This window comes from Pseudomonas sp. C32 (assembly GCF_030417915.1).
Lineage (GTDB): Bacteria > Pseudomonadota > Gammaproteobacteria > Pseudomonadales > Pseudomonadaceae > Aquipseudomonas.
On record NZ_JAUHUK010000004.1, the window covers coordinates 113,071 to 170,741 of the forward strand.

The 57,671-nt window shown below is 62.0% G+C and carries 50 protein-coding genes (2 of these 50 only partly in view); 30 read left to right on the plus strand and 20 right to left on the minus strand.

The window, feature by feature from the left end:
• The 3 genes in view from QYH43_RS06045 to QYH43_RS06055 are tightly spaced (at most 17 nt apart) and all read right to left on the minus strand, a layout consistent with a single transcriptional unit that may run on beyond the window.
• Window positions 1–587, minus strand: partial view of a TetR/AcrR family transcriptional regulator gene (locus QYH43_RS06045; RefSeq protein WP_095059646.1) — the 5' portion only. The gene continues 25 nt to the left of window position 1, outside the view; 587 of the gene's 612 nt are visible here — the first part of the coding sequence; it begins with the start codon at window positions 585–587; its stop codon lies beyond the left edge, outside the window.
• 3 nt (window positions 588–590) lie between these two features.
• Window positions 591–1,898, minus strand: a complete 1,308-nt coding sequence (locus tag QYH43_RS06050; RefSeq protein ID WP_301156711.1) for an MFS transporter — start codon at window positions 1,896–1,898, stop codon at window positions 591–593.
• 17 nt (window positions 1,899–1,915) lie between these two features.
• Window positions 1,916–2,899 (minus strand): flavin reductase family protein, encoded by a 984-nt coding sequence (locus QYH43_RS06055; protein WP_095059645.1) that lies wholly within the window; start codon window positions 2,897–2,899, stop codon window positions 1,916–1,918.
• Window positions 2,900–3,068: 169 nt separating this feature from the next.
• Between QYH43_RS06055 and QYH43_RS06060 the strand changes: the two genes are divergently transcribed.
• The 5 genes from QYH43_RS06060 (at window position 3,069) to QYH43_RS06080 (ending at window position 10,842) form a co-directional block, all read left to right on the plus strand.
• A complete protein-coding gene (locus QYH43_RS06060; RefSeq protein ID WP_301156712.1) occupies window positions 3,069–4,532 on the plus strand; it encodes a coniferyl aldehyde dehydrogenase in 1,464 nt (487 codons plus the stop codon).
• Between the two features lie 245 nt (window positions 4,533–4,777).
• Window positions 4,778–6,346, plus strand: a complete 1,569-nt coding sequence (locus QYH43_RS06065; protein WP_301156641.1) for an amidase — start codon at window positions 4,778–4,780, stop codon at window positions 6,344–6,346.
• A 298-nt stretch (window positions 6,347–6,644) separates the two neighbouring features.
• Entirely contained in the window at window positions 6,645–8,354 is a 1,710-nt protein-coding gene (locus QYH43_RS06070; protein ID WP_301156642.1) for an FAD-dependent oxidoreductase, read from the plus strand.
• A gap of 8 nt (window positions 8,355–8,362) precedes the next feature.
• Complete coding sequence (locus QYH43_RS06075) at window positions 8,363–10,066, plus strand: FAD-binding protein (protein WP_301156643.1); 1,704 nt, start codon at window positions 8,363–8,365, stop codon at window positions 10,064–10,066.
• Window positions 10,063–10,842 (plus strand): SDR family oxidoreductase, encoded by a 780-nt coding sequence (locus QYH43_RS06080; protein ID WP_301156644.1) that lies wholly within the window; start codon window positions 10,063–10,065, stop codon window positions 10,840–10,842. Before QYH43_RS06075 ends, QYH43_RS06080 begins: the two co-directional genes overlap by 4 nt.
• A gap of 253 nt (window positions 10,843–11,095) precedes the next feature.
• Here QYH43_RS06080 and QYH43_RS06085 read toward each other — a convergent pair whose 3' ends face one another.
• Window positions 11,096–11,881, minus strand: a complete 786-nt coding sequence (locus QYH43_RS06085; RefSeq protein WP_301156645.1) for an enoyl-CoA hydratase — start codon at window positions 11,879–11,881, stop codon at window positions 11,096–11,098.
• A gap of 142 nt (window positions 11,882–12,023) precedes the next feature.
• Between QYH43_RS06085 and QYH43_RS06090 the strand changes: the two genes are divergently transcribed.
• The 10 genes from QYH43_RS06090 to QYH43_RS06135 all read left to right on the plus strand — a co-directional run bounded on the left by QYH43_RS06090 (window position 12,024) and on the right by QYH43_RS06135 (window position 23,502).
• Window positions 12,024–12,809 (plus strand): SDR family oxidoreductase, encoded by a 786-nt coding sequence (locus QYH43_RS06090; RefSeq protein ID WP_095059638.1) that lies wholly within the window; start codon window positions 12,024–12,026, stop codon window positions 12,807–12,809.
• Window positions 12,810–12,865: 56 nt separating this feature from the next.
• Entirely contained in the window at window positions 12,866–13,834 is a 969-nt protein-coding gene (locus tag QYH43_RS06095) for a bifunctional MaoC family dehydratase N-terminal/OB-fold nucleic acid binding domain-containing protein (protein ID WP_301156646.1), read from the plus strand.
• A gap of 8 nt (window positions 13,835–13,842) precedes the next feature.
• Entirely contained in the window at window positions 13,843–14,976 is a 1,134-nt protein-coding gene (locus QYH43_RS06100; RefSeq protein ID WP_301156647.1) for an acyl-CoA dehydrogenase family protein, read from the plus strand.
• Complete coding sequence (locus tag QYH43_RS06105) at window positions 14,948–15,367, plus strand: MaoC family dehydratase (RefSeq protein WP_301156648.1); 420 nt, start codon at window positions 14,948–14,950, stop codon at window positions 15,365–15,367. The genes QYH43_RS06100 and QYH43_RS06105 overlap by 29 nt, the downstream gene beginning before the upstream one ends.
• A 17-nt stretch (window positions 15,368–15,384) precedes the next feature.
• Window positions 15,385–16,563 (plus strand): lipid-transfer protein, encoded by a 1,179-nt coding sequence (locus QYH43_RS06110; protein WP_095059634.1) that lies wholly within the window; start codon window positions 15,385–15,387, stop codon window positions 16,561–16,563.
• 10 nt (window positions 16,564–16,573) lie between these two features.
• The gene (locus QYH43_RS06115) at window positions 16,574–17,743 is read left to right on the plus strand and encodes an acyl-CoA dehydrogenase family protein (RefSeq protein ID WP_095059633.1); all 1,170 of its coding nucleotides are present in this window, start codon (window positions 16,574–16,576) and stop codon (window positions 17,741–17,743) included.
• 65 nt (window positions 17,744–17,808) lie between these two features.
• Window positions 17,809–19,014, plus strand: coding sequence for an acyl-CoA dehydrogenase family protein (locus tag QYH43_RS06120; protein WP_095059632.1), 1,206 nt, complete (start codon window positions 17,809–17,811; stop codon window positions 19,012–19,014).
• Entirely contained in the window at window positions 19,011–20,153 is a 1,143-nt protein-coding gene (locus QYH43_RS06125; RefSeq protein WP_095059631.1) for an acyl-CoA dehydrogenase family protein, read from the plus strand. Before QYH43_RS06120 ends, QYH43_RS06125 begins: the two co-directional genes overlap by 4 nt.
• 192 nt (window positions 20,154–20,345) lie before the next feature.
• Entirely contained in the window at window positions 20,346–22,028 is a 1,683-nt protein-coding gene (locus tag QYH43_RS06130; protein ID WP_095059630.1) for a class I adenylate-forming enzyme family protein, read from the plus strand.
• Window positions 22,029–22,119: 91 nt separating this feature from the next.
• Entirely contained in the window at window positions 22,120–23,502 is a 1,383-nt protein-coding gene (locus tag QYH43_RS06135) for a DUF1329 domain-containing protein (RefSeq protein WP_301156649.1), read from the plus strand.
• A gap of 293 nt (window positions 23,503–23,795) precedes the next feature.
• On the opposite strand, the gene QYH43_RS06140 is transcribed toward QYH43_RS06135, so the two are convergent.
• From QYH43_RS06140 to cysD, 9 genes are all read right to left on the minus strand, one after another.
• Window positions 23,796–24,251 carry a nuclear transport factor 2 family protein gene (locus QYH43_RS06140; RefSeq protein ID WP_095059628.1) on the minus strand — a complete coding sequence of 152 codons (456 nt, stop codon included), beginning with the start codon at window positions 24,249–24,251 and terminating at the stop codon, window positions 23,796–23,798.
• A gap of 87 nt (window positions 24,252–24,338) precedes the next feature.
• Entirely contained in the window at window positions 24,339–25,130 is a 792-nt protein-coding gene (locus QYH43_RS06145) for an SDR family oxidoreductase (protein ID WP_301156650.1), read from the minus strand.
• A 40-nt stretch (window positions 25,131–25,170) separates the two neighbouring features.
• Window positions 25,171–25,638 carry an SRPBCC domain-containing protein gene (locus QYH43_RS06150; protein WP_095059626.1) on the minus strand — a complete coding sequence of 156 codons (468 nt, stop codon included), beginning with the start codon at window positions 25,636–25,638 and terminating at the stop codon, window positions 25,171–25,173.
• 20 nt (window positions 25,639–25,658) lie between these two features.
• A complete protein-coding gene (locus QYH43_RS06155; RefSeq protein ID WP_095059625.1) occupies window positions 25,659–26,114 on the minus strand; it encodes a nuclear transport factor 2 family protein in 456 nt (151 codons plus the stop codon).
• A gap of 21 nt (window positions 26,115–26,135) precedes the next feature.
• Window positions 26,136–26,852, minus strand: a complete 717-nt coding sequence (locus tag QYH43_RS06160; protein ID WP_095059624.1) for an EthD domain-containing protein — start codon at window positions 26,850–26,852, stop codon at window positions 26,136–26,138.
• Between the two features lie 18 nt (window positions 26,853–26,870).
• Window positions 26,871–28,058 (minus strand): sulfotransferase, encoded by a 1,188-nt coding sequence (locus QYH43_RS06165; protein WP_095059623.1) that lies wholly within the window; start codon window positions 28,056–28,058, stop codon window positions 26,871–26,873.
• On the minus strand, window positions 28,055–29,167 hold the full coding sequence (locus tag QYH43_RS06170) for a DUF1214 domain-containing protein (RefSeq protein WP_301156651.1): 1,113 nt from the start codon (window positions 29,165–29,167) through the stop codon (window positions 28,055–28,057). Before QYH43_RS06170 ends, QYH43_RS06165 begins: the two co-directional genes overlap by 4 nt.
• A 108-nt stretch (window positions 29,168–29,275) precedes the next feature.
• Entirely contained in the window at window positions 29,276–31,189 is a 1,914-nt protein-coding gene (gene cysN, locus QYH43_RS06175) for a sulfate adenylyltransferase subunit CysN (protein WP_095059621.1), read from the minus strand.
• Window positions 31,189–32,793, minus strand: a complete 1,605-nt coding sequence (gene cysD / locus QYH43_RS26895) for a sulfate adenylyltransferase subunit CysD (RefSeq protein WP_367316879.1) — start codon at window positions 32,791–32,793, stop codon at window positions 31,189–31,191. Before cysD ends, cysN begins: the two co-directional genes overlap by 1 nt.
• Before the next feature lie 437 nt (window positions 32,794–33,230).
• Here cysD and cysQ point away from each other — a divergent pair, with 437 nt between their 5' ends.
• Window positions 33,231–33,995 carry a 3'(2'),5'-bisphosphate nucleotidase CysQ gene (gene cysQ / locus QYH43_RS06185; RefSeq protein WP_177408839.1) on the plus strand — a complete coding sequence of 255 codons (765 nt, stop codon included), beginning with the start codon at window positions 33,231–33,233 and terminating at the stop codon, window positions 33,993–33,995.
• Between the two features lie 420 nt (window positions 33,996–34,415).
• On the opposite strand, the gene QYH43_RS06190 is transcribed toward cysQ, so the two are convergent.
• The 3 genes from QYH43_RS06190 to QYH43_RS06200 form a co-directional block, all read right to left on the minus strand.
• Window positions 34,416–34,871 (minus strand): nuclear transport factor 2 family protein, encoded by a 456-nt coding sequence (locus QYH43_RS06190; protein ID WP_301156652.1) that lies wholly within the window; start codon window positions 34,869–34,871, stop codon window positions 34,416–34,418.
• 89 nt (window positions 34,872–34,960) lie between these two features.
• Window positions 34,961–35,389, minus strand: a complete 429-nt coding sequence (locus QYH43_RS06195; protein WP_256580362.1) for a nuclear transport factor 2 family protein — start codon at window positions 35,387–35,389, stop codon at window positions 34,961–34,963.
• Window positions 35,390–35,459: 70 nt separating this feature from the next.
• The gene (locus QYH43_RS06200) at window positions 35,460–36,788 is read right to left on the minus strand and encodes an MFS transporter (RefSeq protein ID WP_095059617.1); all 1,329 of its coding nucleotides are present in this window, start codon (window positions 36,786–36,788) and stop codon (window positions 35,460–35,462) included.
• A gap of 255 nt (window positions 36,789–37,043) precedes the next feature.
• On the opposite strand from QYH43_RS06200, the gene QYH43_RS06205 reads away from it, so the two are divergent.
• The 11 genes from QYH43_RS06205 (at window position 37,044) to QYH43_RS06255 (ending at window position 51,963) form a co-directional block, all read left to right on the plus strand.
• Window positions 37,044–38,129, plus strand: a complete 1,086-nt coding sequence (locus QYH43_RS06205; protein ID WP_095059616.1) for an alkene reductase — start codon at window positions 37,044–37,046, stop codon at window positions 38,127–38,129.
• Entirely contained in the window at window positions 38,126–39,979 is a 1,854-nt protein-coding gene (locus tag QYH43_RS06210) for a long-chain-acyl-CoA synthetase (RefSeq protein ID WP_095059615.1), read from the plus strand. The genes QYH43_RS06205 and QYH43_RS06210 overlap by 4 nt, the downstream gene beginning before the upstream one ends.
• Window positions 39,972–41,057: an MBL fold metallo-hydrolase gene (locus QYH43_RS06215; protein ID WP_095059614.1), complete on the plus strand. Its 1,086-nt coding sequence runs from the start codon at window positions 39,972–39,974 to the stop codon at window positions 41,055–41,057. Before QYH43_RS06210 ends, QYH43_RS06215 begins: the two co-directional genes overlap by 8 nt.
• 67 nt (window positions 41,058–41,124) lie before the next feature.
• The gene (locus QYH43_RS06220; protein ID WP_095059613.1) at window positions 41,125–42,792 is read left to right on the plus strand and encodes a DUF1302 family protein; all 1,668 of its coding nucleotides are present in this window, start codon (window positions 41,125–41,127) and stop codon (window positions 42,790–42,792) included.
• A gap of 94 nt (window positions 42,793–42,886) precedes the next feature.
• Entirely contained in the window at window positions 42,887–44,098 is a 1,212-nt protein-coding gene (locus tag QYH43_RS06225) for a thiolase family protein (protein WP_095059612.1), read from the plus strand.
• Between the two features lie 4 nt (window positions 44,099–44,102).
• The gene (locus QYH43_RS06230; protein WP_301156653.1) at window positions 44,103–45,053 is read left to right on the plus strand and encodes an OB-fold domain-containing protein; all 951 of its coding nucleotides are present in this window, start codon (window positions 44,103–44,105) and stop codon (window positions 45,051–45,053) included.
• A gap of 345 nt (window positions 45,054–45,398) precedes the next feature.
• On the plus strand, window positions 45,399–46,385 hold the full coding sequence (locus tag QYH43_RS06235; protein WP_095152455.1) for a YCF48-related protein: 987 nt from the start codon (window positions 45,399–45,401) through the stop codon (window positions 46,383–46,385).
• Between the two features lie 14 nt (window positions 46,386–46,399).
• Window positions 46,400–48,832, plus strand: coding sequence for an MMPL family transporter (locus QYH43_RS06240; RefSeq protein ID WP_301156654.1), 2,433 nt, complete (start codon window positions 46,400–46,402; stop codon window positions 48,830–48,832).
• A 148-nt stretch (window positions 48,833–48,980) separates the two neighbouring features.
• The gene (locus QYH43_RS06245) at window positions 48,981–50,216 is read left to right on the plus strand and encodes a helix-turn-helix transcriptional regulator (RefSeq protein ID WP_095059608.1); all 1,236 of its coding nucleotides are present in this window, start codon (window positions 48,981–48,983) and stop codon (window positions 50,214–50,216) included.
• A 134-nt stretch (window positions 50,217–50,350) separates the two neighbouring features.
• On the plus strand, window positions 50,351–51,118 hold the full coding sequence (locus QYH43_RS06250; RefSeq protein WP_301156655.1) for an SDR family oxidoreductase: 768 nt from the start codon (window positions 50,351–50,353) through the stop codon (window positions 51,116–51,118).
• A gap of 11 nt (window positions 51,119–51,129) precedes the next feature.
• Window positions 51,130–51,963, plus strand: coding sequence for an SDR family NAD(P)-dependent oxidoreductase (locus QYH43_RS06255; RefSeq protein WP_301156656.1), 834 nt, complete (start codon window positions 51,130–51,132; stop codon window positions 51,961–51,963).
• A 124-nt stretch (window positions 51,964–52,087) separates the two neighbouring features.
• Here QYH43_RS06255 and dmpG read toward each other — a convergent pair whose 3' ends face one another.
• From dmpG to QYH43_RS06275, 4 genes are all read right to left on the minus strand, one after another.
• The gene (dmpG, locus tag QYH43_RS06260) at window positions 52,088–53,116 is read right to left on the minus strand and encodes a 4-hydroxy-2-oxovalerate aldolase (protein ID WP_095059605.1); all 1,029 of its coding nucleotides are present in this window, start codon (window positions 53,114–53,116) and stop codon (window positions 52,088–52,090) included.
• A 10-nt stretch (window positions 53,117–53,126) separates the two neighbouring features.
• Window positions 53,127–54,053 (minus strand): acetaldehyde dehydrogenase (acetylating), encoded by a 927-nt coding sequence (locus tag QYH43_RS06265; RefSeq protein ID WP_053159794.1) that lies wholly within the window; start codon window positions 54,051–54,053, stop codon window positions 53,127–53,129.
• Between the two features lie 31 nt (window positions 54,054–54,084).
• Window positions 54,085–54,876, minus strand: a complete 792-nt coding sequence (locus QYH43_RS06270; RefSeq protein ID WP_301156657.1) for a fumarylacetoacetate hydrolase family protein — start codon at window positions 54,874–54,876, stop codon at window positions 54,085–54,087.
• Window positions 54,877–54,948: 72 nt separating this feature from the next.
• Window positions 54,949–55,722 (minus strand): glucose 1-dehydrogenase, encoded by a 774-nt coding sequence (locus QYH43_RS06275; RefSeq protein WP_095059603.1) that lies wholly within the window; start codon window positions 55,720–55,722, stop codon window positions 54,949–54,951.
• A 73-nt stretch (window positions 55,723–55,795) separates the two neighbouring features.
• Here QYH43_RS06275 and QYH43_RS06280 point away from each other — a divergent pair, with 73 nt between their 5' ends.
• The 3 genes from QYH43_RS06280 to QYH43_RS06290 all read left to right on the plus strand — a co-directional run.
• A complete protein-coding gene (locus tag QYH43_RS06280) occupies window positions 55,796–56,302 on the plus strand; it encodes a hypothetical protein (RefSeq protein ID WP_301156658.1) in 507 nt (168 codons plus the stop codon).
• A gap of 88 nt (window positions 56,303–56,390) precedes the next feature.
• A complete protein-coding gene (locus QYH43_RS06285) occupies window positions 56,391–57,578 on the plus strand; it encodes an acyl-CoA dehydrogenase family protein (protein WP_301156659.1) in 1,188 nt (395 codons plus the stop codon).
• Window positions 57,579–57,657: 79 nt separating this feature from the next.
• On the plus strand, window positions 57,658–57,671 hold the 5' end (the start) of the coding sequence (locus QYH43_RS06290) for a ferredoxin--NADP reductase (RefSeq protein WP_095059600.1). It continues 1,009 nt past the right edge of the window; 14 of the gene's 1,023 nt are visible here — the first part of the coding sequence; its start codon is at window positions 57,658–57,660; the stop codon falls past the right edge of the window.

The window sequence follows — 57,671 nt, forward strand, 5'->3', positions numbered from 1 at the left end:
TGCGTTTTCTTGCTACTGGCAATGATGCAAGTAGCAAGATTTGTGAGCGTTTCTGTCAATTGCACTTCGGTTGTTTGAGTGCCATACCACTGTGACTGTCCAAACAGAATGACAATGACCGCGCTGGTGGTCGGGCAGGTACCTGCCGAAGGTTTGTTTTTCTCGCCGAGTGGGTCAGTGATGATGGCGCTTAGAACGGACGAATATCTGTCTTTCAGCTGGAGGATATGCTGCTGTTGTTCGTCATTGAGGTTGGAAAACTCGCGGGTCATCAGGGTCAGTCTGTGTCTTTCGTTAAAGCTGAAAGAAACGAAGGCCTGGATGAAGCGCAACAGGCGCTTTTCAGGGCTGCGTGCACCTTTCATTCGGCGCGTGGTGTCCAGTAACAAGTCCGATAAGGCTGACTCGATCAGTTCGAACAACAAAGCCTGTTTGTTTTCGATGTGATGGTAGAGCGATCCTGCTTGCAGACCCACGTAGCTCGCCAGATCGCGCAAGCCAATAGACTGAAAACCATGTGTGGCGAAGAGTTCAGTTGCCGCATCAAGTACTCGGTCGCGGGCGCTGTGTCTTGAAGTGATTGGCATGAGTTATTCCGCGTGGCGATAGTCTGTTTTTGAAGCATGGTGAGCGGTGCGGATAAGCAGCAAAACCGCGCAAATTACCGGCAAGTTCACCAACAGCAACGCATAGCGCAGTGATTCGTGGCCAAACGCCGGTAGCAGCATGTCGCTGAACAAGCCGGTTATCAGTGGCCCGACACCGACGCCGAGCAGCGTGCTTACAATCGTTTGCAGTGCCATGGCGGTCCCGCGTCGGCCCGCGGGGACCAATTGGGTGACGAGGTTGTAGGACGGGGCAACCCACCACACGGCAAAGAACGAATAAAGCGCGCACCAGAGCATGGCGCCAGGAATCGGCACATCACCCAGACGCACCAGCAGGGAGTCGGACCAAAGCAAGTAGGGAACCAACGCGCAGATGGCCGCCAGGTGGCCCACCACGGGTATCGAAATTTGCCAGTGTGGATGGCGGCGGCAGAGACGGTCGCTCAACCACCCACTGAACAAGCCACCGATCCCGGCCGAGGTTCCGCAGATCACACCCGCGAGTAACCCTGCGTGTTGCAGTGACAAACCGTGGGAGCGCACCAGGAAGCTGGTGTTCCACATGCCAATGGCATAGGAGCTGAGCGTGGTCAGGCCGCCCGCGAGGATAAGACAGCGAAAGGCTGGCAATGCCCAGAGTTTGCGTGCTTCGGCACGCATGCCCAGCAGTGCAGGTTGCGCATGGGAGTGTGGCGTGAGGTCCCAGCGGCCACGTTGCGGGTCGCGCACGGCGAACGCCAGGATGGCGCTGAACAAAAGCGCCGGCACGCCAAGGGCAACGAACGCACTGCGCCAGCCATAGTGCTCCACCACCCAGGCGCCAATACTTAAACCGATGATCGAAGAAAAGGTCGGTGCGGCGGTAAAACAACTGATCGCGAATGAGCGTCGTTGTGGTGGATACAGGTCAGCGATCAAGGACAGCGAGGCCGACGTCGTCGGCGACTCGCTGACGGCAACCAGCATCCGTGCAAAGGCCAGCGCCAGAAAGCTGCCGGCCAACCCGCAAGCCATGGTCGCCACAGACCACAACAGGCAAGACATAGCCAGCAGGCGGATACGTGGCATGCGATCCACCAACCGCCCCGCTGGCAAGCCCATCAGCGCATAGACTGCGGCGAAGGCGAGGCCCGAGATCAGGCCGATGGCGGTGTCGCCGACTGCGAATTCCGCTTTGATCGGTTCGACCATGACCGCGAGTATTTGTCGTCCGACGAAGTTGTCGGCAAATACCATGGCCAGCAGCAATAGCAAGCCATGGCTGCCCCAGCCAACACTGACCGGTGACAACAATCCTGCGCGGGCTGTCACCGCGGTGCCCACAGATCAGGCAAGCCCGGGTCACTGACGACGATCAGGCGCTTGAGCAAGACCTTCAAGGCTTGGGCGTCAGCGGGACCGAGTTTGACCGAGAGGTCCTCTTCAACGGCCTTGGCCAATGCCAGTTGATGCAGTGAAACCTCACGACCTTGGGCCGTGAGAACAAACCGGATGGAATCGGCCGAACCCTCGAACGCGACCAGACGCTGACGCTCGAGAAAACGCATGCTCGCCAGTGTCACTTCGCGACCGGTGTAGTTAACGAATGTGTTGATCTCCTCAAGGGTCAGGTTGTCGCGGATACACAAGATCGACAGGACAAAAAACGTCTGTTCGTCCAGTTGCTGACTGTTCAGCAATTGGCGCAAGGCGTTGAGTGCCTGGTAATGCGCGCGCCCCAGCAGATAGCCAAGCAAGTCCTCGGTGTAGCTGCACTCCGGAGGTGGCGGCGTGGTTGCCAAGCGCAATTCGCTGCGTGGCTTGCGCGTGGCCAAGGCATATTGGCCACTTTGGAACGCCAGCGGCGCGCGGTCGCTGTGATCGAAGGCGAGCACTTCGCCGACAAAGATCACGTGGTCGCCACCCTCGTATTGAAACGCCGTGCGGCACTGGAAGCGAGCCGTGCAATCCTGCAGCAGGGGGGCCTCGCTGACGCCATGATCGAGTTCGATCTCGGCGAACTTGTCCTCGCCCTGGGTCGCGAAACGTCCCGACAGCGTCTCCTGCTCCGTGGACAGCACATGCACATTCCAATGCTTGCCGTTGCTGAACACCGGAAGGCTGCGCGCTTGCTTGGACAAACTCCAGAGTACCAGCGGCGGGTTGAGTGACACCGAGTTGAAGCTGTTGGCGGTGATACCCACGGGCGAGCCGTCTTCGTTCTGGGTGGTGATGATCGTGACCCCGGTGGTGAACGTGCCGAGCGCGGCACGAAATGCCTGGGGATCGAAGCTGATATTTTGCATTGCCATGACTGGCCTCATGGAGTGGAGTTTTCGTATGGCCAGTATTGGGGGTTTGCAGGCGCAGAACATCGTCTCAACGGACTAACGCTAATGTACGGCCTCGTCCGATTGGACGAGGCGGCGCAGGTGGCGGCGAGGCTAGGGTGGCGCCAGGCGCATCGGGCGCTCAACGGCCATCGAGCCAACCTGCAAGGGGATAACAATGAGTACAGCCGCATCTTGTGTCCAAGACCTTTCCAGCCTGCTGGCGCAACAGAAAAGCGCCTTTGACAGCGCTGGCAGTGTCAGCGCCGACACCCGCCGCCAGCGGCTGCAGCAAGTGATCGACCTGCTGGTCCAAAACCACGAAGCATTGACCACGGCGATCGACCTGGATTTTGGCGGGCGGCCCGCCGGATTTTCGTTGATGAATGACGTGCTGGGTGCACTGGCCTCGCTCAAATATGCCCGTGACCATTTGCAGGAATGGATGCAGGACGAACCGCGCGAGATGTTTTCCCCCTATGACCAGCTCGGCGCCCGGGCCTGGGTCATGCACCAGCCGAAAGGTACGGTGGGCATCCTCGGGACCTGGAACGCGCCTTTGTACACCTTGTTCAGCCCATTGGCTTCGGCCTTCGCGGCCGGCAACCGGGCCATCCTCAAGCCTTCCGAAGTCGTGCCTCGCACCGCCGAACTGGTGGCACGCCTGTGCGCCGAATACCTTGATCCGCTGGTGGTGGCGGTGGTTAACGGTGGGCCGGAACTGGGCGAAGCATTCAGCAGCCAACCCTTCGATCACCTGGTGTTCACCGGCAGTACAGCGGTTGGCCGGCTAGTGATGGGCAATGCCGCAAAAAACCTGGTGCCGGTGACCCTGGAACTCGGCGGCAAGTCGCCGGTGATCGTTTCGCGCACGGCTGACTTGAGCAAAACGGCCTTCAGCATCGCGGCGGGCAAGATTTGCAATGGTGGGCAGGTTTGCATCAACCCGGATCTGGTCTACGTGCCCAAGGCTCAACTTGAATCGTTTCTAGATGCGCTACGCAGTGCCTATCGCGATCTCAACCCGACAGTGGCCGGCAATCCGGATGTGGTGGCGGTGGTCAACCAGCGTCATCTGGACCGTGTCGAGGGCCTGGTCGAGGACGCGCATGTACGCGGTGCGCGCATCGAGTGCCTGCCCGAACCCCAGGCCGTAGACGCAGAGGACCGTCGTCGTCCGCTGCGCGTAGTGATCGATCCGGCTCCGGACAGCCTGATCATGCACGAGGAAGTCTTTGGCCCTGCGATGGTCGTGCTCAGCTATGACGACCTCGATCAGGTCATCGCTGAAATCAACGGCCGACCGCGTCCGCTGGCGTTGTACTACTTCGGCGAGGATGCACAAGAACAACGTCATGTGCTGGAGCACACCCTGTCCGGCGGGGTCACCCTCAACGATGTGATGATGCATGCCGCTTTGCACGATGCGCCGTTCGGTGGCGTCGGCGCCTCGGGCATGGGTCATTACCATGGCCGCGAAGGCTTTCTCGAGTTCAGTCATATGCGCACGGTATTCAAGGCGTCGGCCCATGACCCGCGCCGCGAATGGGGCCTGCTGCCGCCTTATGGCGAGCACTACCTGGCGGCCATGCTGGCCGGGGTCACCTCCGACTGATTTCAGCGCGGTGGCCGCCGCGGACCTGGAACAACTGGCGCGGGCATTGGATCAGTTGTCGGCACGCTTTAATGTCGCTTGAACACCGTAATCCCGTAAACCTCTGTAGGCGCCAGGCTTGCCCGCGAAGAACGATGACGCGGTGTGACAGATTCACCGCGGTGTCTGGTTCGCCGGCAAGCCGGGCTCCTACGGGGCTGTGCAAATTATTCAGAATAATCATCAACCAGGGCGCGCTCATCACCATGGATAACTACGAAAACGCACCACTCAACGCCACCACCGGCTGGCCGCGCCGCAGTGTACTCAAGGCTGGTGCCGTGGCTGTCGGCGTCGGGCTTCTGGGACGGTTTGCCGATGCCCGCGCGGCGGGGCTGTCGGCGAGCGACTATCAGGCCATGGATGCCTGGGCCATGAGCCAGGCAATCCGCAGTGGCGAACTGAGCGCCGAGGACCTGTTGGCAGCGGCGCTGGCCCGCTACAACGAGGTCAACCCCAAGGTCAATGCGGTGAACATGCTGCATGAAGCCTACGCACGTACACTGCTCGCCCAGCGTCGCGCCGCCGGCACCTATAACCAGGGCGCTCTGGCCGGTGTGCCGCTGCTGTTCAAGGACCTGAACACCACGCTACAAGGTACGATCACCAGTAACGGTAGCCGGATGTTCAAGGACTCACCGCCCGCTGCTCGCACCAGTACCCTGATCGCCCGGTACGAGCAGGCTGGTGCGGTGCCCTTCGGCAAGACCATATCCCCCGAGTTCGGCTTGACCACCACCACCGAATCACTGGCCTGGGGCCAGACTCATAACCCGTGGAACCTGGCCATGAGCGCAGGCGGTTCTTCGGGTGGCTCGGCGGCTGCGGTGGCGGCGGGGATCGTTCCCGTGGCTCATGCCACTGATGGCGGCGGTTCGATCCGCATTCCCGCTTCGTACTGCGGCGTGGTCGGGCTCAAGCCGACCCGCTATCGCACCCCCAGCGGGCCACTGCATTTCGAGGGGTCGTTTGGAGCCAGCGCTGCCAATGTGGTGTCGCGCACGGTACGCGATACCGCGCTGTTCCTCTATGCCGGTCAGGGTCATGAGGCGGGCAGTGCCTATTGGTGCGCACCGTTGGTTCGGCCTTATATTGAAGAATTGCAACGTGATCCGGGCAAGTTGCGCGTGGCCGTGGTGCGCCAATCACTGACCGGCGCCCCTTTGGACCCGGCGATTGCCGCCACGCTGGAACAGACCATCAAGCATCTGTTGGCCCTTGGGCATCAACTCGACGAATTGACGCTGAACATCGATCCACACCAGTTGTTTGGTGCCCATGGCACTGCGCTCGGCATGGCATTGCGTGTGCAGATTCATGACCGCGAGCAGGTACTCGGACGGGCTGCCACGGCTCAGGATCTGGAGAAGATCACCTTGGTCAATCTCGAACGTTCGAAAGCGACCAGCGGCGAAGACCTGTACCGCGCGCGGCAAGCATTCGAGCGTATTGGCGCGACGATGGAGCAGCACTTCGAACGCTACGACGTGATCCTGTCGCCGGTCACCGGCAGCCTGACCCCGAAGCTGGGTCTGTTGTCGCTTGACCAGCCTTGGGACAGCTACGTCCATCAGGCCATGGGCAGCGCCGGTTTCACCGTGATAGCCAATGTCAGCGGCCAGCCGGCCATTTCTCTGCCGCTGGGCCAGAGCGACGACGGCCTGCCGGTGGGCATGATGTTCACCGCTCGTCTGGGCGGCGAAGACGTGCTGCTGCGCTTGGCCAGCCAACTGGAACAGGCCCACCCGTGGGCTGCCAGACGTGCCACTCTTTAACCCGCCCCCTCACCCTGTAGGCGCCGGCAAGCCAGCTCCTGCAGGTTTATTGGGCGTTGCCGGGATTTGCGCCTGACGGTGATCCCCTGTAGGAGCCGGCTTGCCGGCGAAGGCGGTGTGTCAGGCGAGTGAGATGTTGGATGTGCCGGCCGTATTGCTGGTAAGCCAGCTGGGCACCCCCTAGTCCACTTTGACGATGAGCCCATCCCCCCGCAGCCCCGATCATGGGCTGCACTCCGCCAGCGCACCCTGCGTGGTCGGCGGTTTCTTTCTGACCTCAGCTAATGGCATAACAACAATGACGGCTCAAGTTCAGTCTCAGACCCACTACGACGTGATCGTCGTCGGTTCGGGTGCAGGTGCGATGACTTCGGCGGTGTTCCTCGCCGACCAGGGGTTGCGCGTGCTGGTGGTGGAGAAAAGCGACCAGTATGGTGGCACCTCGGCGATCTCCGGCGGCGGTATCTGGATTCCGAACAACCATTACTTCGCGCGCATGAGTGGCACCGACAGCTACGCCACGGCGCTGACCTACCTGAAGGCGGCCGCAGGGGAGCATGTTGATGAAGTGCGCCTGCGTGCCTACCTGGACAATGCGCCAAAGATGATCGAACTGCTCACCCGCAACAGTCGGGTGCGTTATGCAGTAGCGGCCAAATACCCTGATTACTATCCGCATCTACCGGGAGCCCTTGCCGGTGGGCGGACCCTGGACCCTGAATTTTTTGACACCAGTCTGTTGGGTGACGAACTGGCAAACCTGCGCAAGCCGTCGCCTTCAACTCTGTTGATGGGCTGCATCGCCTGGACGGCGCGTGATGCGCACAAGGTCATGGCCCGCAGTTTCGGCTGGCGTCTGCTGATCATGAAGCTGATGCTGCGCTACAAGCTGGACTTCAAGTGGCGGCGCAAAAGCAAGATTGATCGCCGTGCGTCCCTGGGCAGTTCGCTGGTCGCCTCATTGCGTCGCTCGCTGATGGACCGCAATGTGCCGCTGTGGCTCAACACTGATTTTTGCGACCTGATCACCGACAACGGACGGATCAGCGGCATCACCGTGCGGCGTGACGGCGCCGAGCTGCAACTGCGTGCGCGGTTGGGGGTGATTCTGGCCTCGGGTGGCTTCGAACAAAACCAGGTGCTGCGCGACCAGTACCTGCCCAAGCCGACCCGCAAGTCCTGGAGCGCGACACCGCCTGGCAACAACACCGGCGCGGCACTGGAGGCCGGCATGGCTCAGGGCGCGGCCACCGCATTGATGGATTGGGCCTGGTGGGCGCCGACCATTGCCGTACCGGGAGAGGACAAGCCCCGGGGGATCTTCGCCGAGCGTGCGTTCCCTGGCGCCATCGTGGTCAACGGTGAGGGGCAGCGGTTTGTCAACGAGGCGGCGCCGTACCTGGAGTTCGTCGATGCCATGCATCAGGACAACCAGAAAACCGGCGGCAAATCGGTGCCGGCCTGGGTGGTCTTCGACGCGCATTTCCGCTTCAACTACGCCATGGGCCCTTTGATGCCCGGCCAGATCATGCCCGACAGCCGCTTGCGCAAAGAGTGGCTCAACAACCTTTACTGGAAGGCCGACACCCTGGCCGGGCTGGCCCGGCAGATTGGTGTCGACAGTGCCGGGCTCGAAGCCACCGTCAGCAAGGTCAACGACTATGCCCAAAGCGGTGTGGACCTCGACTTCGCCCGTGGCGGCAACGTCTTTGACCGTTATTACGGCGATTGCAACGTCAAGCCCAACCCTTGCCTGGCGCCACTGCGCAAAGGTCCGTATTACGCCATGCGCCTGGATGCCGGTGACATCGGCACCAAGGGTGGCCTGTTAACCAACGAGCACGCCCAGGTGGTGCGTGATGACGGCACGACCATCGCCGGCTTGTACGCCATCGGCAACTGCTCGGCGTCGGTGATGGGCACCAGCTATCCGGGCGCGGGTGGCACCCTGGGGCCGGCGATGACTTTCGGCTATGTCGCCGCCAACCACTTGGCCAGCCAGCGATAGGAGCGTGTATGTCAATGTCCGATAACCTCCCCAGCACCGAAGTGCTGCCGCCCTTGCAGGTGGCTGATAGCAACAGCGTGACCTGGGACGAAGAATGCGATGTGCTGGTCGTTGGCTGGGGCGCGGCCGGTGCTTGCGCCGCGCTGGAAGCTCGCGCCAAGGGCGCCGATGTGCTGATCGCCGACCGCTTCACCGGCGGCGGTGCCAGCGCAAAAAGTGGTGGGGTGGTCTACGCCGGTGGCGGCACTCGCCATCAGCAGGCTGCGGGCTTTAACGACAGTCCCGATGCCATGTTCGATTACCTCAAGCACGAAACCCAGGGCGTTGTCAGTGACGACACGTTGCGGCGCTTCTGTGATGACAGCGTGAGTAACCTCAATTGGCTGGAAAGCCACGGCGCGCCCTACGCCCACCAGATGCCACCGGGCGGGGGCAAGACCTCGTACCCGTCCGACGGCTACTTCCTCTATTACTCGGGTAACGAATTGGTACCTGACCACGGTGGTCCCTTTCCTCCTGCACCACGAGGGCATCGCACCGTGGGCAAGGGGCAGGGCGGCGCGGTGCTCTACTCCCACCTCAAGGCAGCGTGCCTGAAGGCCGGAGCGAAGACGCTGTTGCAGGCGGCGGCACGACGACTGGTGATCGATCCCCGGGGGCGGGTACTGGGTGCCGAGTTTTGGTGTATGCCCGTTGGCAGCAAGCAAGCGCAGTTGCATGCACGACTGGCTGACCGCGCCGAACGATTGCAAAACTTCGCCCCTGGCTATTGCAACAAACTTCGCCAGAAGGTCTGCCAGCTTGAACGGGATTTCGCCCAGTCACGCCGGGTGCGGGCGCGCAACGGGGTGATCCTGAGTACCGGTGGTTTCATCTTCAATCGCCAGATGATTCAGCAGCATGCACCGAAGTTCCTGCGCAACTTCAAGGTTGGAGCCACCGGTTGCGATGGCAGTGGTTTGCGCCTGGGTGCCAGTGTCGGCGGCCAGAGTCGTGGGCTTGAGCGGGTATCGGCGTGGCGATTCCTCAACCCTCCGTACAGTTGGCACAAAGGCATTGTGGTCAATCGCGAGGGGCGGCGCTTCTGCAATGAAGAGGTCTATGGTGCCACCCTCGGCCAACCCTTGATGGAAGAGCAGGGCGGTAAGGCGTGGCTGGTGCTGGATGCGCCGTTGCGCAAGAAGGCCATTCGCGAGGCGCTGTTTGGTGGCTACTGGTGGTTCCAGAGTTTTCCGGCTCTGGCGCTGATGCTGTTCAAGGTGCGCAAGGGCAAGAGCCTGAGCGAGCTGGCCGACGCGACGTCCATGGACCCTGCCGTGCTGCGGGCCTCGGTGCTGGCCGCCAACGCCGCCGCCCGTGGCGAGGCGCCGGAGCCGTTCGGCAAGTCCGAGGGCGGGCGCCAGGTGCTGGAACAAGGGCCTTTCTATGCCTGCGATATCTCCGTGACCAATCCGGTATTCCCCCTCGGTGCCCTGACCCTGGGCGGCTTGCGCGTGGATGAACGCAGCGGCGCGGTGCTGGACGAGCAAGGCCAGCCGATCGACGGCCTGTACGCGGCTGGGCGCAGTGCCCTGGGGATTCCTTCGCACCTTTACATCAGTGGCCTGTCCCTGGCCGACTGCGTGTTCTCCGGCCGTCGAGCCGGTGCCGCCGTCGCCCGCCCGCACGACCGGCAACTTCAAACGACCCACGCACATGAGATGACACGATGACCCTCAATCACCACAACAAAAATGGCCGAGTTCACGGCAAGGTCGCGCTGGTCACCGGCGGCGCCAAGGGGATCGGCGCTGCCAGCGTGCGGCTGCTGGCGGCCGAAGGTGCCAAGGTGTTGATCAGCGACCTGGACGTCGAGGCGGGCCAGGCTCTGGCGGTGGAAATCGGACCGGCTGCAGACTTTATCCGCCACGATGTCAGCAGCGAAGATGAGTGGCGCCAGGTCATCGACCATGTGCGTGAGCACTATGGTCGTCTGGATATCCTGGTGAACAACGCTGGCATCCTCATCTGCGGCTCGATTGAAGAAACCAGTCTGGAGCAGTGGCACAAGGTAATGCGCGTGAATGCCGACAGTGTGTTTCTGGGCTGTCGCGAAGGCATTGCATTGATGAAGGAAAACGGAGGTTCGATCATCAATCTGTCGTCCATCGCGGCCTTGGCCGGGCGTGACGATTACATGGCCTACAGTGCTTCAAAGGGGGCGGTGGCGGCGTTGTCGCGTTCGGTGGCGGTGCTTTGCCGGCGGCGCAAATACGGCATTCGCTGCAACACCCTGCACCCTGATGGCGTACTCACCGACATGACTCGCGGGGGTTTCCCCGAGGGCGTTGACCCGAATCGCCTGACCATCGACAGCGACCCGATGAACCGCATGTGTCGGCCCGAGGATGTGGCGGCCAGTGTGCTGTTCCTTGCCAGCGACGAGGCTCGGGCGATCAATGGTGTCGAGTTGCGTATCGATAGTGGGCAGATGGTGATGAGTATCTAACCCTTGCCCGCGAAGGCGGCCTTCCAGTCGACACTGATTTTGCGGGTGTCCCCGATCCCCTGTAGGAGCGAGCTTGCTCGCGAAAAACTTCCTGACAATGGGTTCATTCAGACAGCACGCATCATCGTTTTAGTCCATCGCGAGCAGGCTCGCTCCTACAAGGAGTGCGCATGAACTACCGGTCAGAACGGCCGGCAGGCCGCCTTCGCTGGCAAGCCAGCTCCTACAGGTATGCGTCTTGGTTGACGAACGCCTAGTACCCCTCGAATTGCGCCGGGCGTTTGTCGATGAACGCCTGCATGCCTTCTTTCTGGTCCCGTGAGGCGAACAGCAGGGCATTGGCCTTGCGCTCCAGGGCCAGGCCGGTTTCCAGCGGGGCGTCCATGCCGGCCAGGATCACTTCCTTGATCTGCTCGGCGGCCAATGCCGGCATCGCTGCGATGACGCGCGCCAGTTCCAGGGCGTGGGCCTGCACCTGGTCATCGTCCACCAGATCACTGACCAAACCTGCCACCCAGGCTTCCTCGGCGCTGATCGGTTGCCCGGTGAGCGCCATGCGCATCGCCTTGACCTTGCCCACCGCACGCACCAGCCGCTGGGTGCCACCGATGCCGGGCATGATGCCAATGCGGATTTCCGGTTGGCAGAAGCGCGCGTTGCGCCCGGCGACGATAAGGTCGGCGTGCATCGCCAGCTCGCAACCTCCGCCATAGGCGTAACCGCAGACTGCCGCGATCACCGGTTTCGGACAATGCTGGATCGGCCCCCAGACCCGCTCGGTGTGGCGTTTGTAGATATCGATGGCGCCGACCCCGGCCATGCTGTTGATGTCGCCACCGGCCGCGAACACCTTGTCACCGCCCGTCAGCACGATGCAGCGCACCTCGGGATCTATCGCCAGTTCACTGAAATACCGCGACAGCAGCGCCTGCAATTCCAGACTCAACGCATTGGTCGCCTGCGGGCGGTTGAGCCGCAGCAGGGCCACGCCGGGCAGTGGGCGTTCGAGCAGAACCGGTGCAACGGATGGGTCGGACATGGGCATCCTCAAAGACCAGAAAACGTGTGAATGACCACCAGTGTCCTGTTCGCGAGGTTTAATTTTCATCGTCCGTTCAGACGTAGTTTGACCCGAGGTTCGTCCCTAGAGTGACCCTTGTCAGTAGAGAAAGGAGCACATGATGGAGCTGCATTCGGGTCTTGATTACAGCGGCAAAGTGGTGCTGGTCACCGGTGGCACCAAGGGCATCGGCGCGGGTATCGCACGGGGGTTTCTCGCTGCCAACGCGAGGGTGATCGTCTGTGCCCGGCGCGAGCCTGAGCAGGTGCCGACAGTGGGTGGCAAGCGTGCGAGCTTCATTGCCGCCGATGTGCGTGACCACGACTCCCTGCAACGCCTGTTCGCCAGCATCGAGCGCGACTTCGGGCGCCTCGACGTGGTGATCAACAACGCCGGCGGCAGTCCGTCCGCCGAAGCGGCCACGGCCTCGCCGAGGTTCCACGAAAGCATCATCGGGCTGAACCTGATCGCGCCGCTCAATGTCGCCCAGCACGCCAACCGGCTGATGCAGGTACAGGCGCAGGGTGGTTGCATCGTCTTTATCGGCAGCATCAGTGCACTACGTTCTTCGCCAGGCACCGCCGCTTACGGCGCGGCCAAGGCCGGGGTGCTGGCGTTGGTGCAATCGCTGGCGGTGGAGTGGGGCCCCAAGGTGCGGGTGGTCACGGTCAGCCCGGGGCTGGTGCTGACCGAGCAGGCGCATCTGCATTACGGCTCCGAGGCCGGTATCGCTGCCGTGGCTGCCGGCATCCCGGCCGCTCGTATGGCGGTGGCCGAAGACATCGCCAACGCCTGCCTTTACATCGCATCACCGCTGGCCAGCTACGCCAGCGGTTGCAACCTGTTGCTGCACGGCGGTGGTGAACGCCCGGCATTTCTCGGTGCAGCGCAGGTTCTGCCCACCTGATCGACCTATTGCGGCGACCGGGTTCGGTGGCCGCCTTCAATGTGAAGGAGACGACTTTGGCTGATCCACAATTGCTATCCAATGTGCGCGCCCTGGTGGGGCGCCAGTACGGCCGCGTGTATGCCTGGGACGAGGTCAATGCCCCGATGATTCGCCAGTGGTGCGAAGTCATGGGCGTGGACAATCCGCTCTATACCGACCCGGCGTTTGCCCTCGGCACCCGGCATGAGGGCCTGATCGCTCCACCGGCGATGTTGCAGGTGTGGACCATGGAAGGCCTGCACGCCAACAACTATCCGCCTGGCTCCACCGACGAGAACCCGTACGAGGTGCTCAAGGAAATGGAAGCCTACGGCTACGCCTCGACCGTGGCGGTGAACTCCGAGCTGAGCTTCACGCGCCCGGTGCGACTGGGAGAAAAGCTCTACTACACCACGCGCCTGGATGCGGTGGGCGATGAGAAAACCACCGCCCTGGGCACTGGTTTTTTTGTCACCCTGGTGATGAGCCACTTCGTCGAAAAAGCCGGTGGCGACGAGCCGGTGGGCGAGTTGCTGTTTCGCGTCTTCAAGTTCCGTGCGGCCAATGCCCAGGCGCCAGCCAAGGTTGAGTCGGCACCGGTCAAGGCCAAACGCCCGCTGCCGGGCATCAGCGACGACACCCGCTTCTTTTGGGAAGGCTGCGAGCAGGGCCAGTTGCTGATCCAGCGCTGCACCGCCTGCCAGACCCTGCGCCATCCACCGGCACCGGTGTGCATCGAATGTCACAGCTTCGACTGGGACACCGTGCAGGCCAGTGGCCGCGCCCAGTTGTATTCGTTCGTGGTGATGCACTACCCCGAAGTGCCGCCATTCGATTACCCCAACCCGATCGGCCTGATCGAACTGGAAGAGGGCGTGCGCCTGATCGCCGGCCTGGTCGGTATCGAGCGTGAGCAATTGCAGATCGGCCAGCGTTTGCAGGTCGAGTTCCAGACCTTCGATGACCAGCTGACCCTGCCGCTGTTCCGGCCGGTAGAGGCATAGGAGCCACCATGGATTTCGAATTGAGCGAAGACCAGCGCGCCATTGCGCAGATGGCTGACGGCTTGTTTGTCGACCATTGCCATGACGACTACATGCGCCAGTGGGACACCAGCGGCGAGCCGATGATGGCGCCGCTGTGGGCGCTGTGTATCGAGACCGGGCTGCATGCCCTGGCGATTCCCGAAGAACACGGCGGCAGCGGTCTGGGCATGACCGAACTGATGCTGGTGCTGCAAGCCCAGGGCAAGGCCCTGGCCCAGGTGCCGTTGTGGCGCCATCAATTGGCGGCCGCGACCCTGGCCCGTTTCGACGCTGGCGACAGTGCGGGCTGGGTTGCCAAGGCGGCGTCCGGCGAGGCGCTGCTGAGCCTGTCCATCGACGGCTTGAGCAGTGCCCGGGGCATTGAATTGCAGGCGCAAGCGAATGCCGGGGGCTGGTCAATAAATGGCCGGGTCGCAGCCTTGTCCCAGGGTGATTTGGCCAGCGCCGCACTGGTGCTGGTGCAGGCCGAGGGCCAGCCGCGCTTGCTGCTGCTCGATCTGGCGGCGCCCGAGGTTCAACGGGTGTCGGCAGTGTTGACCCACGGCGAGGCGGTGGCCGACCTGCACATTCACGGCTTGACCGTGAACGCCGCCGCGCTGTTGCCGATTGAGGCCGTCGCTTGGCTGGAACTGCGCTGCACAGCGGCATTGGCAGCCTTGCAACTGGGGGGCAGCGAAGAGCAGATCCGCCGTACCGTGGCCTACGTCAGCGAACGTCGACAGTTCGAGCGCAGCATCGGCAGTTTCCAGGCAGTGCAGATGAGCATGGCCGACACCCATATCGCCGTCGAAAGCTTGCGCACCGTGCTGTGGCAACTGGTTTACCGCATCGATGCCGGTTTGCCGTCGCCCAGCGAAGCCCTGGCTACCGCCTGGATTGCCTGCGAAGCAGGGCATCGCATCGGCCATGTCGCACAGCACGTGCATGGTGGCATCGGTGTCGACCTGACCTACCCGATCCACCGTTTTCTCTACTGGAGCCGTGGCCTGTGCCTTGCCTTGGGTGGCTCTGCAGCAAGCCTGGAACGCCTGGGCGACTGGCTCAACGATAACGACAAGCTGGGATGGAAATATGACCTCGAAGAACACCAAGCGCTTTGAAGACGTGCAACCCGGCGAAGTACTGCCGGAACTTGCCGTGCCGATCACGGTGACCCTGATCAACGGCGGCGCGATTGCCACCCGTGACTACTTCCCCGGTCACCACGACGCGGAAGCGGCCCGTACCCTGGGTTCGCCCCATGTGTTCATGAACATCCTCACCACCAACGGGCTGGTGCAGCGCTTCATCGAACAGTGGGCCGGACCGCTGGCGCAATTCACTGCGCTGAAAATCAAGCTCGGCGCGCCGAATTATCCCGGCGACTGCATGACCTTCAGCGGCAGCGTCAGCGCCCTCGATGCCGACACCCGCGCGGTGGAAATCACCTTGAGCGGCAAAAATTCCATGGGCAACCACGTGACCGGCACGGTCGCGCTGGTCCTGCCTTGACAGCCGGAGAGACACAGATGACTGATTCATCGATTTCCGGGCGTGCCGCGATCGTTGGTCTGGGCGCGACCGAATTTTCCAAAAACTCCGGACGCACTGAATTGCGCCTGGCGCTGGAGGCCACCTTGAGTGCGCTCAAGGACGCCGGCATCGATCCATCCGAGGTCGAGGGTTTCAGCTCCTACTCGGTGGACAAGGTCCCGGAGTACGAAATCGCCCGTTTGCTCGGTTGCAAAGACGTGAAGTTTTTCTCGCAAGTGCCCCACGGCGGCGGTGCGGCCTGTGGGCCGGTGATGCACGCGGCGATGGCGGTGGCTACCGGGATGGCGAAAGTGGTGGTGGTCTATCGGGCGATGAACGAGCGTTCCTGGTATCGCTTCGGTACCGGCAGCTACGGCTTCGCTTCGGCGCCGACTTTCGACAACGTCAACTACGGCTGGTACATGCCCCACGGCTTCCATACACCGGCCGCCTGGGTCGGGATGTTTGCCCAGCGCTACATGCACACCTACGGCGCCACCAGTGAAGACTTCGGCCGAATAGCGGTGGCGGCGCGGGATTTTGCCGCGACCAACCCCAAGGCGTTTTTCCACGGCAAGCCGATCACCCTGGAAGAACACCAGGCCTCGCGCTGGATCTGCGAGCCGCTGCACTTGCTCGATTGCTGCCAGGAATCCGATGGCGCCGTGGCGATGGTCATCACCTCGGCCGAGCGTGCCCGTGACCTGCGGCAGAAACCGGTGACCATCAAGGCCGGCTCTCAAGGCATCAGCCACGGCCAGCAGAGCATGACGTCGTTCTACCGCGACGACATCACCGGGTTGCCGGAGATGGGCGTGGTCGCCCGTGAACTGTATCGCCAGTCGGGCCTGGGCCCGGACGCGTTCCAGACGGCTGTGATCTACGACCACTTCACCCCGTTCGTGCTGCCGCAGCTGGAAGAGTTCGGCTTCGTCAAACGCGGCGAAGCCAAGGAATTCATCCGCGCCGGGCACCACGCCCGTGGCGGAAAACTGCCGATCAACACCCACGGTGGACAACTGGGCGAGGCCTATATCCACGGCATGAACGGCATCGCCGAAGCCGTGCGCCAGGTACGTGGCACGGCGGTCAACCAAGTGGCGGATGTGCAGAACGTGCTGGTCACCGCCGGCACCGGCGTACCCACCAGCGGCCTGATTCTCGGCGCAGCGTAAGGAGCACCAGATGTTCGTCGACCTCACTCCCGAACAACATGCCCTGCGCCACAAGGTGCGGGACTATTTCCAGGCCCTGATGACCCCGGACATGCGCGAGCAGTTGCGTGGCAAGGAAGGCGGCGAGCTGTTTCGCCAGACCATCCGCCAGATGGGTCGCGACGGCTGGCTCGCGGTCGGCTGGCCCAAGGCCCATGGCGGCCAGGGTTACGCCGCCACCGAACAGTTGATCTTCTTCGAAGAAGCCAACATCGCCGGCGCGCCGCTGCCGTTCGTGACCATCAGTACCGTGGGCCCGGCCTTGATGACCCACGGCAGCGAGTTGCAGAAAGAACGCTTCCTGCCCGGCATTGCCGCAGGCGAAATCATGTTCGCCATCGGCTACTCGGAACCGGAGGCCGGCAGTGACCTGGCGGTACTGAAAACCAGTGCCCGTCAGGATGACCAGGGCTTTGTGGTCAATGGCAACAAGCTGTGGACGTCTGGGGCCGAATCGGCCGACTTCGTCTGGCTGGCGGCCCGCACCGACCCGACCCAGGCACGGCACAAAGGCATTTCGCTGCTGATCGTCGACACCACGACGCCGGGCTTCTCTCACACCTTGATCCCCACCACCAGCATTCCGACCACGGCCACTTATTACGACAACGTACGGGTGCCCAACGAGATGCTGGTCGGTGAGTTGAACGGTGGCTGGAAGCTGATCACCTCGCAACTGAACCACGAGCGACTCGGCCTGGGTACCTGGTCGGACAAGGTAGTGGCGCTTTTTCGCCGGGTTTATCTGTGGGCGCGGGCCAGCGACGAGCAGGGGCGTCGGGCGATGGACAAGGCCTGGGTGCGCAGCTCGCTGGCTGAATGTTATGCGCGCCTGGAGGCAATGCGCCTGATCAACATGCGCATCGCCTCGGACCTTGAGCACGAGCGCATGGACGTGGCGCTGAGTTCGACCACCAAGGTGTTCGGCTCGGAATCGGCCATCGAGATCCTGCGCAAACTCGCGGCGGTCCTCGGCGCCAATGGCTCGATGCGCAGCGGTTCGGCAGCGACGTTGCTGCAGGGCGAGCTGGAATACGAGTTGCGCAGTTCGGTGACCCTGACCTTTGGCGGTGGCACCAATGAAATCCAGCGTGAGCTGATCGCCCAGTTTGGCCTCGGCATGCCGCGCACCCAACGCTGACGTTGGTCCATCAACAACAAAAACCGTACCCGCCCCGAATCCGGGGCGAGTCGAAGGGGACTTTCATGAGCACTATCGAGCAATTCAGGCACGATACCCGTGCCTGGCTGGAGGCTAACTGCCCGCTGTCGATGCGCACCGGCATGGCTGAAGGCGATGTGGTGTGGGGCAGCCAGAACCCGCAGTTTCCCTGTGAAGACGCACGCTTGTGGTTTGAGCGCATGCGCGACAAGCGCTGGTTCTGCCCCGAGTGGCCCGAGGAATACGGCGGCGCCGGTCTAAGTGACGAACAACTGGCAGTGCTGGAAAGTGAGATGCGCCGTCTCAAGTGCCGGCCGCCGCAGATTAACCTCGGTATCTGGATGCTTGGGCCAGTGCTGCTGGCTTACGGCAGCGAGGAACAGAAACGCGATCTACTGCCACCGATTGCCCGCGGTGAAGTGCGTTGGTGTCAGGGTTTCTCCGAGCCGAACGCCGGTTCCGATCTGGCCAGCCTGAAGATGGCCGCCCGCGATGCCGGCGATCACTTCGTGGTGGACGGCAGCAAGATCTGGACTTCTTACGGTGACAAATCCGACTGGATGTACGCCCTGGTACGCACCGACTTCAGCGTGCCCAAACACCAGGGCATCAGCCTGATCGTGCTGGACATGCGCAGCCCCGGCGTCAAGCCACAGCCGATCGATTTGATCAGCGGCAAATCGGCCTTTTGTCAGGTGTTCTTCGACAGCGTGAAAGTGCCCAAGAGCCAGCTGATCGGGCCGTTGAATGGCGGCTGGAACCTGGCCAAGTACCTGTTGCAACACGAACGCAAGGCGATGTCGAAATTCGGCGAGTTCAGCCTGCCGTCGCACTTCGACCTGCTGGCCCTGATGCGCGAATACGTGCCGGCGCCCCGGTCCCAGAGCGAGCACGCCCTGCAGGCGCGGGCCACGGCCTGTGCGATGAACGAGCATGCCTACAACCTGACCGTGCAGCGCATGGGCGAAGAGGCTCGGGCTGGCGACGACATCGGTGGCCTGATGTCGATCATGAAGCTGGTGCACACCGAACAGGAACGCGACAAATTCGAAGTGCTGCTCGATGCCATGGGCGGGGATGCCTTTGGCTGGGAGAGCGCGGCATTCAGCGAGCAGCAACTGGCGGTGACCCGCGCCTGGTTGAACAGCTATGCGCTGACCATTTCCGGCGGGTCCTCGGAGGTCCAGTTGAACGTCATCGCCAAGCGCGTGCTGGGTTTACCCGACGCTAAAAAAGGAGTTACCCCATGAGCCTGCGCTATAGCGACGAACAACGTTTGCTGGCCGACAGTGCCCGGGATTTTCTCGCCGCGCGCAGCCCGGTCAGTGCCCAGCGTCGACTGCGCGATGACGCGGTTGAGGCGGGTTTCGATGCGCAGTTGTGGCAGGGCGCGGTCGATCTGGGCTGGAGTGCGATTCCGTTTCCGGAAGACTTTGGCGGCCTGGATTTCGGTTGCAAGGGCCTTGGGCCGATCTTCGAATCCATGGGCCGCAATCTCTCCGCAACGCCGCTGTTGTCCAGCGTAGTCCTCGGCGGTTCGCTGGTACTTCTGGCGGGCAACTCCGCGCAACAGACGCACTGGTTGCAAGCCGTGATCAGTGGTGAACAGCGCCTGGCCCTGGCCGTGGACGAACAGTCGCGCCACGACCCGAGCCGCATTGCCCTAACGGCTAAAGCCGAGGGGCAGGGCTATCGCTTGCACGGCGACAAGTTCTGGGTGGTCGACGGGCTGGGTGCAGATGCCTTCGTGGTAGCTGCGCGCACCGCCGGACAACCGGGCGACACGCACGGCATCAGCCTGTTCCTGGTGCCAGCCGGTACACCGGGTTTGACCGTCAGCGCCTTGTCGCTGATCGACTCGCGCAACAGCGCACGGCTGCAACTGGACCAGGTGCAATTGGGCAGCGAAGCGCTGCTGGGCACCCTGGGCGAGGGCTGGGCTGCGCTGGAAACGGTGCTGGACCGTGGCCGCACTTGCCTCGCCGCGGAGCTGTTAGGGATGGCCGAACAACTGTTCGAAACCACGCTGGAGTACCTCAAGACCCGCGTGCAGTTCGACACGCCGATTGGCACCTTTCAGGTTCTGCAACATCGTGCCGCGCAAATGTACATCGACCTGGCGCTGAGCCGTAGTGCGCTGATGGCTGCGTTGGCGACTCTGGATGACGCCGGCCACGACGCAGGGGCACGTGCGCGACTGGTCAGCCTGGCGAAATGGAAGGCCGGCGACACGGCAATCAAGGTGGCCAACGAAGCCGTGCAGATGCACGGCGGCATTGGCGTCACCGACGAGCTGGATGTCGGCCTGTACCTCAAGCGTGTCCGTGTGGCGCAGAGCTGTCTGGGCGACCGGGATTTCCATTGCGAGCGCTATTCCGCCCACGCGTAGAACCTGTAGGCAGTCAACTCCTGTAGGAGCGAGCCTGCTCGCGATAGCGGTGTAACAGGCGGCATTTATATCGACTGACACGCCCTCATCGCGAGCAGGCTCGCTCCCACAGGGATGTCGCTTGACCGACTGACATTGGCCCACTTGCACGCCATTGGGGGCGCTACCCCGGCTGTCCTGGAGAAAACAATAATGAGCATTGAACGCTGGCAAACCGCGTGGCGGCAACTGATCGCCCCCGGTGCGCCGTTTGAAGTGGTGACGCCCGATGACGGCGCTCCACGCTTCTTCCGTCACGCCGCGCACGACCTGTTGCAGGTGCTGGACACCGGTCGAGTCCATGGCGACCGTGAGTTCCTGATCTGGCAGTCGCAACGCCTGACTTTCAACCAGTTCTACGATCAGGTCGATCGCCTGGCCGGGCAGATGGTTGCCCGCTTTGACTTGCAACCGGGCGAGCGGGTGGCGATTGCCATGCGCAACCAGCCGGCGTGGCTGGTGGCCTTCGCCGCTATCCAGCGCTGCGGCGCGGTGTGTGTGCCGCTCAACAGCTGGGGGCTGCGCGATGAGTTGCAATACGCTTTGCAGGACAGTGGTTCGCGCCTGTTGCTGTGTGACGAAGCGCGCCTCGAAACCCTGCGCGCAGACCTCGCCCGTGAACAGCGGGCGACGATTGTCGTCGGAGCCCAGGCAGGGTCGTTGCCCGAGTATTGCCTGCGTTTCGAAGACCTGATCGGCGCTCCGGCATTGCCGGTGCCAACGCTGGAAATCGATCCCGATGCGCCGGCGCTTATCCTCTACACCTCGGGCACCACCAGCCGCGCCAAGGGTGCAGTGTCGAGTCACCGGGCCATCTGCCAGGCGCTGTTTGCCCTGGATTTTCAGGGCGCGTTCTGCGCCATGAGTTCGCCTGAACGCATCGGCGTGGTGATCAACAGCGGCTACCCGCCGACCACACTGGCAGCGGTGCCGATGTTCCACGTCAGCGGCCTGCATGCGCAGTTCCTCTCGGCCCTGCGCGGCGGACGGCGGTTGCTGCTCATGTACAAGTGGGATGTGGAGCAGGCACTGGACCTGATTCGTGACGAGCGTTGCACCCAGTTCAACGGGGCGCCGGTGATGATGCAGCAACTGCTCGCCTCACCGCGCTTTGGCGGCGAGCACACCGCCAGTCTGTTCGGTTTGGGGCTGGGTGGTGGAGCGGCGTCCGCCGGGGTGTTGGACAACATGCTCAAGCTCAAGCCCGATGCCATCGGCGGCGCCGGCTACGGTCTGACCGAAAGCAACGGCATCGGCGCTGCCATCGGTGGCGACCCGTTCATCTACAAGCCGGCAGCGGCGGGGTGGGCCTTGCCGATCGTCGATATTCGCATTGGCGATGATCCGCACCGACCGCAGCCTGCGGGCACTCGCGGGGTGATCTGGCTGCGTTCGCCGACCTTGATGAGCGCCTACTGGAACCTGCCTGAAGCCACCGCACAAAGCCTGCGCGACGGGTGGCTCGACACGGGCGATATCGGCTACCTCGACGATGAGGACTTCCTCAGTATCACCGGCCGGGTCAAGGAGTTGATCAACCGCGGAGGCGAGAAAATTTCCGCCGCAGAAATCGAGACGTGCGTGCTCGATATGCCCGGTGTCCTGGAAGCTGCGGCGTTCGCCATCGCCGATCCGCTACTGGGTGAAACGGTGGGGCTGGCCGTGCATGGTCAGGCTTCGACGCTGCCCCAGCAAGCGCAAATCTGCGCCTTCATCGCCCAGCGCCTGGCCGCCTACAAAGTGCCGGCGCAGGTCTATCGGGTACTCGAACCCTTGCCACGCAACGCCACCGGCAAGGTGCTCAAGGCACAGCTGCAAGAAAAGTTGGGCGCATAGCGCTGCCTTAGTCTTTCCGGACGATGTCGGGGCCGGCAGAAACCGAACAATGGGTCCATCCACACAGCCTTATCAGCGAAGGAGGCATCACATGAAAATAACAAGAACAGGTCTCATGCTCGCGGTCGCAGTCACAGCCAATAGCGGGCTGATGGGTTTTGCGCACGCCGCGGTGTCACCTCAGGAAGCAGCCAAACTGGGCAAGGAGCTGACCTGTGTCGGCGCCGAGCAAGCCGGCAATGCCGAGGGCACCATTCCGCCGTACACCGGCAAGTACCTGGGTGAAGTCCCGGGCTGGAATCATGTGAAGTTCTCCGGCGACCAGCCGGTGGACCCCTATGCGGCGGAGAAGCCGATTCTGGTGATCACTGCGCAGAACATGAGCCAGTACGAGTCGCACCTGACCGAGGGCCAGAAGGCGCTGCTGAAGAAGTATCCGACCACCTACAAAATGAACATCTACCCGGGCCATCGGGATTTCCGCTATCCGGATTATGTGTGCCGCCGTGCGATGGACAACGCATTGCAGGCCAAACTGGTCAATGACGGTGCAGGTTTTACCGGGATTGGCCAGGTGCCGTTCCCGATTCCCAAGAACGGCATGGAATTGCTGTGGAACCACCAACAGCCGGCGCGTGCCTACACCGAGGAAAAAACCACCGATCTGGCTTCGGTCCTACCCAATGGCAGCATCGGCTGGGGGCGTGCATATGCCCGTAACCTGGCATTGGCCAATTCACCCAGTGCCGACTCCAGGACCGAAGACAAGATTTCGGCCATGAGCAACAACATGACCCTCAAACCGGCCCGTGACAACGGCACGCTGAGCATTTCGCACGAACCCTACAACTTCGGTACGGACTCACGCCAGGCCTGGTCCTACAGCCCATCCACCCGCCGCGTACGGCAACTACCGGGCTACGGCTTCGATCAACCAATGATTGGCACCAACGGCACCATGACCGTCGACGAGGACCGTTTGTTCAACGGCACTCCGGAGCGCTTCAACTGGAAGCTCATTGGCAAGCGTGAAATCTACAGCCCGGCCAACGCCTTCAAGCCCAACACCGCGTCGATCAAATATGCCGACATGCTGACCCCCAACCATCCCAACCCGGAGTTCATGCGTTATGAGTTGCGTCGCGTCTGGGTGCTGGAAGCTGACCTGAAGGAAGGCTATCGCCATGTCTATGGCAAGCGTGTGCTGTTCATCGACGAAGACACCTGGAACTCGGTCATGGCCGACAACTACGATGCCCGCGGGCAGCTGTGGAAGCACGCCATGGTCAACTACTACTACCACCCTGACATGAGTGGCTGGCAGGCCGGGTCGCAATTCTTCATGGACTTGAATTCAGGCCAGTACACCGGTTACGGCATGACCAACGAGTCGAAGAAGGGCCCGATCCTCAACGAAGGCAAATTCACCCCGGACCAATACACCGCGGATGCGGCGCGGGCGATCGGGCGGTAACGACTTCGGCAATACCCGCTACAAGTAAAGGCCTCGCCGGGTAACGGTGGGGCCTTTTTGGGTTGGGTTCTGCAATAAGGTTATTCGATAGCAGGAGGATTTACCTGAGACAGATCAGCACGATGCTCTTGTTTTCCCGAGATGCCGTGAAGAACCTTTTTTTGCTGGTCAGACGCGTTCTTTCAACAACGTCCCATTACCTGTAGCAGCTGGCGTTAGTTCAGGGCTAGACATCTTCGTTGCGAGCAAAAAACCCAGTCAGCGCGATTACACGCTGACTTTCAGGTTGTCAGTCAGTTGATCGGCTGAGAGGTGATCGACCATTGGGGATCCAGTGGGCCGATGATCTCCAGCAGCCGTTTGTAACCGGTACGGAGAATGCGCCATTCGCCTTGTATCTTGATGTAGCTATCCTCATAGATCGCGCTGCCGTTAAGCAGGGTCTGCTTATCGAGGTTGATGAACAGGTCGTTGAGGTACCAGAGGCCAGTGGCTTCATCACCGTTGACCACGATTTCCGGGGTGTGGCCGTTGTGCATGCCGAAACGGCGATTGGTGAAGTTGGTGCGGTAGAACTCGATGGCCTGCTCCAGTCCGTTGAGTTCGAGCTGGTAGGTCGGGCTTTGAAAGCTGATCCTCACCTCGGGGGCGAGGATGCTGCGCAGTAGTTCGAGGTTACAGGTATCGATACCTCGAAAATAGCGGGCCTTGAGCTGTTTGATCTGCTCGATGGCAACGAGATCCAGCATGTTATTCAACTCCAAGGGGAAGGCGATGGCCACACGGGTACCGTGTGGCCGCTGGAAAGAGGCGACGTGCTTGTCGCCTTGAAGTGCTTAGCAGGGCAGAAAGTGGCCGCCGTTGACGTCCAGTTGTGCGCCGGTAATGACCTTGGCGTAGTCGCTGGCCAGGTACAGGGCGGCCATGGCGCAGTCGTTGTCTTCGGGGATCTTGCGCAGTGCAATCTGTTGGGCGACCTGGTCGACCAGCGACTCCATCGGGACACCCAGGCGCCTGGCTTCGCTCTCGAAGTGGCCGATGACCGGCGCGCCCCACATCCAGCCCATGAAGGTGGAGTTGACGCGGATGCCGAACGGGCCAAGATCCTGGGCCAGGTACTGCACGGCGGTTTTCAATGCACCCTTGGAGACGGCATAGCCGGATTCCAGTTGGTTGGGGGTGCGGGTGGCCATGGTGTTGATCATGACGATGCTGCCCGACTTCTGCTTCTTCATCTGCGGCAACACGGCCTGGGTCATGTGCATGGTGCCGAACAGGTTGACGTCCATCGCGTTGCGCCAGTCGTCCATTGACGACTCGGAGGAACTGCCCCAGGCGCCATGGGCGTAGGCAGAGTTGATCAATACGTCGATCTGGCCGAAGTGCTCGATCGTCAGGTCGGCGAGCGTCTGGCACTGTTCGGCCTGGGCAATGTCGGTGGGGACTTTCAGCACAGGAGTGCTGTAGCCGGCGTCGCGGATGGCCTGTTCAGCCTGATCCAGCTTGGCCGGGGTGCGGGCGGCCAATACCACGGCCTTCGCCTGATACTCCGCGGCACGCACGGCCAGCTTGATGCCGAGGCCAGGACCGATACCGGAAATGATGACGACTTTATCTTTGAGCAACATGGCAATTACCTTCTTATTGTTCTGGTAGGGAATGGGGCGTTCAGGTGCGACTGGCGTGCAGTTCTTCGGCACGTCGTTTCAGATCCAGGGCCATCTGGTCGAAGCCGGTTTTTACCCAGGCTCCGTGTTCACGCATGATCGTGTCCTGGTTCAGGCCCAGGAAAATGTCAGTGGTGAAATAGCTGCAGCGGTTGGCATCGATGGCCTTGATGTACTGATCGCGGCGGGCGGCGTCCATGTTTTCCGGGACGGGGCGCTGCTCCCAGGACAGCAGTCGCTCGGGGTCGCAGGCCACGAGGTATTCGAAGACCGGAACGGTTTCGCCGGTATCGGGCGTAAGTACCTGCATATGCACCTCGTCGCCGATCTGCAGGCCGCACTGAATGTTCGGGCAGAAGCTGTTCCACTGGTGGTAATTGTCCAGATCAATGAGCACTTCCCAGACCACCCGGGCGGGGGCATTAATTTCCACCGTGTGGGAGGTCACTATGTTTTCTGCTCTGGCCATGACTGTCTCCTGTTGTGCATTCAGTTGATGGGTTTGGAGGTGATCTGCAGCTGTTCACTCAAGGGCTGGATAGTCTCGAGCAGGGTTTCGTAGCCCGTCTCGGCGATCATCCAGCGCTCGCCGCGCTTGATGTAGCGATCCTGGTAGATCGCACTGCCGTGCATGTGGGTGTTTTCCTCGAGGTTGATGAACACGTAGCTCAGGTACCAGAGGGCTGTCGCCTGGTCGCCATCGACTTCGATTTCCGGGGTGTGACCGTTGTGGGTGGCCAGGCGGGTTTTGGTGAACGAGGTGCGATAGAAGTCCAGCGCATCGCCCAGGCCATTGACGTGGAACTCGTAGGCAGGGCTCTTGAACGACAGGGCGACGTCCTCGGTCAGCATGCCCTGGAGCATCTCGATGTTGCAGGTGTCGATGGCGCGGAAATAGCGCGCCTTGAGCTGTTTGATCAGCTCGATTGCTTCTAGATCCAACATGTGAAGCCTCCTTGGGGCCACTCAGGCACTGAGCTGGTACTCGCTGGTGAGGATGCAGTCGATCTTCTGGAAGTCGATGAATTTGCTGGTCGATTCGTACATGGCTTGCTGGCGCTGCGCGCACTTGTCCGGGTCGCCCAGGGCGGCGAAGAATCCTTGCGGATTACCGATGGCCTCGGGCGGGAAGTTCTCTTCGACGATGGCGTGCAGCACCGGTGCGCCGAAGGTCAGCGCGCGTACCACGGTGTTCTGCCGGTAGCCGAAGATCGATTGCAGCGGATAGGCATTAGGCCCGTGTCCGTTGCGCCAGGTGTCGTACCAATGCTCGTAGCTCATCCGGTCTGGCTTGTGCAGCAACGCCACCTGATTCATGCCGGGCGTGCGCTCGCCGACCGGCACCCGATACTGGGCGGCACGGGGCTGGCGCTCCTCGGGATACGGCTCGGATTCCACCACCAGATAAGCCTCCAGGCGGCGGGTCTTGGGCGCCACGAGTGCCTGGATGGCGGGCCATTGCGAGGCACTGTCCAGCCACAACGAGAGCAACCCGTCCAGGGGCACGGCGCTATTGGTGATGCGCTGCGTCGAGGCGGCGGCCACCGCCTCGTCGACCAGCATCACGCGGAGGTTTTTTGCACCGGCTGCAGTCAATGCGTCGCGCAGGTCGAACAAATCCGCACGCCATTGCCTGGCGTTGGGTTGTGTCGGCTTCCACAAGGTCAAGATGATTTTTTCCATGATTTCTCCAACCTGCGTTCAGTGATTGACGCTCAGGTGACGGGCGCGATATTCGCTGTAGTCCTGGATCATCTGCGTCTCGTTCAGACCGAAGCGCTCCAGGCTGTAGTCATGGCTGGCACGTTTTTCCCGGCTGTTTTGCGACAGCCAGCCCTGCGCGTCGGCGCGGGCCTTATCGGTAAACGGCAGATTGGCGAAGGCGTAGACCTTTTCCAGCACTTGCAGCGGCTGCTTCACGGTGTCGGCGAAGTGGATGTCGAGAAAGCGCTCGGCCACATGCTGTTCGCGAACCTGCATGGTGTGACGGATGCCTCGCGCCATGCGGTTGTTCCACTGCTCACCAGCGGCTTTCGGGTCCGGGTTGTCGCTGTACATCTGCCACAGGGTGTGGGCCATGCTGGCCATCGACGGGATGGTCTGGGCCGGTTCACGGTGGGTCAGAATCACCTGCGCCTTGGGGAAGACATCCAGCAGCAAATCCAGGGTGTGCAGATGTTGTGGCGCTTTGAGCAGCCAGCGTTGACCTGCCGGCTCACGCCGTTGTTGCTTCTGCCACTGCAAGAACTGCAGCATTTTCTTCAGTTGGGTGTAGACCGGCCGCTGGTCTTGCTGATCCAGCCAGCGGGTATAACTAGGCACGTTGACGTAGGCGTCCATGGCGCACATGAACGAGTGTTCCATGAGCATGAACTCTTCGTCGCAGAGCATCGGATCCAGCGGGTGGATCGCGAGGATCTGCGGGATCACCTCGGCCATCAGATCGACCTCGGCCTTGGCCTGGGCGATGCGCTTGGCCGGCGCGGCCAGAGTTTCGTCAGTCAGCGGTGCCGGAAAGCGAGTTTCCCACCAGGCGGCGGAGTAGAAGCGTGGGTCGACCGCCAGCGTGCGCTGAAGCATGGTGGTGCCGGTGCGCGGCAGGCCGACGATGACCAGCGGATCGTCGATTTGTATCTGGGTTATTTCTGGATGACGGCGCAGGTAGTCTTCCATCACCAGGCGGTTGACCAGTTGCCCGACCAACCTTTCTTCCAGCAAATACAGGCCGGAGGCTGACAGCTGGGCTTCGGCGGCCAGGGCATCGAGCAGCGCCTGCAACGACTCGCGGTAGTTGTCATCGCCAAAATCGCTCAGGCCATTGCTGCGCGCGATGGCGCTGGCCAGCAGTTTTTCGACGGTCAGGTCTTCAATGCGGGTGTGCGCGTTCATACGGCCTCCGCGACGGCAGATACGTTTACGACGCGGGTGGTGGGGTGGCATTGCTCCCGGGCGCCGACCCAACGCAGGCAGAGCGTGCCCTGGCGTACACCGGCGGTTTGCAGCCAGTTGCTCACCCCGGGGTCCAGCTCACTGAGTACCAGCGTCACGCCGCCGTTGTCGTCGTAGCGGGCCTGATGCTTGTTGAAACAGATCTGGTGGTAGCGGTAGTCCAGCGACTCCATCCAGTAATTGTTGATCTGCAAGTTCCAGAAGTCGCAGTCCGGCACTTTATAAATGTGGATGACCAACGCCTCGTCCGCGGCTAGCGCCCAGTGCGAGTGGTAGTAGAAAATGTTCGGATCGCCGCCAACTGACTGGCAGAGCGCCTGGTTGGCTGGGGGCAACTGATTGCTGTGCGGCAGGTAGCTTTCGCTCCAGTCGGCGAACAGCCGGGCGGTGTTTTCCACGAAGCTCGATACCCGCGCCAGGCCTTGTTGGAACGTCGCCGGGTCAAGGGCCTGTGGCTTGGAATCGGTGCCGATGCGCTCGATGCTCAACTTGGCCGGCACTTCGCTGCGACGGTCAAGAAACGTCTGGCGTACGATCAAGGCATTGGTGGCGCCTTCCATTTTCAGCCAGTTGCCCGTTTGCGGTTCGCTGCTGAGGATGATTTCAAAATTGCCCTGGTCATCGACCTGTAGCTGGCTGGCATCGATGAAACCGGTCTGGATCAGGGTGCCGTCGGTTTCATAACCGCCTTTCTGGGTGCCAAAGCTCAGGTAGGCGACACTGCCGCGCTGGCCTTTGATGCGATAGTCCAGCGTGCCGTCCAGGCGCGAGTACTCATAGAGGTTGTCCGGGTTGTCGGCGCCAATTTTCGCGGTCTCGTGGGAGGTCTTGAAGAAACTGGGAAACGCCGGGTCGGCAAACTCGATGTGCATCTCCAGGCCGATGCGCAGCAGGCGCGTCAGGTAGCGGAAGCCTTCGGCGCGGGTGGCCGCATCGACGGGTGCTTCGGGACGCAGGATCTGCTCGCCGCAGCGCTTGAGGTGATCGCAGAACGTGGCCCAGGTCTGGCCACTCAACAGCTGTTGTTCGTCAATAGAGCTGATTGTCATTGTTAGACTCTCTTGATTAGGCGAATCCGGCTCGTGAGCGACTGCCAAGAGGCGCTTGAGCCGGATTCACGGGACACGGTCAAATGCCCGGCGAACCGGGCGCCGGGGCTAGAGTTCCTTACCGATGAAGCCGCGCTCGGTCAGCACCTCGATGATCCGGTCCACTGCACCCTCCGGCGTCAGCTTGCTGGTCTGGATATGGATGTCCGGCTTGCTCGGTACCTCATAAGGCGAGTCGATGCCTGTGAAGTTTTTCAACTCACCGCGGCGGACTTTCTTGTACAGGCCCTTGGGGTCGCGCTCTTCGGCCACGGCCAGCGGCGTGTCGACGAAGATCTCGATGAACTCGCCTTCCTGCAGCAGCCCACGCGCCATCTCGCGCTCGGAGCGGAACGGCGAGATGAAGGCGGTCAACACGATCATCCCGGCATCCACGAACAACTTGGACACCTCGGCCACCCGGCGAATGTTCTCTACCCGGTCGGCATCGGTGAAGCCCAGGTCGCGGTTCAAGCCGTGACGCACGTTGTCGCCGTCGAGCAAGTAGGTATGGCGGCCGCGGGCGTACAGCCGGGTTTCCAGCAAGTTGGCGATGGCCGATTTGCCAGCCCCCGACAAACCGGTGAACCACAGCAGCACCGGCTGCTGGCCCATCTGTTCGGCACGTGCCTTCTTGTTCACATCCACGTGCTGCATATGGATGTTCTGCGAACGGCGCAGCGAGAACTCGATCAGGCCTGCGCCGACGGTGGCGTTGGTCAGGCGGTCGATGAGGATGAAGCTGCCGGTTTCGCGATTGTCCTTATAGGGATCGAAAGCGATCGGCTGGCTGGAGAAGAGGTTGCACACGCCGATCTCGTTCAACGCCAGTTCCTTGGCCGCCAAGTGCTCCATGGTGTTGACGTTGATCTTGTACTTGGGCACCGCCAGGGTGACCGACAGCGTCTTGCCGCCGATCTTCATTAAGTAAGGGCGACCGGCGAGCATGGCCTGTTCGTGCATCCAGATCAGGCTGACCTGGAACTGGTCGGCGACGCTGGCCGGGTCTTCCGAAGTGGACAGGACATCGCCGCGGCTGCAATCGACTTCGTCGGTCAGGGTCAGGGTGATGGACTGCCCGGCCACGGCTTGTTGCAGGTCGCCGTCGAGGGTAACGATGCGCGAGATTCGGCTCTCTTGCCCGGCCGGCAACACACGTACGCGGTCGCCGGGACGAACCACGCCGCTGGCGATGGTGCCGGTGAAACCACGGAAATCCAGGTTGGGGCGGTTGACCCACTGCACCGGCATGCGAAACGACAGTTTCTGCTGGTGCGCCTCGTCGATCTCGACGGTTTCCAGGTAACCCATCAGCGTGGTTCCGCGGTACCAAGGCATGTGCTCGCTCTGCTCGGTGATGTTCTCACCCCGCAGCGCGGACATCGGGATGGCGGTGACATCCTGAAGATTGATCTGCCTGGCGAAGGCGCGGTAGTCATCGACGATGGCGTTGAAGACTTTCTCCGAGTAGTCCATCAAGTCCATCTTGTTGACGGCCAGGACCACCTTGCGAATGCCGATCAGCGAAGCCAGATAGCTGTGACGCCTGGATTGGGTCAGCACGCCGCGTCGGGCGTCGATCATTACCACGGCCACGTCGGCCGTGGAGGCTCCGGTCACCATGTTGCGGGTGTACTGCTCATGGCCCGGGGTATCGGCAACGATGAACTTGCGCAGCTCCGTGGAGAAAAAACGGTAGGCCACGTCGATGGTAATGCCTTGTTCGCGCTCGGCGGCCAGGCCGTCAACCAACAGCGCGAAATCCAGTTCACCACCCTGGGTGCCGTCTTTTTTCGAGTCGGCCTCCAGCGCTTCCATCTGGTCTTCGAAGAGCATTTTCGAATCGTAAAGCAGGCGTCCGATCAGCGTGCTCTTGCCATCGTCCACGCTGCCACAGGTAATGAAGCGCAGCAGGCTCTTGTGCTCGTGGGCCTTGAGGTATTGCCCGATATCCTCGGCAATCAGGTCAGATACGTGTGCCATTAGAAGTACCCCTCTTGTTTTTTCTTCTCCATCGATGCGGACGAGTCGTGGTCGATCATTCGCCCCTGACGTTCGGACGTGCGGGTCAGGAGCATTTCCTGAATGATCTTGGGCAGGGTGTCGGCATCGGACTCGACGGCACCGGTGAGCGGGTAGCAACCCAGAGTGCGGAAGCGCACGTTGCGCATCATCGGCACTTCACCCGGGTTCAGCGGCATGCGTGCGTCATCGACCATGATCAGCATCCCGTCACGCTCGACCACCGGGCGCGGTGCGGCGAAATACAGCGGTACGATCGGGATGTTTTCCAGATAGATGTATTGCCAGATGTCCAGCTCGGTCCAGTTGGACAGAGGGAACACGCGGATCGACTCGCCCTTGTGTTTACGCGTGTTGTACAGGTGCCAAAGCTCTGGACGCTGGTTCTTCGGGTCCCAGCGGTGCTGATCGGAGCGAAAGGAGAAAATCCGTTCCTTGGCCCGGGATTTTTCTTCGTCGCGACGCGCGCCGCCGAAGGCCGCGTCGAAACCGTAGTGATCGAGTGCCTGTTTCAGGCCCTCGGTTTTCATGATGTCGGTGTGGATCTGCGACCCGTGCTTGAACGGGCTGATGCCCATTTCAATGCCTTCGGGGTTGGTGTGGGTCAGCAGGTCGACGTTCAGCTTGGCCACCATCTGATCGCGGAAGCGATACATCTCCTGGAACTTCCAGGTGGTGTCGACATGCAGTAAGGGGAAGGGCGGCTTGGCCGGGTAGAAGGCCTTCATGGCCAGGTGCAGCATGACCGCACTGTCCTTGCCGATGGAGTAGAGCATGACCGGATTGTCGGAGTCGGCGACAACCTCGCGCATTGCCTGGATGCTTTCCGCTTCCAGTCGTTGCAGATGGGTAAGCGTCATAGATTTTCCTCTCGCTTTTTGTTGTTGTCGTTTATCAACGTACAACTGCTGCGATTCGGACTTATGCGCGACTTGATGTTTTAACATCAGGCGCAACATCTGCAGCATGGGATCGCGGGGCAGGGGGGGAGCGACTGTGGCGGGCACGTGATCGAGCTCATCGTCAGGACAAACGCGCGCGGCTTGCTGACTGATCTGGGTCGCCAGGTCGCGGGCACCGCTGAGCATTGCGCTGGCTTCGGGCAGATGAAACAGATGCAGCCGTTCGGCGCGTTCGCCGGCCCAGGTGATGAAGGTCGCGGCGCGTTGCCAGTGCATGCCCGAGAGCAGGGCGAACACTTTGCGGTCGACGGAGCGATACAAACGGTCGAAGAACGCTTCCAGGTGGGGCGCGCGCAAGCCGTCTTCGTATGGCAGCCAGAGCACCTTGCCGCGATTGCTGACCGCGCGCAGTACTCCGTGACTGAGCTTGCCCTGGTCGTTGCGCGCACCGTAGTCATCGATCCAGTGGATCTCGCCGTTCTGCGTACGAGCCTGTTCGAGGATGTCCCGGTAGGTGCCGCGGTACCAACGCTGCACCGCTAGCGAAGCATTCGCGACGCGCTTGGCCGGGCGCTCGGCATTGAGCTGCCAGCGTTGCAAATAATGGGCGGCGGTGCGTTCCGGCAAGTCGATATCGTGCAGGCGCTTGACCAGTGCCTGCATCGCTTCCAGTTGCCAGAGCAGGAAGGGTAACTGGTGTCGTTCCGGCGGCGTACTGACCAGCAATCGGTAGATGTTCTGTTCCTGCTCGGCAGACAGGCTGCGGCCTTCACCTTGCTTGCGCCCGCGTTCGCGCACGGGCACGGCATTCCAGCCACCGGCCTGCCACGCCTTGTAGGCAGAAATGATCGTCGGCGATGAGAGTCCGGTGTCCTGGCTGATGGCTTTGAGCGTGCTGCCAGCGATGCGCAATTGCACGGCGCGCAGGCGAAGCTTGTTGATCTGTGGAACGGATAACTGATTGCCGTGGGACACAGGAACTCCTGTTAAACATCCATTTGCGCAGTGGCGGTGGTGCGGATGTCTGTACTGTTCCCGGATCCGGAAAACGGCGCATAGGCCGAATGGACCATACGAAGAACAAAAACAGGAGAATTGCCATGAACGAGTCAATGACTGTTCTGCTTGAAGACGTCATCGCTATTGCTCGCGAAGCAGGTGAGCTGGTGTTGGAGGTGTACCGCTCGGATTTCGAGGTACGCGGCAAAGTCGATGCCTCGCCAGTGACCGAAGCTGACGAGCGTGCCGAGGCTTTGATTCTGCGTGCCTTGGCGGCGCGTACGCCGCAGATTCCGGTGATTTCCGAAGAGGCCGCCGCTGCCGGCCAGGTGCCCGACGTGGGTCAGCGTTTCTGGCTGGTGGACCCGCTGGACGGAACCAGGGAATTCATCAATCGCAATGGCGAGTTCACCGTCAATATCGCCCTGATCGATAACGGTGAGCCGGTGCTTGGGGTGGTTCTGGCGCCCGCGCTGTCGCGTCTGTTCGCGGGTGCCCACGGTTGTGGAGCCTTTATCGAACAGGCCGGGCAGCGCCAACCCATTCACTGCCGTGCAGTGCCGCACGAGGGCCTGGACGTGGTCGCCAGCCGCTCCCATGGCGATGCCGAGGCGCTGGACAAATTCCTCGACGGGCGCCATGTGCGATCACTGAAAAGTGCCGGTTCATCGCTGAAGATTTGCCTGGTGGCGGCCGGTGAGGCCGACCTTTATCCGCGCCTGGGGCGCACCATGGAGTGGGATATCGCTGCGGGGCATGCGGTGCTTGTCGCGGCCGGTGGACAGATCCGCACCCTGGCCGGAGAGGTGTTGCGTTATGGCAAGCCTGGCCTGGACAACCCGCATTTCTATGCTCAGGGTCTATAGATCGCCGGGCATTCGCGAATGTACTCGTTGCATATTTGGATTGGGTGTATATCCGTTGCTGCGGTAACGGCGACTTAGGGTTTCGCTCTTACAGCGAGTCACTTGGAAAAGCCCCAAGTAACCAAGGGCTCTTGCCCCTGGCGTTCGGTGCCTCGCTAATGCTCGGCATGCCCTCGCTCCGGTCCTGCTCCGTGGGTCGCCGCGATGGGCCATCCATGGCCCAGCGCGGCTAAACCGGCATCCTTGCCGGTTTACCCACTGCGCAGAACCTCCACTCGGCCTCTCGATGGGGCAAGAAAATCAAAAGCCAAATCAAAAGCGAAAGCAAAAGCGAGGCGGCCTGACAGCCGACCTGATTTCGCGGATGTACTCGTTGTGATCGTTCCCACGCGGAGCGTGGAAACGATCACAGGCCTGCACCTATCTGTGCGCAGCCTCTGTTGTCGGGCGCAGGATGTCGCGGCATCCCTGCTCGTGACTGATGACCATGCGTCGATGGGCAATACGCCAACCGTTCACCGTCGATACCCAGCGATCCTGATATTCGGCCAGCGATTCATAGGTGATGTCCCGCATGCTGCCGGCGCCGCGATGCGCGGCACGCACGTACACGCGGCTCTCGACGGCCGCATCACTGGCGTCGACCAACAGGTTGCCAAGCAAGTGCTGCGAAGGTCCGCAGCCATCCAGGTGCACACGGATCATCGCCACAATCGGCTCACGCCCTTGAAGGTGTTGCAAGCCGCCATAGTCGGCGGTGGCATCCTCCAGGAAAACATCCTCCATGGCCGACCAGTCGCGTTGGTCGCAAGCACTTGCATAGCGGGAAAGGACTACATTGAGCTCGCGCTCAAGCAGCAGATTGTTGATGTCCATCTTGCCTCCCTTCATTTCCGGTTTTTTCGGTTGACCTGATGCTCGGCCCGCTTCGGGTTCCCCTCATCGTCCGTTCAGACCATTTGCGGCTACATCACCAAATGCCCGCGCAAATCCCCCAACATGTCCAGGTGCGAATAATCACGAAAGCTGAACCGCCAGACCCCGTCGACACGCTCGAACTCATCAAGGTAGCGCCCGGCGGCAATGGGTTGCAGGGGGAGTGTGTCGGTGGCCTGCAGCACGGTGTAGCAGGCGCGAACCGTGGCGGTTCCCGAGGCTTCGTCGATGTCGATGATGGGGTTGCTAATGACGTGTCGGGTGCGCGGTGTACCGCAGGGGTAGAGCTTGATGCGTTGCTGCCAGATGCCCAGCAGGGCGGTGTGATCAAGGCACTCGCCCTGGCTGTTTACCTTGATGCGGGCATGCCGAAACAGTTCGGCGGCCTCGACCAGTCGGCCGCTGTCCAGGTACTCGGCGTAACGGTAGAGCAGGTTGCAGATCTGTACGGCGCTCATGGCATTCCTCATGAAAAAAAGCCGCTGCAACCTGGCAAGGTTGCAGCGGCGCGGTGGTGCAGGAAAGGAGTCAGGCCGTCACGGCCCGGACCGGTGCAAGGGGTGCAGCCGGGTGCTTCATCTGTTGGCGATAACGCGGCAGTGCCAGGGCCAGGAACACGCTGGCCAGCAACAGCATCGACACCGACGAAGCCAGGGCATAGCGCAGCGATTCACTGCCCAGGGTCGGCACGAAGAAATCGCTGAGCATGCCGACGAACAGCGGTCCGATACCAACGCCCAGCAGGGTCATGGACATGACGAAAATCGCCGTGGCCTGGGCCAGGCGTGTGGCCGGGAACAGGTGGGTAATGGCACTCAGGCACGGTGTTGCCCACCACACGCCGAAGAAGGCGAAGGCGCTGTAGAACAGGAACGCCTGGGGCACGGCGATGCTGCCGATATGGAACGCCGTGCCTTGGGGCCAGAGGAAGTACGCCAGGGCGAAGGGGATGCTGATCAGCGTACCCAGCAACGGCACGCCGATTTGCCAGCCGACATCGCGCCGCGCCATGCGGTCGGTGAGCATGCCACACAACAGGGTGCCGACGGTCGCGCCGCCACCGCCCACCACGCCCACCAAAAATCCGGCCTCTTGCAGGTTGAGGCCGTGGGAACGGATCAGGAAACTCGGGCTCCAGGTGCCGATGGCGTAGCCGGCAATCGCCGCCGCGCCGCCGGTGAGCACCAGGCACAGGAACGAGGGCATGCGAAACAGTTCGACCAGGGTCTTGAGCCAGCCATCCTGTTGCGTCGCGAGGTGGCCCAGCGGCACTGCGCGCTGGGGTGCCCGCACAGTCAGCAGCAGAAGCAGGCCAAGGAAGATCCCGGGTGCGCCGATCAGCAAGAAGGCGTAGCGCCAACCGTGGTGCTGGGCAATCCAGCCACCCAGGCCCAGGCCGACGATCGCCCCTAGGCTGGAACCGAGCATCAGCACCGACAGGGCCGTGGATCGGCGGTTCGCCGGGTACAGATCCGAGACCATGGCCACCGACGGCGCCGTACCGCCAGCCTCGCCAACCGCCACGCCAACCCGTGCCAGCACCAGGGTCAGGAAGTTGCCGGCCATCCCGCAAAGCATGGTCATCAGGCTCCAGGCGATGCAGCTGAAGGCGATCACCGGCTTGCGTCCGATGCGGTCCGACAGACGCCCCATCGGGAAGCCGAACACGGTGTAGAACACCGCGAAGGTCACCCCCGAAAGCAGGCCGATGCCGGTATCGGATATACCGAATTCGAGCTTCACCGGTTCGATCAGGATCGCCATCAACTGGCGGTCGATGTAGTTGAACACATAGATGCTGGCGAGCACGAACAACGCGTAGTGCGTTCGCCATGTCACGGGGGTGGATTGGTTCACTGCGGGTGCTCCCGGTTTTGTTCTAGTTGGCGCGATGCTCTACGTGCCCGGTTTTTATTTCATCGTCCGTTCAGACCATCTTTGTCGTACCCAGGCAAGCCGCCTTACCCAATGGCGAACCTAGTCTTGTCGGACGATGTTTCGCTTGTGCTCAACGTCAATCATTCAGCCCGTATCCGCTGGCATGTCAGCGCTTGCCCACGTTGTGGCGAGCATGGCGACAGCCTGAAAACAATAAGAAGCTGAGGAATTGAAATGAGCGTCTTGTTCGAACCGGTCGCCCTGGGCGAACTGCAACTGGCCAACCGCATCGTCATGGCACCCATGACTCGCAGCCGTGCCCTTGCCGATGCGGTCCCTGGTGGCGACATGGTCGAATACTACCGCCAGCGTGCCAGTGCCGGGTTGATTGTCGCTGAGGGCACCGCGCCCTCGGCCAGTGGCCTGGGCTATTGTCGCACCCCGGCCATCTACAGCGACGAGCAGATCGTCGGCTGGCAGCGGGTCACCGAGGCGGTGCATGCCGAGGGCGGGCGCATCGTCCTGCAGCTGATGCACGTTGGTCGCGCCGCCAGCCGGCACAATAAGCCGGCGGGTGCGGCCACGGTCGCACCTTCGGCATTGCGCGCACGCACGCAGGTGTTCAGCGACGCTGCCGGACTGGTGGACACAGACGAGCCCCACGCACTGACTTTGCAAGGCATCGACGACGTGATCGAAGACTATCGCCAGGCCGCATTGAATGCGCGTCTGGCGGGTTTCGACGGTGTCGAACTGCATTGCACCAGCGGCTATCTGCCGATGCAGTTCATGGCCTCCGGCAGCAATCAGCGCAGCGACGCCTACGGCGGCGATGTGACCGGACGGGTGCGTTTTGCCAAGGAAGTGATCGAGGTCATGGCCGGTGCGATTGGCGCCGGACGCGTCGGTTTTCGCCTGTGCCCCGGCAACCCCTACAACGACATCGACGACAGCGATCCGGCGGCCACGGCGGCTGCCTTGTGCGAAGCCGTGGCGTCGCTAAACCTGGCCTACCTGCACATCATGCGCTCGCCACTGGCAGAGCTCGATGCCTTCGCCCTGGCGCGTCGGCACAGTCCGCATGCGTTGATTCTCAACGATGGTTTCGACGGCCTTTCGGCCAGCGCCGCGCTCGCGTCGGGCGAGGGGGTTGCTGTGTCGTTCGGCCGTCACTTTATCGCCAATCCCGATCTGGTGGACCGCTTGAAGCGTGGCCTGCCGCTGAGCCGCTTCGATCGTAAAACGCTCTATACACCGGGCTCGGCGGGCTACTCCGACTACTGCGCCTACCAAGCGATTGCCCAGGAGGTGGCGCAATGAACCTCAATGACTTGAGCCGCGTCTTGCCAACACGTCCAGTGCCACGGGAGCAGACCCAAGCGCTGCTCGACCAACGCTCGGCGGCCGCCGGGCAGATCAAACCGGGCGACCTTTACACCCTGGCCGATCGTCTGGAACAACAGGCAAGCAAGCAAGGAGAGCAAGCGTTCCTGATCTATGGCGAGCAGACCCTGAGCTACTTCGAGGTCGATGCGCGAGCCAACCAGATGGCCCACACCTTTTATGCCAATGGCCTGCGCGCCGGTGATGTCTGCGCCCTGGCCATGGAAAATCGTCCGGCGTTTTTCTGCACATGGTTCGGTCTGGTCAAGCTCGGTGTGGTGGTGGCCTTCATCAACACTCAGGTCAGTGGTCGACCCCTGCTGCATGCGTTGCAGACGACCGAGGCCAAGGCGTTGGTGATCGGTGAAGAGTGCCTGGCCAATGTGCAGGCCACCGAAGGTTTTCCAGACCTGCCGTGCTGGCTGCTGCGAGACGCGGAAAATCCCTGGACCGCAGCGCTGCCCAAGGGAGTCGACGGGCATTTCGATGCGCGCCTGGAGAAAGCCCCGCGCACGCCGTTCCCCCGGGATATCCGCGCGCACATCGACGCGCAGACGCCGACCCTGCTGATCTTTACCTCGGGCACCACAGGCTTGCCCAAGGCGGCGCGTTACAGCCACATGCGCTGGATGTCGTCGGGCGATGTGATGGAAACGACCCTGCAGGCCACCTCCAGGGATGTGTTCTATTGCTGTCTGCCGCTGTACCACGGCGCAGCGGCCACGTCCGTGACGTCGACCGCGCTGCGCGCCGGTGCCGCCATTGTGGTCCGCCGCAAGTTCAGCGTGCGTGAGTTCTGGAAGGACGTGTCTCGTCATCAGATCAGCATCTTCCAGTACATCGGTGAGATCTGCCGCTACCTGCTCAATCAACCGGTGCAAGCGAACGAGCGCGAGCACACCCTGCGCTGCATGCTTGGTGCCGGGCTGTCGCCGGATTCCTGGCAACGCTGGCTGGAGCGCTTCGGCCCGATCCAGGTGTTCGAGGGCTGGGGCGCCACTGAAGCCAATGCTGCAGTGATCAACGTCGACAACTATTTCGGTTCCTGCGGACGCGTGCCGGACTGGAACAAGACCAACCTGCGGCTGGTGCGTTACGACATCGAAAACGACTGCCATCCGCGGGACGAAAACGGTTTCTATCAAGTCTGCAAAGTGGGCGAGGTCGGCGAGGCCATGGGCTTTATCGTCGATCACCCTGAGATAGGTGGCGGGCGTTTCGAGGGCTACACCTCGACCGAGGCCACCGAGAGCAAGATTCGCCGCAATGTGTTGCGCGAGGGCGATGCTTATTGGAGTTCCGGCGACTTGCTGCGCGAAGACGCCGACGGTTACTGCTACTTCGTCGACCGTATCGGCGATACCTATCGCTGGAAGAGCGAGAACGTATCGACTCAGGAAGTCGCGGATGCGTTGGGTGATCTGCCGGGGCTGGAGCTGATCAATATCTATGGCGTCCAGGTGCCGGGCAATGAAGGTCGCGCCGGCATGGCCGCCGTGCTGATGCAGGCGGCCCAGACGTTTGATCCTGTCGCGCTGTACGCCCTGGCTGAAGCGCGCCTGCCGCGTTATGCGGCACCGGTTTTCGTGCGGGTCACCCAGTCGGCGGATCTGACGGCCAGCTTCAAACTGCGCAAAGTGGATCTGCAGCGCCAGGGTTACTGCCCGACCCGTTGCAGCGATCCTCTGTTCATTCGCGACGAACAGGCGCGCACCTATGTGCCTTATTCGACAGAGGCTTTGACGCGGGCCGGCCTGACACCCTTCGCGGTGGCCGACCATGGCTGATCTCGACGTCAACGGTCATGAACTGCGCGGCGGCCTGCGGTATCCCTGGCCGCAAGCGCCCGACTCCGGACAGGTGCGCGAAGTGGCGCCAGGCGTGTGGTGGTTGCGCATGCCGCTGCCGTTTCGCCTGGACCACATCAACCTTTATCTGCTGCGCCACACCGACGGCTGGGTGGCGGTGGACACCGGCATGAACACCGATCAGACCCGAGAGGTCTGGGACCGGGTGCTGAATGAAGTGTGTGGCGGGTTGCCGTTGCTGGCGGTGGTCTGTACCCATTTTCACTCTGATCATGCCGGGGTCGCCGCGTGGCTTTCGGCGCGTTTTCATTGCCCTGTGTACATGACCGCCAGTGAGTTCCAGTCGCTGCACGTCAGGTTCCCCGCCGATCAAAAACCGGGCTGGGATTTTCTCGATTTTTACCGCAAGGCCGGCGTCAGTGACGAACAAAGCACCGAGATGTTCACGGTGATGAGCAACGCCCATTTCCTGCCAGTGCCGCTGAACCATTTCCACCGTTTGCACGAAGGCAGTGAACTGCATATCGGCGGCCGTACCTGGCAAGTGGTCATCGGTCGCGGGCACTCGCCGGAGCATGCCTGCCTGTACGCCGCGGATGACGGCTTGCTGATCTCCGGCGACCAGGTCTTGCCGCGCATCACCTCCACCGTCGGTGTGCATGCCACTGAACCGTTGGCCGACCCGCTGCGCGACTGGCTCGATTCCATCGAGCATTTGCGCAGCTTGCCCGACAGCGTGCTGGTGCTGCCGGCGCACGAACGGCCGTTTTTTAATTTGCATGAGCGCCTGGATCAACTGGAAGCCCATCACAAAGGGCACCTGGCGCTGATGCTGGCCAACTGTGACGAGCCGCGCACCGTGCTCGAACTGATGGCCCTGTTGTTTCCCAAGCTATCGGGTCGTTTCGACGAACTGATGGCACTTGGCGAAACGTTGGCCCATGCCAACTACCTGGTGGCCGAAGGGTCGCTGGAGCGGGAAGAGGACCGGGGGCGATATCGCTACCGGCGTGCTGTAAGGGGAGCGTGCGCTGTTACTCCGCTCAAGGTGTTTTGAGCGGACGGCACGGCAGCAGTGTTGAACATTCCAGGCAGCCAGCCGGTTGTCATTGAGGAGAGTCAGTGTGATCAACAAGAACAACAATAACTTCACGGTCAGCGGTTCGAGCGCATTTCAGATCAGCAGTCTCGCGGCGGCCATTGCGCTGTTGTCCACGCCCGTATGGGCCGGTGACACGATCGAGTTCGACAACGGCGCAACCATCGACTGGTCGGTGACCACCAGCTACGGCATCGGTGTGCGCACGGGCAGTCAAAGCGATCGCTTGCTGACGGTCAACGCCGACGATGCCAACCGCAACTTCGACAGCGGCAGTCTGACCACCAACCGCGTGGGCGCCCTGGCAGAAATGATCTTGCGCAAGGACAACTACGGCGCCGTGGTGCGCGGCAGTACCTTTTACGACGACATCTACCACCGCAAGAACGATAACGACTCGCCGGCCACCGTGAACAAAAACGGCAGCAACGACGAGTTCACCAGTGATACCCGCTACTACAGCGGCGGTCGCAGCAAAATGTTGGATGTCTATGTATTCAGCGGCTGGCGCTTTGACAACGACACCATGCTGGACGTCAAGGCCGGGCGGCACATCGAGTCCTGGGGCGAGAGTCTGTTCTACCCGGGTGTGAACGGCGTACAAAACCCGTCCGATGCGGTAAAAGCCTCGCAACCGGGTGTTGAAGTCAAGGAAGTACTGTTGCCGGTGGGCCAGTTCTCCGGCTCGTTCCGACTGAACCCCCAACTGACCTTCGGTGCATACGTGCAATACGAATGGAAGGGTACCGAACTGCCGCCGGTGGGCAGCTATCTGTCGGGCAGCGACGTAGTCGGGCCAGGGCGCGAGTTTATCTACGCCAATGGCCAGAAGATCCCTTACCGCGGCACCGACGAGCCGAGTGATGGTGGCCAGTGGGGCGTGCAGATGCGCTACCGCCCGGTGCCAGCAATCGAGCTGTCGCTGTTTCATGTCAACTACCACGACAAGAACCCGGCCACCGCACTGGTCGGCTACAACGCTTTGCCGATTGGCGGTGGCCGCAACGCTTTCGTCAGCAATGGCTACGAGATCAAGTACTTCGAAGACATCAAGCTGACCGGCATCAGCGCCTCGACCAAGATCGGCGACACCCAGGTCGGCGCCGAATGGTCGTACCGCGATGGTGCGCCAGTGATGGTCAATACCGGCCTTGGCGCAGTACCGGCCAAGGGCAAGGGCCAGCAAATGCAGTTGTCGGCGATCCGGATCCTCGGCGACCGTCCCTGGGCCAGCCAGACCAGTCTGACAGCCGAAATCATCCGCGTGCAGGTCGACAGCGTCGAATCCACTTCGGCGGCGCCCAACCTGCAAGGCGTGAACCTATTGCCCTCCCTGGCACCTCTAGTGGCCTCTTCCGATGACTATACCTACAGCACAGCCGCGGGTTACCGCACCAAGTACTCCAGCGCCTACACCGTGGGCGCATCGTTCAGTTATCCGGGAGTTTTCCAAGGCTGGGATCTGGATGTCCCCCTCAGCTTCTCCAACGTCTTCAGCGGCTCCACGCCCATGTCCGGAAGCATTTCCGGCGTTGCCGGTGACCGACGCCTGAGTGCGGGCACGACCTTCAAGTACCTGGGCAACCTGGAACTCGGTTTGAGATACATCGCCTACCTGGGGGAAGCCGACGCGATCGATCGTCCGTTCGCTGACCGCGACTACGCCACGTTTTCGATGAAATACACCTTCTGATTGACGACTCGAGGTCCGGGTCGCCCTGCTGCGCCCGGACCGTCAACACAACCTGGAAAAACGCCGCAGCGTAACGCTTCGGCATGGAGGCACTATGGGGCTCAAAGGGCACGCGGCCATTGTTGGCACCGCACAATACAAACCGGAGAAGTACTCGACTGCGCCCAAGATGTTCCATCTTGAGCAAGTCGCCGACCTGGCGGCCCAGGCCCTGCGCGATGCCGGGCTCAAGGCCTCGGATCTCGACGGGCTGGTGATCAACGGCCCGCATTTTCATGAAGCCTCGGTGTTCGTACCGGCGATGGCGGCCGAATATCTGGGCCTGCGGCTGAACTTCGCCGAAGTGGTGGACTTGGGTGGCTGTACGTCGGTGGGCATGGTCTGGCGCGCTGCCGCCGCCATCGAGCTGGGGCTGTGCCAGGCAGTGCTGTGCGTCATCCCCGCACGCATGGCGCCGTTGGGGCCCGACGAGGACCCTGGCTGGATGGCCCGCTCCATGCGTTTCGGTGGACACAGCACGGCATTCGGCGCGCCTGAAGCCGAGTTCGACCTGCCTTACGGACACATGGGCCAGAACACCGGCTACGCGATGATTGCCCAGCGTTATGCCGCACAGTACGACTATGACCAGCGTGCGATGGCCAAGATCGCCGTCGATCAGCGCACCAACGCCCTGGCCAACCCGCAAGCGATGTTCTACGGCCAGCCATTGACCATCGAACAGGTGCTGGCGAGCAAAATGGTCGCCGACCCCTTGCACGTCCTGGAAATCGTCATGCCGGTGGCCGGTGGCGCCGCGCTGATCATCACCAACAAGGAAGTGGCGGCGCGGGCGCGCAAACGGCCAGCGTTCATTACAGGCTTTGGCGAGCACCTGGCCTTCAAGTCGCCGTCCTATGCCGAGGACATGCTGCACACGCCGATCGGTCCAGCGTCCCAGCGTGCCTTTGCCATGGCCGGGCTCAAGCCCAAGGACGTCGATGCTGCGCAGATCTACGACTGCTACACCATCACCACCTTGCTGACCCTTGAAGATGCCGGTTTCTGCGCCAAGGGCGAGGGCATGTCGTTCGTGCGCGAACACGACCTGACCTGGCGTGGCGACTTCCCGATGAACACCCATGGCGGGCAACTGAGTTTCGGCCAGTCGGCCTCGGCCGGTGGCATGAGCCAGGTGATCGAGGCGGTGACCCAGATTGCCGGCAATGCAGGCGAACGCCAACTGGGCCGCTGCGACAGCGTCTACGTCTCCGGTACCGGCGGCGTGATGAGCGAGCAGGGCGCATTGATACTTCAGGGAGCATAAGCACATGTCCAACAACAAACCGATGCCGGTCGCGACGCAGATCTCCGCGCCATTCTGGGAGGGCCTGAAGGCTCGCCGTCTGTTGATCCAGCAATGCAACGCCTGTGCACACTGGAACTTCTACCCGCGCCGGCATTGCCCGGTATGCCTTGAACATGACCTGGCCTGGCGCGAAGTCAACGGCGCCGCGACGCTCTACAGCTACACCGTAACGCGCATTGTGACCTTGCCCGACTTCATTGATGAGATGCCGCAGAAACTGGCGGTGGTCGAGTTGGCCGAAGGGGTGCGCATCAACACCAACCTGGTGGGCCTGGACGAAGGCGAAATCAAGATTGGCATGCCGTTGCAGCCAGTGTTCGCCGAGGTCGATGCCAAGGGCACTCGTCTGCTGCGCTTCACCGGGGTGGACAAAGACGCGGCCAGCCTTGAACCGTTGCTGGCGCAGGACAACGAACCGGCGCCTGCGGCATCGGAGCAAACGCCCGCGCGGCAGATCGACCTCAATGACGGTCCGGCTTTGCAGGCGCTGGTCAGCGAGCAGTTCAGCGACTGGAGCAACGTGGTGGTGGTCGAGCAGGCACTGATCGACGACTTTGCCCGGTTGTCGGGCGACGATTACTGGATCCATACCGATCCGGAGCGGGCACGCCTGCAAAGTCCGTTCGGCGGCACTATTGCCCATGGCGCACTGGTGCAGGTGTTGCAGTCGCGGATGAAATTGGCGCTGGGCTTCGAAATCAGCGGCTTCACGACTCAGATCAACTACGGCTCCGATCGCCTGCGCTTCCCGGCTCCGGTACCGGCCGGTTCGCGTATCCATGCGCGGGCCAGGGTGAAAAAAGTCGAAGTCCTGGCCCGTGGCACCCAGATGACTCTGGAGCTCAACACCCATGTGGTCGGCCAGGACCGGCCTTCGGTGATCAACGATCTGGTGATCCTGTACATGGCCTGATCCCCGCCGAAGATCCCCCCGTAGGAGCCGGCTTGCCGGCGATGGCGTCCGTCAGGTCGACGAATGGGTTGTCTGAACTGACGCTATCGCCGGCAAGCCGGCTCCTACAGGGGGGGGCGATGCCAATCAGTTCGGTTTGCACATAAATACCCGCCATTCTCCCCACGCCATTCCCGCCAATGCATAAGCCATTTGGACGATGTGTCACCCCTCCCTTGCGCCGACTATTCCCTCAGAGGCAACGCCCATCTCGATTGCCTCGCATGCCCTGGTGCGTGACAAAAACAAGAGGATCGGCCCTATGACTTGCCCTATCCATATCTTTCCCGAACAGGAGCGTTGCTCATGCGCTCGGTGATCGGCTACGTGGTTTGCCTGGTGGTTGCCTTGACCATTGGCTACACCTTTTCCCCCAAATCCCCACCGCAGGCCGAACTGTTGGCCACGCGCCCGGACCGAGTGCAGATCAATGGTCTGCTCAATCTTGGCGCGCGGGTGGTCGCCGTGGGCGAGCGTGGCAGCATCTTGCTCAGTGATGATCAGGGCGTCAGCTGGCAGCCAGCCAGTGTCGCCACCCAACGCAATGCCACCCTGACGGCCGTTGTGGCGCTGGACGACAAACGCTTGCTTGCTGTCGGGCATGACGGCTGGATCCTGCGTTCTGTGGACTCGGGCAGCAGCTGGCAGGAAATTCGCCACGACAGCGATCTGGGTGAACCGCTGCTGGGCATCTGGACGGGCGGTGGCGACAGCGTCATGGCGTTCGGCAGCTTCGGCAAGTTCTATCAATCGCCGGATGGTGGGCAAACCTGGACACCGCAGCCGCTGGACATCGACAGCGCGCACCTGAACAGCATGGCCGGAGGCAACGATGGTCGGCGCATGTTGGTGGGCGAGCAGGGTCTGGTGTTGCGTACTACCGACAGTGGCCAGCACTGGCAGACATTGCCGGCGTTCTACAGCGGTTCACTGTTCGGCATCGTGCGCCTGAGTGCAGATAACTGGGTGACTTACGGCATGCGCGGGCACGTTTTTGTCAGTCACGACTTCGGTGACAGCTGGACCCAGATCAAAGTCGGAAACCAACTGCCGCTGTATGGCCATGTGGTGCTGCCCGATCACTCGGGCCTGGTGATCGTCGGTGCGGGCAGCTCGGTGGTACGCCTGAATGTGAAAGGTGAGCTGGTCGGTGTCGGGCGTCTGGCCGGCCTTGGCACGTTGACCTCGGCGACCGTCGTTGGCTCTCGCCTGTTGGTGGGTGGCGAACGCGGGGTATTACAGGGATCAGGTGGCAGCGTCGCTGCCCTAATGGCCACTGAGGCCACCCAGTGAAAGAGAGGCGGGAAATGAATCAAGGTAAACACTGGGTGACGCGTTGCGTCGATACGTGCGCAGACCACCTGATGGCCTGGCGCAAGGGGCTGCTGCTCCTGTTTGTTCTGGTGACGCTGGGCCTGGGCTACAGCGCCACCCACACGCAACTGGATCCGGGGTTTAACAAACAGATCCCGGTGCGTCATGAGTACATGATCAATTTTCTCAAGTTCAGCCGCTACTTCACCGGCGCCAACCGCTTCCTGGTCAGCGTGCGCTGGAAGGGCGAGGGTGACATTTACAACGCTGAGTACCTCGAGACCTTGCGTAAAGTCACCGACGACGTGTTCTTCATCTCCGGGGTCAGCCGACCTAGCGTGACGTCGCTGTTTACCGCGAACGTGCGCTACATCGAAATCACCGAGGAAGGTTTCTTTGGCGACGTGGTCGTGCCGCCGCGCTTCAGCGGCACCGCCGAGGACCTGGCGCAGGTGCGCAGCAACACGGCGGCCTCCGGGCAGGTCGGTCGTCTGGTGGCCAACGACCTGAAGTCGGCCATGGTCCGCGCGGACCTACAGGACACCGACCCCAAGACCGGTCAGCCGGTGTCCTATGTCCAGATCGCCAAGCGTCTGGAAGAGATCCGCGGCAAGTACAACAGCCCCGATATCGAAATCAACATTGTCGGTTTCGCCAAACTGGTGGGCGATGTGGTTGAAGGGTTGAACACGGTGATCGGTTTCTTTGTGGTGGCCTTCGTCATCACCGGGTTGCTGCTGTGGCTGTATTCCCGCTCCCTGCGCCTGACAGTCGTGGCTCTGGTGGTCGCGTTACTGCCGGTGGTCTGGTTGCTGGGCCTGTTGCCGCTGCTGGGCCTGGGCATCGATCCGATGTCGATCCTGGTGCCGTTCCTGATCTTCTCCATCGGCGTGTCCCATGCGGTGCAGATGACCAACGCCTGGAAGCAGGACGTGTTGGCCGGCAGTAGTTCCAAAGAAGCGGCGCACTCGGCGTTCTGCAAGATCTTCATCCCCGGTTCCCTGGCCTTGCTGATGAATGCCCTGGGCTTCGCGGTGATCATGATGATCGACATTCCGATCGTTCACGAACTGGGGGTGACGGCCTGCATCGGCGTCATGCTGATGATCATCACCAACAAACTGATGCTGCCGATCATCATTTCCTACCTGCGCCTGGAACCCGCGCTATTGCGTCGTGCGCAATCACGACCGACGGGCAAGCACCGCTTGTGGTGGCGTCTGTCGGCGCTGGCCGAGCCGGGGCCGGCTCTGGGCGTGTTCGTTGTCAGTCTGTTGCTGCTGGCAGCCGGGGCCTACAAGGCTCGCGACCTGGCGGTGGGCGACATCGGCGCGGGTGCGCCGGAGCTGCGGGCCGATTCCCGCTACAACCAGGACAACGAAAAGATCATCAACAGCTACTCTATCGGCCTCGATGTGATGTCGGTGTTTGTTCAGGTCAAGGGTGTTGAGGAAGGTTGCCTGTCGCCTGCGGTGATGCGTGCGGTGGAAGCCTTTGATTTCCGCATGCGCACGGTCTCGAGCGTGCAGTCGATCCAGAGTGTGGCGGACATGGGCAAGCGGGTGATCGCCGGCAACAACGAAGGCAATCCACGCTGGGCAGCGATTCCAGGCTCGCCCCGTGGCTTGAGCCAGGGCGCTCGGGCCTATATGCCGGATGACGGACTGGTCACCGACGGCTGCCAGCAGATGCAGATCCTGGTGTTCCTCGCCAACCACGAAGGCAGCACGGTCAGCCATGCGATCGCGGAAGCCAAGCGGATCATTGCTGAAGTCAGTACACCGCAAGTCGAATTCCTTCTGGCTGGCGGCAACGTCGGGGTGATGGCAGCGTCCAACGAGGCGGTCAAACGCGCCGAAGTGATCATGCTCGGGGCACTATTCGGATCGGTGGCATTGTTTTGCTGGCTGACCTTCTTGTCGATCCGCGCAGTGCTGTGCATTCTGGTGCCGCTGGCGATTGTCGCGATCCTCTGTAACGCACTGATGACCCTGCTCGGGATCGGACTGAAGGTTGCGACTTTGCCGGTGATGGCGTTGGGCGTGGGCGTGGGCGTCGACTATGGCATTTACCTGTACGAACGTATCCAGCACGAAATGCTGCGTGGCGCCAACCTGCGCGAGGCGTTCTATCAGGCCATGTGCCAACGCGGCACCGCTGCGGTATTCACGGCTGTGACCATGGCCATTGGCGTCTGCACCTGGGCGTTCGCACCGCTGAAGTTCCAGGCTGACATGGGAGTGCTGCTGTCGTTCATGTTCCTGGTCAACGTGCTGGGGGCGATTTTCCTCCTGCCGGCATTGGCGGCCTGGTTCAATCGAGGTCGACCGTTGGTTGCCTGTCGGGTACGTACGCCTGCACCGGCCCAAGGGCAGTTCCACCTGAAAAACAGCCTGGCGGCGCGTGATACCGCAGGCGAAAAATAAACCTGCCGGACCTCTTGTGGAGTCCGCAGGTGCTAGGGAAACTGGCAGGCAAGTAGAGTCGAAAAGGGGGGGAGCCCTGGGTTCCCCCCGCCGAAATTATAAAAATAACAAGGGAAGGGCCAGGCTCTTACCCGAGCGAGATAAGACTATGCAAAATGGTGTCTTGACCCATGAAGCCCTGGCCAGTCTTGGCCTCGACCTCACGCGCTACAACCAGCTGGTGGGCGAAATCTATGAAGGCGCCCTCGATCCGAAACTGATGGCCCACGCCCTCAGGAGTTTTCTCAAGCTCTACGATGCCAACTTCGTCACCCTGATCCTGCGGGTGCCGGATCAACCCGATACGGGCGTGATGATCATCGTCGGCGACATCGAAGGTGCCGGTGATGTTTGCTACATGACTTACCCGCAGACCAATTCGCCTTTCTCCAACCAGCCGCTGGACAGTGTGTTCACCGTCGATGACCTCATGAGCAACTCGCAATGGGAGCAGAACGGTTACTACAAGATGTTCTGCGAGCCCCATGACGTGTATCACCTGATGTGCGCCGACATTTCCACTCCGGACGGCGGCAAACTACGTTTTCGCATGACCCGCCCAAAACGGGCACCCAACTTCTCTGCCAACGACCGGGCGGTGTGCGCCAGTTTCCTGCCACACCTGCGGCGTGCCTCGCAGTTGCATAACATGGTGGACCGCAGTGAATCGTTGAGCGAGTTGTACTCCCAGGCCATCAGCCGGTTATCGGTGGCGACCCTGGTGCTCGACGAAAGCGGCAGCGTGTTGCAGATCAATCCGGTAGCCCAGGAAATCCTCGCTCGTTCCGATGGCCTGAAACTGGTGGGCGGGCGCCTGGAGGCGACGTATCCCAGCGACAACCGGGAGCTGCAACGCCTGATTCGCGGTGCGTTCTGTCCGGATGCGCCAAAAAGCGCCGAGGCCATGTCAGTGACGCGTCCCTCGGGGCTGGTCAACCTGGGGGTGGTGGTCGAATCGATTCCGTCCCTGGACTGGGCCGAGGAGAAGGGCCAGCCGGCGGCGCTGGTGTATATCCGCGATGCGTCGAGCAAGTCCCTGGCCAGCGAAGTGGTGACCAAGCAGCTGTTCAACCTGACCAAGGCCGAAACCGCCCTGGCCATGGAACTGGCCAACGGCTTGTCCCTGGAAGAAGCGGCCGAGGTGCTGAATATCCGGCGTAACACCGCGCGGGCACACTTGCGCTCGATCTTCTCCAAGACCGGCGTGCGGCGCCAGACTGAACTGGTGCGCATCATGCTCAACAGCGTGGTGGCCCTGGGCAAGCCGCAACTGGCGTTGAAAATGTCCGAGAAAATCAAGGTGCCGCCACTGCAACTGGCCGTGCCGATCTACCGTCAGGCCTGATCCTGCAGACCCACCGCCGGGCCATTCGCGCCCGGCGTCGCAGTCGTTGACCCGCGCATTTTTTAGTCCGCACGGACGATGCCGTCCCGTGATCGCCCTGTCGATACTGGGCGGACCAATCACGGAGAACCACCATGCCAATTACAGCCATCACCGGCAGTGCCTCGGGAATCGGGGCCGCCGTATCCGCCGCCATGCGTGCCGCCGGGCACCGGGTTATCGGTATCGATCGCAGCAACGCCGAAGTGATCGCCGACCTGTCTACCCCTCAGGGGCGTGACGCCGCCATCGGGCAGGTGCTTGAACTCAGCGGCGGGGTCCTCGACGGGCTGATCTGCTGCGCCGGGGTCGGTGTGACCGCGCCAAACTGCGGCTTGGTCCTGGCGGTCAACTACTTTGGCGTCAGTCAGTTGCTCGATGGCCTGCAGGGCGCATTGGCCAAGGGACAACAACCGGCGGCGCTGGTGATCGGCTCGGTGGCAGCGACTCATTCGGGACCTGAGGGCCAGCCAATGATCGAAGCGATGATCGCCGGCGATGAAGCCCGGGCGCTGGAATTGGCCAACAGCCTCGGCCAGCCTCACGTCGCCTATGCCGCCTCCAAACTCGCCATCAGCCAACATGTCCGCAGCCTGGCGGTGAGCTGGGGCAAACAGGGCATGCGCTTGAACGTGGTGGCGCCGGGCGCGGTAGAAACCCCGCTGCACCAGGCTTCGCTGGACGATGCGCGTTTTGGCCAGGCAACCCGTGATTTCGTCGCACCCCTGGGCCGCTCCGGGCGCCCTGATGAGATCGCCGCAATGGTAGCTTTCTTGCAATCGCCACAAGCGTCATTTGTCCATGGCACCGTGGTGTTCGTTGATGGCGGTATGGACGCCATGGTCCGCGCCTCGCGTTTCTAAAAGGAATCTGTATGAACAAGGTGGCATTCATTACCGGCGCCAGCCGAGGTATCGGCCGCGAGGCGGCGCTGGCATTCGCCCGCGCCGGTTTCGACGTGGCGATCAGCGCGCGCACCCTCAACGAGGGCGAACAACATGAACATGCGCTGCGCAATGCCGACGGGGCGCCGTTGGCCGGCAGCCTTAACAGCACAGCGCAGGCATTACGAGAACTCGGTTGCCGGGTGCTCGTTGTGCCGATGGACCTGCTCGACAGCGCCTCGGCCCTGAACGCCTGCGAGGCGGTGCTGGCCGAGTACGGGCGCATTGACGTGCTGATCAACAACGCGATCTACCAAGGAAGCGACCTCAACGCCGGGTTCATGGACCTGCAAGCGCAGACCCTGGAGCGGATGTTCCAGGGCTACATCCTCACCCCGTTCCTGTTGACCCGTGCGGTGGCCGAACACATGGTGACGCGCGGCGGCGGGGTGGTGATCAACGTCACCTCCGGCGCTGGCGAAAGCGACCCACCAGTGGCGGCGGGCAAGGGCGGTTGGGGTTATGCCTATGGCGCGGGCAAGGCGGCGGTGTCGCGACTGTCCGGGGTGCTGAGCACGGAACTGGGCGAGGCCGGCGTGCGTGCTTACACGCTAAATCCAGGCGTAGTCACCACCGAAGCGCTCAAGGCCACCATCGGCGACAAAGGCCTGATCGCCCTGCGCGCCGGCAGTGCTCCACCGCATGTTCCGGCGGCGGTGATGCTGTGGCTGGCTACGGCCGAACAGGCACCGGGCTTTCAACGCCGGACCATCGCGGCGCAGCCGTTTGCGCTGGAGCACGGGATAGTCGCCGACTGGCGTTGACGAAAACGGTGGGTCGGTCGCCATAGATGTAGGCGCCGGCTTGCTGGCGATTGCGTCAGGTCAGACAACCCATTCGTCGACCGGACGAACGCCATCGCCAGCAAGCCGGCTCCTACAGGGTTCTTTACGCCTGCCGCCGCTGGCGGGCCAGGGTCATGGCGGTGTCTTCGATCATGTCTTCCTGGCCTCCGACCATGCCGCGACGGCCCATTTCAACGAGGATCTCCCGCGCGGATACGCCGTATTTCTTCTCGGCACGTTTGGCGAACAACAGGAACGAGCCATAGACCCCGGCGTAGCCCATGGTCAGGGCGTCGCGGTCGCTGCGGATCGGGAAGTCCATGATCGGCACCACCAGATCTTCGGCGACGTCCTGGATACCAAACACGCTGACGCCAGTGTCGATACCCATGCGGTCACACACCGCCACCAACACTTCCATCGGCGTGTTGCCGGCACCGGCACCGAGGCCTGCGCACGCGGCGTCGATCCGGTTGGCCCCGGCGGCAATCGCGGCGATGGAGTTGGACACGCCCATCGACAGGTTGTGGTGGCCATGAAAACCGATCTCGGTTTCCGGCTTGAGGGCTGCGCGCATTGCTGCCACACGGGCGCTGACGTCATGGGGCAACAGGTAGCCCGCCGAGTCAGTCAGGTAGATGCAGTTGGCGCCGTAGCTTTCCATCAGCAAGCCTTGCTTGACCAGGCCTTCGGGGCTGTTCATGTGGGCCATCATCAGGAACCCGACAGTGTCCATGCCCAGGCCGCGGGCGTGGGAAATGTGCTGTTCGCTGACATCGGCCTCGGTGCAATGGGTGGCGACGCGAATGGTGTTGACCCCCAGTTCATGGGCCATTTTCAGGTGATCGACGGTGCCGATTCCCGGCAGCAGCAAGGCCGAAACCTTGGCCTTTTTCATCAGCGGGATCACCGCCGACAGATACTCCTCATCGGTGTGGGCCGGAAAGCCATAGTTCACGGAGCTGCCGCCCAGGCCGTCGCCGTGGGTGACTTCGATCAGCGGCACGCCCGCCGCATCGAGGCCGCAGGCGATGTCTTTCATCTGTTGCAGGCTGATCTGATGACGCTTGGGGTGCATGCCATCGCGTAGGCACATGTCGTGAACGGTGATGCTTTTGCCGCGAAGATCCATGGTCGGCTCCTTATGCGTGGGCGGGTTGGGCGGTGGCTTTGAGCACAAGTTCGCCCTTGAGGATTTCCTCGGCGAACATCTCGGCGGTGCGCGCCGCGGCGGCGGTCATGATGTCGAGGTTGCCGGCGTACTTGGGCAAGTAGTCGCCCAGGCCTTCGACTTCCATAAAGATCGACACCCGATTGCCGTCGAACACCGGGCCATTGACCAGCTTGTAGCCGGGCACGTAGCGCTGCACTTGCTTGATCATCGCCTCGATGGCCGCGGTGATCGCCGGCTGGTCGGGTTCGCTGGCGGTCAGGCAATGCACGGTGTCGCGCATGATCAGCGGCGGCTCGGCCGGGTTGATGATGATGATTGCCTTGCCTTTCTTGGCACCGCCGACCTTTTCCACTGCACTGGACGTGGTGCGGGTGAACTCGTCGATGTTTTTCCGGGTGCCGGGGCCGACCGATTTGGACGCGGCGGTGGCGATGATTTCGGCGTATTCCACCGGCTGCACGCTGGACACCGCCGCCACCAGCGGAATGGTGGCCTGGCCGCCACAGGTGACCATGTTGACGTTCATCACCCCCAGGCCCAGTTGCGCCTTGAGGTTCACCGGCGGTACACAATACGGGCCGATCGCTGCTGGGGTCAGGTCGATCATCAATACGCCCAGGGCATTGAGCTTTTGCGAATTCTGCGCGTGCACGTAGGCCGAGGTGGCGTCGAAGGCAATCTGGATCTGGTCTTCGAGGACATGCGGCAGCAAGCCGTCAACACCATCGGCGGTGGTCTTGAGGCCCAGCTCGCGAGCCCGCGACAGGCCCTCGGAGGTGGCGTCGATGCCGACCATCCATACCGGCTCCAGCACCTCGCTGCGCATCAGCTTGTACAGCAGATCGGTGCCGATGTTGCCCGGCCCGATCAGCGCGCATTTGATCTTTTTACTCATGGTTTCTGGCTCCTCAAGAGGGAAGGGCAATTCACGGGACAAAGCGCAGGCTGGTTTCGCCCAGCCCGCTCATGGACAGGCTGATTCGGTCACCGGCGACCACTGGCACCAGTGGCGCCAGGGCACCGGAAAGAATGATTTCGCCACGGCGGAACGGGATACCCAATTCACCCAGGGTGTTGGCCAGCCAGGCCACTGCCGCACAGGGATGGCCTTGCACTGCCGAGCCCAGGCCCGAGCCTGCCGGCTGACCGTTTTTGAGCATTTTCATCTCCACCGCAGCCAGGTCCAGCGAGCGCGGGTCGATGCGCTGGCTGCCTAGGGCGAAGACCCCACAGGAGGCGTTGTCGGCCACGGTGTCCTGGATGCGGATCTGCCAGTCGTCGATCCGCGAATCGACGATTTCGAAGCACGGCACGACCCATTGACTGGCGGCCAATACGTCTTCGGCACTGATGCCTGGGCCTTGCAAGTCTTCACCGAGGATAAAGGCGATTTCGCCTTCGGCCCGTGGCTGGATCAGGTTGTAACGGGCCAGGCTGACATCGCTGCCATCCTCGACCTGCATGGCGTTGGTGAGGAAGCCAAAGTCCGGTTGGTGGACATCAAGCATTTCCTGCACGGCGCGACTGGTCACGCCGATTTTCTTGCCAACCACGTGCTCGCCGAGCGCTTCGCGGCGTTGCAGGAAGCGCAGGGAAATCTGATAGGCCTGCTCCAGGGTGATCTGCGGATAACGCCGGGTCAGGGGCGCCAGCGTCTGGCGGCCGCGCAAGGCGTTGAACAGCTCGTCACCGAGGGTGTTGATCAAATGGGCGTCCATGACGAGGGCTCCAGATGGGGGAAGAAAAAAGGCCCGCCCCAACGTGTTCGGGGGCGGATCCAAAGGAGTCGGTCAGCCGGGCCAGACGGACGTCTCGGCGCCGCCATCGACATCGATGATCTTGCCGGTCACCCAGGCCGAAGCGGGGCTGGCGAGGTACAGCGCGGCGGCGGCGATGTCTTCAGGGGTGCCCAGGCACTTGAGTGGCGTGTTGGCTTCCATGGCTTCGCGCATGGCAGCGGGCATCACACCGTTCAGCGCTTCGGTCAATGTCGGGCCGGGTGCCACGGCGTTGACCCGGATCTGCGGCGCGAAGTCCTGGGCCAGCAGGCGGGTCAGATGGCTGAGGGCGGCCTTGGCCGTGCCGTAGGCGCTGAAATGGCGCTGGGCATAGCGTGCCGCCACCGAGCTGATGTTGATGATGTTGCCGCCACCGGCCTCGCGCATCAGCGGTACGCACAATTGGCAGAAGGCGTAACTGGTGGCGACGTTGAAGGTCAGCGTTTCGGTGAATTGCTCGGGCGTCATCGTCAGCGGATCGTTGGGACCGCCACCGCCGACGTTGTTCACCAGATGAGTGATCCGACCCATTTGCTCAACGCTTTGACGCACCAGTGCCTGGCGTTGCCCGGCATCGTTGACGTCACAGGCGATGGCCAGGGCGCGTCGGCCCAGGCCACGAACCTCTTCGGCCACGGCTTCTACCTCGTCCATCGAACGCGCCGAGCACACCACATCGGCGCCGGCTTCGGCATACGCCAGGGCAATCGCCCGACCAATACCCCGGCCGCTGCCGGTGACGATGGCGACGCTGCCGTGCATGTGGAAACGTTGCAAAATACTCATGAGCCCTTGCTCCGTGGGGTCGATTGTTTATGGATTGAATATCGCCGCAACGGTTGGCGCCAGCATCGTCTCAATGGACTATCAAACAGCGCACACAGGGAGCTGCGATGAGGTGCACCGGCTTGCCAACGAAGGGGCCCTCGAGATTGACGCGATGTGTGACGACGCCTTCGCCGGCAAGCCGGCTCCTACAGGAAATCGTGCGGTCACGGAATTCCGCGCTCTTCGTAGGAGCTGGCTTGCTAGCGAAGGGGTCCGCGAGATTGACGCGATGTTTGACGACGCCTTCGCCGGCAAGCCGGCTCCTACAGGAAATCGTGCGGTCACGGAATTCCGCGCTCTTCGTAGGAGCTGGCTTGCCAGCGAAGGGGGCCGCGAGATTGACGCGATGTTTGACGACGCCTTCGCCGGCAAGCCGGCTCCTACAGGACATCGTGCGGTCACGGAATTCGGCGCTCTTCGTAGGAGCTGGCTTGCCAGCGAAGGGGGGCGCGAGAATGGCGCAATGTTTGAGGGCGCCTTCGCCAGCAAGCCGGCTCCTGCAGGACAGTGCGAATCCTGGGAGACCCATCCCCCCTAGTCCGCTTTGACGATGAATGATTGTTCACTCAATCCGATGATCCATCCCAACTGGCGCAATGGCGCAGTGAGATCGGGAGAATTGAGTGATGCACAGCATGCGTGAAAAGACCCAGGACGAACGTGATCTGCTGGAACGTGCACGGCGCCTGGTGCCCGCACTCAAGGCACGCACGGCGCAGGCCGACAAGGACTTGAAGGTGCCCGTGGAGAGCGTCGTCGAGTTGCAGTCCGCCGGCTTGCTGCGGGCCTTGCAGCCTCGGGCGTTCGGTGGCTACGAAGTGGACCCGCGAACCTTCTTCGAAATCCAGACCATCCTCGCCGAGGGTTGCATGTCCACGGCCTGGATCTACGGCGTGATGGGGGTTCACCCTTGGCAACTGGCGCGTTACCCAATCGAAACGCAGCGCGAAGTCTGGGCTGAAGACCATGACGCGCTGATCTGCTCGACTTACATGCCGGCGGCCAGGGTCACGGTGGTCGAAGGCGGTTACCGCATCAGCGGACGCTGGGGTTTCTCCAGCGGCAGCGAGCACTGCCAATGGGTGTTCCTGGGCGGCATCCTGCCACCCGATGGCGAACTGGCCGCTGAGCACGGCACCTTCCTGCTGCCGCGCAGTGACTATCAAATCGAACGCAACTGGGACGTGATGGGTCTGCGCGGCACCGGTAGCCATGACATCGTGGTCGAGGATGTTTTCGTCCCGGCCCATCGCGTGCAGCGCACCAATAACTGGAACCTCGAAGCAACGCCCGGGCGGCTGGTCAATACCAACCCGATCTATGCAATTCCCTTCGCCCAGGTGTTCTCCCGCGCCGTCTCGACCTCGGCTATCGGCGCCCTGCAGGGTGCGATCAACGAGTTCCGCGACAACGCCGCCAAACACATCGGCAAGCATGGCGCTCGCACAGCGGAAGATCCGGTGGCGCAAACCGCGATTGCCGAAGCGATGGTCACCGTCGACAGCCTGCGCCTGGTGCTGGAGCGCAACTACGAGCATCTGATGAGCCTGGCCCGTGCCGGTGAATACCCGGACACCGAGACCCGCCTGTTGTATCGCTACCAGTCGGCCTATGTGACCAACATCTGCGCCGAACGGGCCAACGACCTGCTGCGCAGCATGGCGGCCTCGGGCTTGTACAACACCAACCCGGTGGCGCGGCTGTTCCGCGACCTGCACCAGGCGCGCGGGCACATCGCCAACAACTACTTGGCCTACGGCCGCAGCTACGGCGCGGTGATGCTCGGCTTGCCCAACCCGGACCCTTACGTCTGAGGCGATAGCGCCCGTTTCGACATCCCTGGGTTTACACCTGTCCGTGATGCATGGGCAGGTGGTCATGAGTACCTGACCTATGAGTAATTATCT

Coding starts and splice junctions, on each gene's coding strand:
- QYH43_RS06055 (WP_095059645.1), bottom strand. CDS start 2,899: ATGGCAATGCAAAATATCAGCTTCGATCCCCAGGCATTTCGTGCCGCG.
- QYH43_RS06065 (WP_301156641.1), top strand. CDS start 4,778: ATGGATAACTACGAAAACGCACCACTCAACGCCACCACCGGCTGGCCG.
- QYH43_RS06070 (WP_301156642.1), top strand. CDS start 6,645: ATGACGGCTCAAGTTCAGTCTCAGACCCACTACGACGTGATCGTCGTC.
- QYH43_RS06075 (WP_301156643.1), top strand. CDS start 8,363: ATGTCAATGTCCGATAACCTCCCCAGCACCGAAGTGCTGCCGCCCTTG.
- QYH43_RS06080 (WP_301156644.1), top strand. CDS start 10,063: ATGACCCTCAATCACCACAACAAAAATGGCCGAGTTCACGGCAAGGTC.
- QYH43_RS06085 (WP_301156645.1), bottom strand. CDS start 11,881: ATGTCCGACCCATCCGTTGCACCGGTTCTGCTCGAACGCCCACTGCCC.
- QYH43_RS06090 (WP_095059638.1), top strand. CDS start 12,024: ATGGAGCTGCATTCGGGTCTTGATTACAGCGGCAAAGTGGTGCTGGTC.
- QYH43_RS06100 (WP_301156647.1), top strand. CDS start 13,843: ATGGATTTCGAATTGAGCGAAGACCAGCGCGCCATTGCGCAGATGGCT.
- QYH43_RS06105 (WP_301156648.1), top strand. CDS start 14,948: ATGACCTCGAAGAACACCAAGCGCTTTGAAGACGTGCAACCCGGCGAA.
- QYH43_RS06110 (WP_095059634.1), top strand. CDS start 15,385: ATGACTGATTCATCGATTTCCGGGCGTGCCGCGATCGTTGGTCTGGGC.
- QYH43_RS06115 (WP_095059633.1), top strand. CDS start 16,574: ATGTTCGTCGACCTCACTCCCGAACAACATGCCCTGCGCCACAAGGTG.
- QYH43_RS06120 (WP_095059632.1), top strand. CDS start 17,809: ATGAGCACTATCGAGCAATTCAGGCACGATACCCGTGCCTGGCTGGAG.
- QYH43_RS06125 (WP_095059631.1), top strand. CDS start 19,011: ATGAGCCTGCGCTATAGCGACGAACAACGTTTGCTGGCCGACAGTGCC.
- QYH43_RS06130 (WP_095059630.1), top strand. CDS start 20,346: ATGAGCATTGAACGCTGGCAAACCGCGTGGCGGCAACTGATCGCCCCC.
- QYH43_RS06135 (WP_301156649.1), top strand. CDS start 22,120: ATGAAAATAACAAGAACAGGTCTCATGCTCGCGGTCGCAGTCACAGCC.
- QYH43_RS06140 (WP_095059628.1), bottom strand. CDS start 24,251: ATGCTGGATCTCGTTGCCATCGAGCAGATCAAACAGCTCAAGGCCCGC.
- QYH43_RS06145 (WP_301156650.1), bottom strand. CDS start 25,130: ATGTTGCTCAAAGATAAAGTCGTCATCATTTCCGGTATCGGTCCTGGC.
- QYH43_RS06150 (WP_095059626.1), bottom strand. CDS start 25,638: ATGGCCAGAGCAGAAAACATAGTGACCTCCCACACGGTGGAAATTAAT.
- QYH43_RS06155 (WP_095059625.1), bottom strand. CDS start 26,114: ATGTTGGATCTAGAAGCAATCGAGCTGATCAAACAGCTCAAGGCGCGC.
- QYH43_RS06160 (WP_095059624.1), bottom strand. CDS start 26,852: ATGGAAAAAATCATCTTGACCTTGTGGAAGCCGACACAACCCAACGCC.
- QYH43_RS06165 (WP_095059623.1), bottom strand. CDS start 28,058: ATGAACGCGCACACCCGCATTGAAGACCTGACCGTCGAAAAACTGCTG.
- QYH43_RS06170 (WP_301156651.1), bottom strand. CDS start 29,167: ATGACAATCAGCTCTATTGACGAACAACAGCTGTTGAGTGGCCAGACC.
- cysN (WP_095059621.1), bottom strand. CDS start 31,189: ATGGCACACGTATCTGACCTGATTGCCGAGGATATCGGGCAATACCTC.
- cysD (WP_367316879.1), bottom strand. CDS start 32,793: ATGCAGGCACTGGTCAAGCGCCTGCACGATATCGACTTGCCGGAACGC.
- cysQ (WP_177408839.1), top strand. CDS start 33,231: ATGAACGAGTCAATGACTGTTCTGCTTGAAGACGTCATCGCTATTGCT.
- QYH43_RS06190 (WP_301156652.1), bottom strand. CDS start 34,871: ATGGACATCAACAATCTGCTGCTTGAGCGCGAGCTCAATGTAGTCCTT.
- QYH43_RS06195 (WP_256580362.1), bottom strand. CDS start 35,389: ATGAGCGCCGTACAGATCTGCAACCTGCTCTACCGTTACGCCGAGTAC.
- QYH43_RS06205 (WP_095059616.1), top strand. CDS start 37,044: ATGAGCGTCTTGTTCGAACCGGTCGCCCTGGGCGAACTGCAACTGGCC.
- QYH43_RS06210 (WP_095059615.1), top strand. CDS start 38,126: ATGAACCTCAATGACTTGAGCCGCGTCTTGCCAACACGTCCAGTGCCA.
- QYH43_RS06215 (WP_095059614.1), top strand. CDS start 39,972: ATGGCTGATCTCGACGTCAACGGTCATGAACTGCGCGGCGGCCTGCGG.
- QYH43_RS06225 (WP_095059612.1), top strand. CDS start 42,887: ATGGGGCTCAAAGGGCACGCGGCCATTGTTGGCACCGCACAATACAAA.
- QYH43_RS06230 (WP_301156653.1), top strand. CDS start 44,103: ATGTCCAACAACAAACCGATGCCGGTCGCGACGCAGATCTCCGCGCCA.
- QYH43_RS06235 (WP_095152455.1), top strand. CDS start 45,399: ATGCGCTCGGTGATCGGCTACGTGGTTTGCCTGGTGGTTGCCTTGACC.
- QYH43_RS06240 (WP_301156654.1), top strand. CDS start 46,400: ATGAATCAAGGTAAACACTGGGTGACGCGTTGCGTCGATACGTGCGCA.
- QYH43_RS06245 (WP_095059608.1), top strand. CDS start 48,981: ATGCAAAATGGTGTCTTGACCCATGAAGCCCTGGCCAGTCTTGGCCTC.
- QYH43_RS06250 (WP_301156655.1), top strand. CDS start 50,351: ATGCCAATTACAGCCATCACCGGCAGTGCCTCGGGAATCGGGGCCGCC.
- QYH43_RS06255 (WP_301156656.1), top strand. CDS start 51,130: ATGAACAAGGTGGCATTCATTACCGGCGCCAGCCGAGGTATCGGCCGC.
- dmpG (WP_095059605.1), bottom strand. CDS start 53,116: ATGGATCTTCGCGGCAAAAGCATCACCGTTCACGACATGTGCCTACGC.
- QYH43_RS06265 (WP_053159794.1), bottom strand. CDS start 54,053: ATGAGTAAAAAGATCAAATGCGCGCTGATCGGGCCGGGCAACATCGGC.
- QYH43_RS06270 (WP_301156657.1), bottom strand. CDS start 54,876: ATGGACGCCCATTTGATCAACACCCTCGGTGACGAGCTGTTCAACGCC.
- QYH43_RS06275 (WP_095059603.1), bottom strand. CDS start 55,722: ATGAGTATTTTGCAACGTTTCCACATGCACGGCAGCGTCGCCATCGTC.
- QYH43_RS06280 (WP_301156658.1), top strand. CDS start 55,796: ATGGACTATCAAACAGCGCACACAGGGAGCTGCGATGAGGTGCACCGG.
- QYH43_RS06285 (WP_301156659.1), top strand. CDS start 56,391: ATGCACAGCATGCGTGAAAAGACCCAGGACGAACGTGATCTGCTGGAA.